At 68.4% G+C, this 55,836-nt stretch carries 53 protein-coding genes and 1 pseudogene (2 of these 54 cut by a window edge); 31 read left to right on the forward strand and 23 right to left on the reverse strand.

Annotated features, from left to right (window positions below; genetic code table 11):
• The 5 genes in view from J8I33_RS04155 to J8I33_RS04175 are tightly spaced (each overlapping or abutting the next) and all read right to left on the reverse strand, a layout consistent with a single transcriptional unit that may run on beyond the window.
• A protein-coding gene (locus J8I33_RS04155; protein WP_209933295.1) for an NAD(P)/FAD-dependent oxidoreductase crosses the window boundary here: on the reverse strand, positions 1–945 show its 5' portion. It extends 498 nt beyond the left edge of the window; the window shows 945 of its 1,443 coding nt (coding positions 1–945); it begins with the start codon at positions 943–945; its stop codon lies off the left edge, out of view.
• On the reverse strand, positions 942–1,289 hold the full coding sequence (locus tag J8I33_RS04160; protein ID WP_124554457.1) for a (2Fe-2S)-binding protein: 348 nt from the start codon (positions 1,287–1,289) through the stop codon (positions 942–944). The genes J8I33_RS04155 and J8I33_RS04160 overlap by 4 nt, the downstream gene beginning before the upstream one ends.
• Positions 1,289–2,083 (reverse strand): ABC transporter permease, encoded by a 795-nt coding sequence (locus tag J8I33_RS04165; protein ID WP_089436034.1) that lies wholly within the window; start codon positions 2,081–2,083, stop codon positions 1,289–1,291. Before J8I33_RS04165 ends, J8I33_RS04160 begins: the two co-directional genes overlap by 1 nt.
• A complete protein-coding gene (locus J8I33_RS04170; RefSeq protein WP_050014438.1) occupies positions 2,080–3,060 on the reverse strand; it encodes an ABC transporter permease in 981 nt (326 codons plus the stop codon). The genes J8I33_RS04165 and J8I33_RS04170 overlap by 4 nt, the downstream gene beginning before the upstream one ends.
• Positions 3,061–4,143, reverse strand: coding sequence for an ABC transporter ATP-binding protein (locus J8I33_RS04175; protein ID WP_089489048.1), 1,083 nt, complete (start codon positions 4,141–4,143; stop codon positions 3,061–3,063). It lies immediately after the preceding gene.
• Positions 4,144–4,437: 294 nt separating this feature from the next.
• On the opposite strand from J8I33_RS04175, the gene J8I33_RS04180 reads away from it, so the two are divergent.
• The 4 genes from J8I33_RS04180 to J8I33_RS04195 all read left to right on the forward strand — a co-directional run bounded on the left by J8I33_RS04180 (position 4,438) and on the right by J8I33_RS04195 (position 7,923).
• Positions 4,438–5,343 carry an IclR family transcriptional regulator gene (locus J8I33_RS04180; RefSeq protein ID WP_209933301.1) on the forward strand — a complete coding sequence of 302 codons (906 nt, stop codon included), beginning with the start codon at positions 4,438–4,440 and terminating at the stop codon, positions 5,341–5,343.
• A 285-nt stretch (positions 5,344–5,628) separates the two neighbouring features.
• The gene (locus J8I33_RS04185; RefSeq protein ID WP_209933304.1) at positions 5,629–6,375 is read left to right on the forward strand and encodes an SDR family oxidoreductase; all 747 of its coding nucleotides are present in this window, start codon (positions 5,629–5,631) and stop codon (positions 6,373–6,375) included.
• Between the two features lie 152 nt (positions 6,376–6,527).
• Positions 6,528–7,382 carry a DJ-1/PfpI family protein gene (locus J8I33_RS04190; RefSeq protein WP_209933305.1) on the forward strand — a complete coding sequence of 285 codons (855 nt, stop codon included), beginning with the start codon at positions 6,528–6,530 and terminating at the stop codon, positions 7,380–7,382.
• A gap of 67 nt (positions 7,383–7,449) precedes the next feature.
• The gene (locus J8I33_RS04195) at positions 7,450–7,923 is read left to right on the forward strand and encodes a DUF4440 domain-containing protein (protein WP_089489051.1); all 474 of its coding nucleotides are present in this window, start codon (positions 7,450–7,452) and stop codon (positions 7,921–7,923) included.
• 104 nt (positions 7,924–8,027) lie between these two features.
• On the opposite strand, the gene J8I33_RS04200 is transcribed toward J8I33_RS04195, so the two are convergent.
• Positions 8,028–8,915, reverse strand: coding sequence for a helix-turn-helix domain-containing protein (locus tag J8I33_RS04200; protein WP_235356238.1), 888 nt, complete (start codon positions 8,913–8,915; stop codon positions 8,028–8,030).
• Between J8I33_RS04200 and J8I33_RS34835 the strand changes: the two genes are divergently transcribed.
• The gene (locus J8I33_RS34835) at positions 8,859–8,996 is read left to right on the forward strand and encodes a hypothetical protein (RefSeq protein WP_235356241.1); all 138 of its coding nucleotides are present in this window, start codon (positions 8,859–8,861) and stop codon (positions 8,994–8,996) included. The two genes, J8I33_RS04200 and J8I33_RS34835, sit on opposite strands and share 57 nt — an antisense overlap.
• Before the next feature lie 140 nt (positions 8,997–9,136).
• Here J8I33_RS34835 and J8I33_RS04205 read toward each other — a convergent pair whose 3' ends face one another.
• Positions 9,137–9,658 (reverse strand): GNAT family N-acetyltransferase, encoded by a 522-nt coding sequence (locus J8I33_RS04205; protein WP_124554462.1) that lies wholly within the window; start codon positions 9,656–9,658, stop codon positions 9,137–9,139.
• Between the two features lie 360 nt (positions 9,659–10,018).
• On the opposite strand from J8I33_RS04205, the gene J8I33_RS04210 reads away from it, so the two are divergent.
• Entirely contained in the window at positions 10,019–10,402 is a 384-nt protein-coding gene (locus J8I33_RS04210) for a hypothetical protein (protein ID WP_050014449.1), read from the forward strand.
• A gap of 166 nt (positions 10,403–10,568) precedes the next feature.
• Here the strand turns inward: J8I33_RS04210 and J8I33_RS04215 are convergent, their stop codons facing one another.
• Positions 10,569–11,426, reverse strand: coding sequence for a helix-turn-helix transcriptional regulator (locus J8I33_RS04215; protein WP_209933307.1), 858 nt, complete (start codon positions 11,424–11,426; stop codon positions 10,569–10,571).
• A 95-nt stretch (positions 11,427–11,521) separates the two neighbouring features.
• Between J8I33_RS04215 and J8I33_RS04220 the strand changes: the two genes are divergently transcribed.
• Positions 11,522–12,415, forward strand: coding sequence for an SDR family oxidoreductase (locus tag J8I33_RS04220; protein WP_209933312.1), 894 nt, complete (start codon positions 11,522–11,524; stop codon positions 12,413–12,415).
• 43 nt (positions 12,416–12,458) lie between these two features.
• Here the strand turns inward: J8I33_RS04220 and J8I33_RS34840 are convergent.
• Positions 12,459–13,064, reverse strand: a pseudogene (locus J8I33_RS34840) (zinc-binding dehydrogenase).
• A 367-nt stretch (positions 13,065–13,431) separates the two neighbouring features.
• On the opposite strand from J8I33_RS34840, the gene J8I33_RS04230 reads away from it, so the two are divergent.
• A complete protein-coding gene (locus tag J8I33_RS04230) occupies positions 13,432–16,419 on the forward strand; it encodes an amino acid adenylation domain-containing protein (RefSeq protein ID WP_245171445.1) in 2,988 nt (995 codons plus the stop codon).
• Positions 16,420–16,538: 119 nt separating this feature from the next.
• Here the strand turns inward: J8I33_RS04230 and J8I33_RS04235 are convergent, their stop codons facing one another.
• The 3 genes from J8I33_RS04235 to J8I33_RS34415 all read right to left on the reverse strand — a co-directional run bounded on the left by J8I33_RS04235 (position 16,539) and on the right by J8I33_RS34415 (position 18,924).
• Positions 16,539–17,918 carry an FAD-containing oxidoreductase gene (locus J8I33_RS04235; RefSeq protein ID WP_209933325.1) on the reverse strand — a complete coding sequence of 460 codons (1,380 nt, stop codon included), beginning with the start codon at positions 17,916–17,918 and terminating at the stop codon, positions 16,539–16,541.
• Between the two features lie 186 nt (positions 17,919–18,104).
• Entirely contained in the window at positions 18,105–18,683 is a 579-nt protein-coding gene (locus J8I33_RS04240; RefSeq protein ID WP_124594093.1) for a hypothetical protein, read from the reverse strand.
• A gap of 46 nt (positions 18,684–18,729) precedes the next feature.
• The gene (locus J8I33_RS34415) at positions 18,730–18,924 is read right to left on the reverse strand and encodes a hypothetical protein (RefSeq protein ID WP_235356239.1); all 195 of its coding nucleotides are present in this window, start codon (positions 18,922–18,924) and stop codon (positions 18,730–18,732) included.
• 114 nt (positions 18,925–19,038) lie between these two features.
• Between J8I33_RS34415 and J8I33_RS04250 the strand changes: the two genes are divergently transcribed.
• Positions 19,039–19,677, forward strand: coding sequence for a LysE family translocator (locus J8I33_RS04250; RefSeq protein WP_050014453.1), 639 nt, complete (start codon positions 19,039–19,041; stop codon positions 19,675–19,677).
• Between the two features lie 133 nt (positions 19,678–19,810).
• On the opposite strand, the gene J8I33_RS04255 is transcribed toward J8I33_RS04250, so the two are convergent.
• Positions 19,811–20,104 carry a hypothetical protein gene (locus J8I33_RS04255; RefSeq protein WP_209924646.1) on the reverse strand — a complete coding sequence of 98 codons (294 nt, stop codon included), beginning with the start codon at positions 20,102–20,104 and terminating at the stop codon, positions 19,811–19,813.
• On the opposite strand from J8I33_RS04255, the gene J8I33_RS04260 reads away from it, so the two are divergent.
• The 4 genes from J8I33_RS04260 to J8I33_RS04275 are packed head-to-tail and all read left to right on the forward strand — an operon-like array spanning position 20,103 to position 24,977.
• A complete protein-coding gene (locus J8I33_RS04260) occupies positions 20,103–20,897 on the forward strand; it encodes a DUF3348 domain-containing protein (RefSeq protein ID WP_209924647.1) in 795 nt (264 codons plus the stop codon). The genes J8I33_RS04255 and J8I33_RS04260 overlap by 2 nt on opposite strands.
• 10 nt (positions 20,898–20,907) lie before the next feature.
• Positions 20,908–23,715: a DUF802 domain-containing protein gene (locus J8I33_RS04265; RefSeq protein ID WP_209933331.1), complete on the forward strand. Its 2,808-nt coding sequence runs from the start codon at positions 20,908–20,910 to the stop codon at positions 23,713–23,715.
• A 3-nt stretch (positions 23,716–23,718) separates the two neighbouring features.
• The gene (locus J8I33_RS04270; RefSeq protein ID WP_050014458.1) at positions 23,719–24,363 is read left to right on the forward strand and encodes an OmpA family protein; all 645 of its coding nucleotides are present in this window, start codon (positions 23,719–23,721) and stop codon (positions 24,361–24,363) included.
• Positions 24,360–24,977: a DUF2894 domain-containing protein gene (locus tag J8I33_RS04275; protein ID WP_124594090.1), complete on the forward strand. Its 618-nt coding sequence runs from the start codon at positions 24,360–24,362 to the stop codon at positions 24,975–24,977. The genes J8I33_RS04270 and J8I33_RS04275 overlap by 4 nt, the downstream gene beginning before the upstream one ends.
• 33 nt (positions 24,978–25,010) lie before the next feature.
• Here J8I33_RS04275 and J8I33_RS04280 read toward each other — a convergent pair whose 3' ends face one another.
• From J8I33_RS04280 to J8I33_RS04295, 4 genes are all read right to left on the reverse strand, one after another.
• A complete protein-coding gene (locus tag J8I33_RS04280) occupies positions 25,011–25,583 on the reverse strand; it encodes an NADPH-dependent FMN reductase (RefSeq protein WP_209933338.1) in 573 nt (190 codons plus the stop codon).
• 51 nt (positions 25,584–25,634) lie between these two features.
• A complete protein-coding gene (locus J8I33_RS04285; RefSeq protein WP_209933344.1) occupies positions 25,635–26,339 on the reverse strand; it encodes a histone acetyltransferase in 705 nt (234 codons plus the stop codon).
• Positions 26,340–26,912: 573 nt separating this feature from the next.
• Complete coding sequence (locus tag J8I33_RS04290) at positions 26,913–28,196, reverse strand: isoprenylcysteine carboxylmethyltransferase family protein (protein WP_209933350.1); 1,284 nt, start codon at positions 28,194–28,196, stop codon at positions 26,913–26,915.
• Between the two features lie 127 nt (positions 28,197–28,323).
• The gene (locus J8I33_RS04295) at positions 28,324–30,354 is read right to left on the reverse strand and encodes a collagen-like triple helix repeat-containing protein (RefSeq protein ID WP_209933357.1); all 2,031 of its coding nucleotides are present in this window, start codon (positions 30,352–30,354) and stop codon (positions 28,324–28,326) included.
• A gap of 362 nt (positions 30,355–30,716) precedes the next feature.
• Between J8I33_RS04295 and J8I33_RS04300 the strand changes: the two genes are divergently transcribed.
• Positions 30,717–31,115: a carboxymuconolactone decarboxylase family protein gene (locus J8I33_RS04300; protein ID WP_050014467.1), complete on the forward strand. Its 399-nt coding sequence runs from the start codon at positions 30,717–30,719 to the stop codon at positions 31,113–31,115.
• Between the two features lie 57 nt (positions 31,116–31,172).
• Here J8I33_RS04300 and J8I33_RS04305 read toward each other — a convergent pair whose 3' ends face one another.
• The 3 genes from J8I33_RS04305 to J8I33_RS04315 are packed head-to-tail and all read right to left on the reverse strand — an operon-like array spanning position 31,173 to position 34,664.
• Complete coding sequence (locus J8I33_RS04305; RefSeq protein ID WP_209933364.1) at positions 31,173–32,156, reverse strand: alpha/beta hydrolase; 984 nt, start codon at positions 32,154–32,156, stop codon at positions 31,173–31,175.
• A gap of 7 nt (positions 32,157–32,163) precedes the next feature.
• Positions 32,164–33,765 carry an NAD(P)/FAD-dependent oxidoreductase gene (locus J8I33_RS04310; RefSeq protein WP_089489055.1) on the reverse strand — a complete coding sequence of 534 codons (1,602 nt, stop codon included), beginning with the start codon at positions 33,763–33,765 and terminating at the stop codon, positions 32,164–32,166.
• A complete protein-coding gene (locus J8I33_RS04315; protein ID WP_209924654.1) occupies positions 33,762–34,664 on the reverse strand; it encodes an SDR family NAD(P)-dependent oxidoreductase in 903 nt (300 codons plus the stop codon). The genes J8I33_RS04310 and J8I33_RS04315 overlap by 4 nt, the downstream gene beginning before the upstream one ends.
• Positions 34,665–34,751: 87 nt before the next feature.
• Here J8I33_RS04315 and J8I33_RS04320 point away from each other — a divergent pair, with 87 nt between their 5' ends.
• The 3 genes from J8I33_RS04320 to J8I33_RS04330 all read left to right on the forward strand — a co-directional run bounded on the left by J8I33_RS04320 (position 34,752) and on the right by J8I33_RS04330 (position 36,094).
• Positions 34,752–35,408: a TetR/AcrR family transcriptional regulator gene (locus J8I33_RS04320; protein WP_209933372.1), complete on the forward strand. Its 657-nt coding sequence runs from the start codon at positions 34,752–34,754 to the stop codon at positions 35,406–35,408.
• A 90-nt stretch (positions 35,409–35,498) separates the two neighbouring features.
• The gene (locus J8I33_RS04325) at positions 35,499–35,771 is read left to right on the forward strand and encodes a type II toxin-antitoxin system Phd/YefM family antitoxin (RefSeq protein WP_050014516.1); all 273 of its coding nucleotides are present in this window, start codon (positions 35,499–35,501) and stop codon (positions 35,769–35,771) included.
• Positions 35,768–36,094: a type II toxin-antitoxin system RelE/ParE family toxin gene (locus J8I33_RS04330; RefSeq protein WP_209933379.1), complete on the forward strand. Its 327-nt coding sequence runs from the start codon at positions 35,768–35,770 to the stop codon at positions 36,092–36,094. Before J8I33_RS04325 ends, J8I33_RS04330 begins: the two co-directional genes overlap by 4 nt.
• Before the next feature lie 24 nt (positions 36,095–36,118).
• Here the strand turns inward: J8I33_RS04330 and J8I33_RS04335 are convergent, their stop codons facing one another.
• Positions 36,119–37,078 carry a LysR family transcriptional regulator gene (locus tag J8I33_RS04335; protein ID WP_209933385.1) on the reverse strand — a complete coding sequence of 320 codons (960 nt, stop codon included), beginning with the start codon at positions 37,076–37,078 and terminating at the stop codon, positions 36,119–36,121.
• 126 nt (positions 37,079–37,204) lie between these two features.
• On the opposite strand from J8I33_RS04335, the gene J8I33_RS04340 reads away from it, so the two are divergent.
• From J8I33_RS04340 to J8I33_RS04390, 11 genes are all read left to right on the forward strand, one after another.
• Positions 37,205–37,849, forward strand: a complete 645-nt coding sequence (locus J8I33_RS04340; protein WP_209924657.1) for a glutathione S-transferase — start codon at positions 37,205–37,207, stop codon at positions 37,847–37,849.
• Between the two features lie 35 nt (positions 37,850–37,884).
• Complete coding sequence (locus tag J8I33_RS04345) at positions 37,885–39,948, forward strand: pyridoxamine 5'-phosphate oxidase family protein (RefSeq protein ID WP_209933391.1); 2,064 nt, start codon at positions 37,885–37,887, stop codon at positions 39,946–39,948.
• Between the two features lie 120 nt (positions 39,949–40,068).
• Positions 40,069–40,272: a DUF2970 domain-containing protein gene (locus J8I33_RS04350; protein ID WP_050014477.1), complete on the forward strand. Its 204-nt coding sequence runs from the start codon at positions 40,069–40,071 to the stop codon at positions 40,270–40,272.
• Positions 40,273–40,905: 633 nt separating this feature from the next.
• Positions 40,906–43,137 carry a TonB-dependent siderophore receptor gene (locus J8I33_RS04355; protein ID WP_209933396.1) on the forward strand — a complete coding sequence of 744 codons (2,232 nt, stop codon included), beginning with the start codon at positions 40,906–40,908 and terminating at the stop codon, positions 43,135–43,137.
• A gap of 59 nt (positions 43,138–43,196) precedes the next feature.
• A complete protein-coding gene (gene pnuC / locus J8I33_RS04360) occupies positions 43,197–43,829 on the forward strand; it encodes a nicotinamide riboside transporter PnuC (protein WP_050014479.1) in 633 nt (210 codons plus the stop codon).
• 32 nt (positions 43,830–43,861) lie between these two features.
• Positions 43,862–45,052, forward strand: coding sequence for a phosphotransferase (locus J8I33_RS04365; RefSeq protein ID WP_209933403.1), 1,191 nt, complete (start codon positions 43,862–43,864; stop codon positions 45,050–45,052).
• Positions 45,053–45,324: 272 nt separating this feature from the next.
• Positions 45,325–46,635 (forward strand): TolC family protein, encoded by a 1,311-nt coding sequence (locus J8I33_RS04370; RefSeq protein ID WP_209933408.1) that lies wholly within the window; start codon positions 45,325–45,327, stop codon positions 46,633–46,635.
• 34 nt (positions 46,636–46,669) lie between these two features.
• Positions 46,670–48,142, forward strand: coding sequence for an efflux RND transporter periplasmic adaptor subunit (locus tag J8I33_RS04375; RefSeq protein ID WP_209933413.1), 1,473 nt, complete (start codon positions 46,670–46,672; stop codon positions 48,140–48,142).
• Between the two features lie 128 nt (positions 48,143–48,270).
• Complete coding sequence (locus tag J8I33_RS04380) at positions 48,271–51,483, forward strand: CusA/CzcA family heavy metal efflux RND transporter (protein ID WP_209933414.1); 3,213 nt, start codon at positions 48,271–48,273, stop codon at positions 51,481–51,483.
• Positions 51,483–52,166, forward strand: coding sequence for a heavy metal response regulator transcription factor IrlR (gene irlR, locus J8I33_RS04385; RefSeq protein WP_006490455.1), 684 nt, complete (start codon positions 51,483–51,485; stop codon positions 52,164–52,166). The genes J8I33_RS04380 and irlR overlap by 1 nt, the downstream gene beginning before the upstream one ends.
• Complete coding sequence (locus J8I33_RS04390) at positions 52,163–53,593, forward strand: heavy metal sensor histidine kinase (protein WP_209933418.1); 1,431 nt, start codon at positions 52,163–52,165, stop codon at positions 53,591–53,593. The genes irlR and J8I33_RS04390 overlap by 4 nt, the downstream gene beginning before the upstream one ends.
• Before the next feature lie 79 nt (positions 53,594–53,672).
• Here the strand turns inward: J8I33_RS04390 and J8I33_RS04395 are convergent, their stop codons facing one another.
• Positions 53,673–53,960 (reverse strand): DUF4148 domain-containing protein, encoded by a 288-nt coding sequence (locus J8I33_RS04395; RefSeq protein WP_209924664.1) that lies wholly within the window; start codon positions 53,958–53,960, stop codon positions 53,673–53,675.
• Positions 53,961–54,052: 92 nt separating this feature from the next.
• Here J8I33_RS04395 and J8I33_RS04400 point away from each other — a divergent pair, with 92 nt between their 5' ends.
• The 3 genes from J8I33_RS04400 to J8I33_RS04410 all read left to right on the forward strand — a co-directional run bounded on the left by J8I33_RS04400 (position 54,053) and on the right by J8I33_RS04410 (position 55,771).
• A complete protein-coding gene (locus J8I33_RS04400; protein WP_209924665.1) occupies positions 54,053–54,286 on the forward strand; it encodes a hypothetical protein in 234 nt (77 codons plus the stop codon).
• A 642-nt stretch (positions 54,287–54,928) separates the two neighbouring features.
• Entirely contained in the window at positions 54,929–55,204 is a 276-nt protein-coding gene (locus tag J8I33_RS04405; RefSeq protein WP_050014493.1) for a DUF4148 domain-containing protein, read from the forward strand.
• Between the two features lie 63 nt (positions 55,205–55,267).
• Positions 55,268–55,771, forward strand: a complete 504-nt coding sequence (locus J8I33_RS04410) for a hypothetical protein (protein ID WP_209924666.1) — start codon at positions 55,268–55,270, stop codon at positions 55,769–55,771.
• Between the two features lie 22 nt (positions 55,772–55,793).
• On the opposite strand, the gene J8I33_RS04415 is transcribed toward J8I33_RS04410, so the two are convergent.
• A protein-coding gene (locus tag J8I33_RS04415; protein WP_050014495.1) for a hypothetical protein crosses the window boundary here: on the reverse strand, positions 55,794–55,836 show its 3' end. 683 nt of this gene lie beyond the right edge of the window; only the last 43 of its 726 coding nucleotides appear in the window; its start codon lies beyond the right edge, outside the window — the gene reads right to left on this strand; its stop codon occupies positions 55,794–55,796.

Consider the following 55,836-nt stretch of genomic DNA (forward strand, 5'->3'; position numbering starts at 1 on the left):
GATGCCCGCGCCGTCGCCGGCGACGTAGACGCCACGTACCGACGTGCGACCGGCCGCGTCGCGTTCGGGCAGCCACGCGCGATCGAGCGGGTCGAATTCGAACCGGCAGCCGGCGAGATCGGCGAGCTGCGTTTCGGCGCGCAGGCCGAAGCCGAGGCCGAGCGCATCGCAGTCGAGCACGCGCGGTGGCGTGGGCTGCGCGTCGTCTCCGGCGGCGCGCCATGCGAGCCCCGTCACGTGCTGGTCGCCGAGCACGCGTTCGAACGTGACACCCGTTTCGATCGCGACACCATGCGCACGCAGCCAGCCGTTGTAGTAGAGCCCTTTCGCGAAGATCGACGGCATGCGCAGCAGCGCGGGCGCGGCGGCGGCCTGGCGGCGCAGCGGGCTCGTGTCGAGTACGGCCGCGACGTGTGCGCCGGCCTTCGCATACTGGTAAGCGACGAGGTAAAGCAGCGGCCCGGTGCCCGCGAACACGATGCGTCGGCCGATCGCGCAGCCCTGCGCCTTCAGCGCGACCTGCGCGCCGCCGAGCGTATAGACGCCCGCGAGCGTCCAGCCGGGCACGGGCAGCATGCGGTCGGTCGCGCCGCTCGCGACGATCAGGTGCGAGTACGGCACCGTCACTTCGCGGCCGTCCTGCAGCGTGTCGACGCGGCCCGCGCCGCACGACCACGCCAGCGTGTTCGGCCGATAGTCGACGTGCGGCAGCAGCGCGGCCATCGTCCGGTGCACCGCGTCGGCCTTCGCGGCCTCGAAGCCGTACAGCGTGCGCTTGCCGCGCACGAACGCGGCGTCGGCCGGCGGTTGACGATAGATCTGTCCGCCCCAGCGCGCGTTCTCGTCGATCACGACCGGGCGCAGCCCGGCGTCGACGAGTGCCTCGGCCGCGCGCACGCCGGCCGGCCCCGCGCCGACGATCACCGGTTGCAGTGCGGCGCTCACGATGCGTCTCCGGTCGCGGCCGGCCGGGCGGCCGTGAGAATCCGCATGCCGTCGGCGATCGGCGTCGAGCACGCGCGCACGCGTGCGCCGGCTTCGGTGCGCACCCAACAGTCCTGGCAGGCGCCGATCAGGCAGAACCCCGCGCGCGGCAGGCCGCTGAATTCGCTGGTACGCACGCGGCGCTGCGCGACGAGGATCGCGGTGAGCACGGTGTCGCCGGCAAGCGCGTGCGCAGGCCGGCCGTCGAGCGTGAACGCGACGGCGGCGCGCTCGCGTTCGGCGACGCGCACGAACTGCGCGCCGTCGTCCGCGATGCCGGGGGAACGGGAAACGGGAGTCGTCATCAATGTTGGCCGATCAGGATGCGGTTCAGGCCGTACACGCGATCGAGCAGCAGCATCGCGCCGGCGGTGATGAAGATGACGAGCGCCGATACCGACGCCATCATCGGATCGATCGATTCGGTCGCGTACATGTACATGCGTACGGGCAGCGTGACCGTCTGCGGCGACGTGACGAAGATCGACATCGTCAGCTCGTCGAAGCTGTTGATGAACGCGAGCAGCCAGCCGCCGGTGATGCCCGGCACGATCATCGGCAGCGTGATGCGGCGGAACGTCGTCCACGGGTCCGCGCCGAGCGAGCACGCGGCCTGCTCGATGCTGCGGTCGAGGCCCGCGACGGACGCGAGCACGAGCCGCATCACGAACGGCGTGATGACGATCATGTGCGCGAGCACCAGCCACGCGAACGAGCCGGTCGCGCCGATCAGCGCGAAGAAGCGCAGCAGCGCGATGCCGAGCACGAGACCGGGAATCACGAGCGGCGACAGCAGCAGCCCGTTCAGGAATGCGCGGCCGGGAAACGTCGCGCGGCCGATCGCGAGGCCGGCCGGCAACGCGATCGCGAGCGACAGTGTTGCCGACGCGAACGCGAGCTTCACGCTGTTGACGAACGCGGTGACGAAGTCGGGATAGTCGAGGATCGCGCGGAACCAGCGCAGCGACACGCCGCGGGTCGGCAGCGTCAGCGTTTCGTCGGGCGTGAACGCGACCAGCACGACGATCGCGAGCGGCGCGAGCACGAACAGGATCACGAGCGTGTGGAAGGCAAGGGCGAAGGGGCCGTTCTTTCTCATCGCGATGCGCCTCCGAGGCTGCGCGCGTAGCGGCGTTCGAGCACGCGGTAGTAGGTGAGCATCACGACGAGGTTCGCGGCGAGCAGCAGCACCGCGATCGTCGCGCCGAGCGGCCAGTTCAGCGAGCCGAGGAATTCGTCGTAGACGGCCGTGGCCGCGACCTTCAGCCGGCGTCCGCCGAGCAGGCCCGGAATCGCGAACGCGCTCGCCGACAGCCCGAACACCATCAGGCTGCCCGACAGCACGCCGGGCATCAGTTGCGGCACGACGATGCGGCGCAGCGTCGTGAACGGCGACGCGCCGAGCGACAGCGCCGCGTGTTCGGTCTGCGGATCGAGCCGCTGCAGCGCGGTCCACACGGGAATCACCATGAACGGCAGCATCACGTGCACCAGCGCGACCACGATCGCGAACGTCGTGTATTCGAGCTTGTACGGCCCGAGCCCGACGAGACCGAGCGCCTGGTTCACGAGGCCGCTCGTGTTCAGCAGCATGCTCCAGCCGAACGCGCGCACGACCACCGACACGAGCAGCGGCGCGAGGATCGCGAGCAGGAACAGCGAACGCCACGGGTCGCGCATCTTCGACAGCACGTACGCTTCCGGCGTGCCGATCGCGACGCAGATCGCGGTCGTCAGCGCGGCGATGCCGAACGTGCGCGCGAAGATCGTGTGGAAGTACGACGAGCCGAGCACTTCCGCGTAGTTGCCGAACTGGAACGCGGCGATCGGGCCGGTGGCCGGGTCGAACCGGTAGAACGTCAGCACGAACGTCATCGCGAGCGGCGCGAGCACGAGCGCGGCGAACAGCGCGAAGGCCGGCGCGCACATCAGCCACAGCGGCGCGTGGGCGCGCCAGCTCGCACGCGGCGCGTTACCGCCGACGGTGCGGAGCGATACCGCATCGGCGGCGGCCGGGGCGGCCGCGAGCCCGGCCGGCGCGCCGTCGGTCGAGAGCGGGCGGGAAGGCTGTCCCATTCAGGCCTCCCGGCGCATCACGCGCACGGCATCGCTGTGCCAGTCGATGCCGACCGGCGCGCCTTCCTCGAGCGGCTCCGCGCCTTCGTTCTGGCAGCACACGAGCACTTCGCCGAGCGCGCTGTCGACGCGGTAGAGCCACTGACTGCCGAGGAAGAATCGGCTCGTGACGGTCGCGGCGAAGCGGCCGGCGTCGGGCGCGCACAGCCGCAGCTTCTCGGGGCGGATGCAGACCGACACCGCGTCGCCCACGCGCACGTCGCGTTCGCGCGGCGGCAGGTGCGCGGTGCGGCCGGTCTCGGCGAGATCGTGTCCGAGGTCGATGCGGATCGCGTCGCCGTCGTGTGCGACGATCGTGCCGGGCAGCAGGTTCGCCTTGCCGATGAACTGCGACACGAAATGATTCTCCGGGCGTTCGTACGCGCGGTACGGCGTATCGGTCTGCGTGATGCGGCCGGCTTCCATCACGACCACGCGGTCGCTGATCGACAGCGCTTCCGACTGATCATGCGTGACCATGATCGTCGTCGTGCCGATCTTGCGCTGGATCGCGCGCAGCTCGAACTGCATGTCCTCGCGCAGCTTCGCGTCGAGGTTCGACATCGGTTCGTCGAGCAGCAGCACCGGCGGCTCGATCACGACCGCACGCGCGATCGCCACGCGCTGCCGTTGGCCGCCCGACAGCTCGCGCGGAAAGCGGTGTGCGAGCGCGTCGAGGCGCACGAGCGCGAGCGCCGCGCGGATGCGCTCCGTGCGCTCGGCCTTGTCGACGCCGCGCATGTCGAGGCCGAAGCCGACGTTCTCCGCGACGCTCATGTGCGGAAACAGCGCATAGCTCTGGAACACGATGCCGAGCCCACGGCGGTTCGGCTTCAGGTGCGTGATGTCCTGCCCGTCGAGCGCGATGCGGCCGCGCGTGACGTCGACGAAGCCGGCGATCATCTGCAGCGTGGTGGTCTTGCCGCAGCCGGACGGCCCGAGCAGCGACACGAATTCGCCTTGTTCGACCGACAGGTTGACGTCCGCGACGGCGGTGAGTTCGCCGAAGGTTTTCGTCAGATCCGTAAGCGTGAGAAACGACATGGGGAGCTCCGGGTTCGCACACCGCATGGCCGGTGCGCCGATGACGCGGACTCTAGCCAGCCATATTTGGGAGCGTCAATTTCGAATTCTGCTGAACGGGATGAATTTCTGAAAAATTCCATTCAATGGAACGACCGGGAAAATCGCCGGCGAATCATTCCGGTGGATGAAGGGGGGGCGACCCGCAAAACGCGCGCGTCAATCCCGTGCACACCCGGATGCCCGTGGATTTTCGACCGGACGACAATGGCGGCTAGCGTATTCCGTTCAATGAAATCGTCGAGGAGAGCCGGCATGCAGGAACCCCATTCGACCGGAACGTCGCCGGCAGCCCGGACGCCGCGCCCGGACGAGGACGCCGTCGACCCGGCCGATGCGGCCGATGCGGCCGGCGCGCCGGGCACCGGCATGCTGCAGCGTGCGTTCGCGATCCTGCGCGCGCTGGCCGGCATGCAGCAGGACGGCGTGCGCGTCACGCATTTGGCGAAAGCCGTCGGCCTCACGCAGGGCACCGCGCATCGGATCTTGCAATCGCTGATTGCCGAAGGGATGGTCGAACAGGACGAGCAGTCGAAGCTGTACCGGCTGAGCGTCGACTTCTTCGCGCTCGCCGCGCTGGCCGGCAACCCGAGCAGCATGCGCACGCTGTGCCGGCCCGCGCTGCTGCGACTGTGCGCGAGCCTCGGCGAAACCATCTTCCTGCTCGTGAAGAGCGGCTTCGACGCCGTGTGTCTCGACCTGTGCGAAGGGCCGTTTCCGATCCGCTCGTTTACCGGCGACATCGGCGGGCGCATCGCGCTCGGTGTCGGGCAGGGCAGCCTCGCGATCCTCGCGTTCCTGCCCGAGGCCGAACGCGAGGAGGTGATCCGCTTCAACGTGCCGCGCCTCCGCGGCTACGGCGTGCTCGACGAGGTGTATCTGCGCACCGAGATCGAACGCGTGCGGCAACTCGGCTACGCGGGCCGCAACAGCGGCGTGCTCGACGGGATGGCCGGCGTCGCGGTGCCGATCCTCGATCGCACCGGCTATCCGGTCGGCGCGCTGAGCGTCGGCACGCTCGCGTCGCGGCTCGGCGACGATCGGATGCCGATGGTCGTCGAACTGCTGCGGCGGCAGGCCGATGCGATCGGGCCGCGCACCAATCCGTTCGACGCCGCGTTGCGGCGGCCGATGCACGGGTTATCGGGGAAAACCATCTAGCGCGCGTCGCGCGTCGCGCGTCGCGCGTTGCCGTTTCATCGGCTTACTTGAGCAAACCATTCACGTCCGATCGACGCGCGCAGGGTCCAGCGGACCTGCGCGCTTTTGTTTTTTAGCGGCGTCGCTGCGCACCCTGAATGACGTTTTTCGAGGGTTATACGACCTTTGAGCCCTCTACCTCCCGCTCCATACTTCACGTGAACGATCGAGCCGGAACAAGCACGCAACCACCCTCGCGTGTCGCGTATCCGGCCTGGTCACTCACCACATGAAAAGGAACGGAAGATGCGACTCAAGGGTAAATCGGCGCTGATCACGGGCGGCACCAGCGGCATCGGTCTGGCCACCGCGAAGCGGTTCATTGCAGAAGGCGCGCGCGTCGCCGTGACGGGGCGCGACGAGGCGGTATTCCAGCGCGTGAGGGCAGCGCTCGGCGAGCGTGCGGTCGTGCTCAAGGGCGACGTACGGTCGCTCGACGACATGCGCGCGATTGCCGCCGAGGTCGACGAGACGTTCGGCGGCCTGGACGTCGTGTTCGCCAACGCGGGCTGGGCTTTCCCGTCCGCCGTCAACGACATCGACGACACGCTCTACAACGACATCATGGACGTCAACGTCAAGGGCGTGGTGGTCACGCTTCAAGCAGCGCTGCCGTACTTGCGCGAAGGTTCGTCGGTGGTCCTCAATACCTCGTTCGTCGATCAGACCGGCAAGCATGGCATCTCGTTGACCGCGGCGGCGAAGGCCGCCGTGCGATCGCTGGCCCGCAGCTGGTCGTACGAATTTCTCGACCGGAAAATCCGGTTCAACGCGATCGCGCCCGGCCCGATCGATACGCCGCTGCTCTCCAGGTGGGGCAAGCCCGACGAATGGGTGCGCGAGCGCAAGGCCGAATTCGCGGCAGCGAATCCGGCGGGCCGCATGGGCACGGCCGACGATATCGCGTACGCGGTGCTTTATCTCGCCAGCGACGAATCGTCGTACGTCGTCGGCACTGAACTGGTCGTCGATGGCGGTGCGTCGCAGCTTTAAGCCGGCGCGTCACGCTTCCCGAGCCCGGCACGCCATCCCGGCTCATCCCCATCCCGATTTCACGTCCGCCACGCCGTTCGCGGTGGCGGTTATTCGATCCGGCCCGGCGGGGTTGCACTCGCCCATGGGCCGAAGTGCAAGGAGCAATCATCTTGACCGACAGTAGCGATAACCATGTGTCCGCCGGACAACTCACGCGGGCAGGCCGTTCGCGCCGCGATGTCCTGAAGTTCGGCAGCGCCGCCACGCTCGGCGCCGTGTTGGGCGGCGGCGCATTGCTCGGGCACGCGACGCCTGCGCCGGCGCAAACGAGCCGCGCAGGGCTGCTCGCGCCGAACGCGCCGCTCGACATCCTGATCGTCAACTACGACGGCGGCACGCTGCTCGACTTCGCGGGCCCCAGCGAGATTTTCCACCGGCTGCCGAATACGAACGTTCGCTACGCGAGCCTCGATGGCGGCAACGTGACGCTCGAATTCGGCGTCGTGTACGGCAAGACCGAACGGCTGGCCGATATCGACCAGACCGATGTGATCCTCGTGCCGGGCGGCTCCGATTTGTCGGCGCCGATGCGGCCGGCGTATCAGGCGCAGATCCGGCGTCTCGCGGAAAGCGCGAAACACGTGACGTCGGTGTGCAACGGCTCGCTCGTGCTCGCCGCGACGGGCGTGCTCAACGGCAAGCGCAGCGCGTGCCATTGGGCGTTCGTCAACAAGCTGGCCGAATACGGCGCGATTCCCGTTCCCGATCGCTTCGTCGAAGACGACGACGGCCGCTTCATGAGCGGCGGCGGCGTGACGGCGGGCATCGACTTCGCGCTGCGGGTGGCGTCGAAGCTGCGCGGCCGGCAGGCGGCCGAGTACACGCAGCTCGTCGTCGAATACGATCCCGACCCGCCGTTCCACTCCGGTCATCCGAGAGATGCACGACCCGAACTCGTCGCGTTGGTCGACAAGAAGCTGCCCGGCGCATCAAAGGGACTCGCACGCGTTCCCGGTGTCCGCTGACACGCTTGCCGGCGACGCGTGCAGCGTCGCCGCCTCTTCAATTCAAACCCGATTCGGAAATCATTCGATGCGACAGATTCATCTTTGTACGGCTGCGCTTGCAGCGTGCGTGTCCTTTTTTGCATTCACGGCGCCGGCTGTCGCCGGTGGTGCGCAACGCCTGCCCGAAGCGGCCATCAAGGCCGAAAACGCGCGATGGGCGGATGCCTTTGCGCGAGGCGACTACGACGCGATCGGCCGCCTCTATACCGACGACGGCACGCTCTTGCCGCCGGGGGGCGACAAAGTCACCGGGCACCGCGCGATCACCGACTACTTCATCAACGGATATGCGGGATCGAAGCCCGGCACCGTATCGTTCAGCAACTATGAGTTCTACGGTAACGACCGGGTCGTGACGGAGGTATCGGATGCGGAGGTTCGCGATCACGACGGAAAGCTCAAGGTCCGCGCGAAGCAGACGCTCGTCTTCCTGAAGCAGGGCGGCACGTGGAAGCTGCATCGCGACATGTGGAACGCTTATCCGCCCGTCAAGGATTGACGACGGTTATCGACGTCCGGAGAAACGGCGCGTTGTGTACCCACGCGCCACTCACCCGTTGGCAAGACGTCAACCACGCGGCGCGCCGATCGGCAGGCGGTCGATCAGCGCGCTGCCTTCGACCTGCTCTCGCGTCGAACCGCTTGCGGCGGGTGTCCGAGCAGCTTGATGAAGGCTCGGCGCATCCGTTCCGGATCGGTGAAGCCGACCGCCAGCGCAATCTGCTCGATCGGTTCGCTGCCGCCCTGCAGGCGCAGCCTCGCGGCTTCGACGCGCAAGCGCTCGACGGCCCTCGCGGGTGTTTCACCGGTTTCCCGGCGAAAGGCGCGCCCGAACTGCCGCACACTCAAGCTCGCCGCATCGGCGAGCCGCTCGACCGGCAACGCCTCGGCAAGATGTTCGCGCGCGAAATTCAGCGCGATGCGGATGCGATCCGATTCCGGCTCCATCTGCGACATCGCGGAGAACTGCGACTGCCCGCCGGGCCGACGATACGGAACAACCAGCAGCCGCGAGACCTCGCGCGCAATCTCCGTGCTCATGTCGCGTTCGATCATGCCGAGCGCGAGATCGATGCCGGACGCGATGCCCGCCGACGTCCAGACGCGGCCGTCGACGACATAGATACTGTCGCCGTCGACCCGCGTGCGAGGGAAGCGCGACTGCAATTGCGCGGCGTAGCGCCAGTGCGTTGCCGCTCTCAACCCGTCGAGCGAGCCGGTTTCCGCAAGCAGAAATGCGCCCGTACACACGCTGGCGACGCGCGACGCCTTGGCGGCCAGTTTGCTGGCTGCGGCGATATTGTCCGATGTCTGCATCGGCGCGATATCGCCGCCGACGAACACGACGGTGTCGAATGCACGCCTTCCGACCGGCTTCGTGTCGATCGAAAGGCCGGTATTGCCGGGAATCGGGCCGCCGGACGGCGAGATGACGTGAAGATCGTAGGGCGTGTGGCCGGCGGCCGTGGCGACTTGATTGAAGGCCGACAATGGGCCGCCAAGATCGAGCGCATCATAGCCGCGGCAAACGAAGAATCCAATTCGATGCATGACGAAGCAATTGATCGATAACCCCGGAATGGCGGATTTTACCGGGGGCCCGTCGAATTGTGTCGTTTGACGCGAAACGAGGGAAAAACGTCGTTTACGCCGTCATCGATCAACTGTATTCGTTTGCGTCGCATCGATGCGATGCCGACAGAAAGCGACGCTCAACGACGGTAGATGAACTCCAGATCGGTCGATTCGCCGACCTTGAAATCGTACGTACCGACACGCTGGAAGCCTGCTTTCTCGTAGAACGCGATGGCCTTCGCATTGCCCGACCACACACCCAGCCATACCGGGCCGGGGCGCGTCGCGGCGAGATACGCGAGCGCGGTGTCGAACAACGCGCGTCCGGCGCCGGTGCCCTGCGTGCCGCGGCGCAGGTAGATCTGATGGATCTCGCCCGAACCGTCCGCGACTTCCGGGTGCGGCAGTTTGCACGGCCCCGCGTGCGCATACCCGACCAGCGTGCCGTCGTCGCCTTCCGCGACCCACGTGCGGCACTGCGGGTCGCCGAGCTGCCCGGTGATCGCGGCCACCGAGTAGGTACGGGCTTCGTACTCGGCCAGATCGTCCGGCGGGTAGTCGATGCCGAATCCGTCCTGCAGAAAGGTTTCGCGAAACGTATCGCGCTTCAATTCGGCAAGCGGGACGGCATCGGCCAGGGTCGCAACGCGGATCAACATTGAGCTTTTCTCGGTTCGGTGTCGGGCCGTCAGTTTATCGCGGGCGATGTCGAACAGACGCGTCGTCACGTGCTAACCGGCGACCTTGCAGTCGGACGCGCGACGATCTCGTTCATGGGGACATTCGCAGGTTGCGCGATCGCTTCCGGTTCGAGCAGCGATGCTGCGCATGGTCGCGCAGTCGGCATCACGATTCGGCGGGAAAGCGCCAATTTTGCAGCGCAGCGAAACGCGGCGACGCTTACCCCTGCCGCGCACGCGTAACCAGCCGAAACCGCCGGTGCGGCAATCATGCGGATGCCGATGGTTGACCGCCGTCGGACATGCTAGGATTTCCTTCAAACAACTCCGGAGACTGCGATGCCGTTCATCTGCGAAAACGTCGAATGTCGTGCCGTGCTGGCTCGCGGACAGGTCAGGCACCATCAGGAGGGGGCGGGCTGGTGCTTCTACTGCCCGGACTGCAACACCCGAAACGAGTTGATGAATGTCGGCACGGTCAGCGGCCCCGTCGAGCTGGTTCAGCCGGAGCGGGCCAGCCCACCGCACAGGGTCGTCGCGACGGCCCGACCGCTGGATGACGGCCGATACGCGGCGCAATTGAGCGTCCAGCGGGCGCTCGCCGTGAAAGGCACCTACGCGGCCGAAGAGCACTGGGATCAGCTCGGCGTATTCGGCGACGCGCAGGAAGCCGTCGCGCATGCGAAGTCTTTCGCGACGGATTTGCTGCAGCGCGTCGCATAGTCGGCAGTTTCCGTGAACGAACAAGGGGCGTCGCGCATTCGTGCGCGACGCCCCTTTGCGATTTCCGCGCGCGTTCGTCAGTGGTCGACATCGAACGAGAAGGATGGCTTCCCGATCCGGTGAGACGTGCCGCTCTGAATCCGGCGTGCGAGAAAGCCGCGTAAGGTCACGCAGCCGGCGCCTGCACCGCGCGTGCCTGTTCGCGGGCCGCGACGAGTTCCCGGATCCGCGCACGGTCGGCCGGCGTGACCGGCGTGAAGATCACGAGGCTCAGGTCCGGGCTGCCGGTGACCGAGAACGCCGAGTATTCAAGCGCGATCCGGCCGGCTTGCGGATGGCGAATCTCCTTCGTGCCTTCGTCGTGCGTACGGATATCGTGGTCGCGCCACATCGCATCGAATTCGTCGCTCGTCGCGCGCATCTCGTCGACGAACGCCTGCACGCTCTGCGTCGCGCCGCTGCGCGCGACGTCCGCACGAAACGCGCCGACCGCGAACCGCGCGACGCGCTCCCAGTTGGGCTGCGCGTAACGGACACCCGCGTCGACGAAGATCAGCCGCAGGATGTTGCGCGCGGCCGGCGGCAGCGTCGCGTAGTCGGTGAGCGTCGCGGCCGCCGCGTCATTCCACGCGGCGACGTCCCACGTCGCCGTGCGGACGATCGCGGGGCTCGCGTCGAGCGAATCGAGCACGTGCTGCAGGCGCGGCGTCACGCTGGCCGGCGCGTGATAGCGCACTTCGGGCGGATGGCCGACGCCGAGCAGGAACAGGTGTTCGCGTTCGGCGTCGTTGAGCATCAGCGCGCGGGCGAGCCGGTCGAGCACGTCGGCCGACGGTGCGCCGCCGCGGCCCTGTTCGAGCCACGTGTACCACGCGGCGCTCACGTGCGCGCGCTGCGCGACTTCCTCGCGCCGCAGGCCCGGCGTGCGGCGGCGCGTGGCCGGCAGCCCGAGCGCGGTCGGGTCGAGCTTCTCGCGGCGGTCCCGCAGGTACGCGCCGAGCAGGTTGTCGGAGGCGTCAGCCATATCCTGTTAGTTCGTTTACCAGTAAACCGTCACGGCTTCACCGCGAGCGGCCATCGACGGATAGTAAGCCTCCATTTCATCCGGAGGTGCTGAACATGCGTGTCTTTGTTACGGGAGCGTCGGGATTCGTCGGCTCGGCCGTCGTCGCCGAACTCGTGGCCGCCGGGCACTCGGTGCTCGGGCTCGCGCGGTCCGATGCGGCCGCGGCAGCGGTTGCCGCAGCCGGCGCGGACGTCCATCGCGGGTCGCTGGAAGATCTCGACAGCCTGACGCGCGGCGCCGAAGCCGCCGACGCGGTGATCCACACGGGATTCAATCACGATTTCTCGCGCTTCGCGCAGAACTGCGAACTCGACCGCCGCGCGATCGACACGATCGGTGCGGTGCTCGCCGGCTCGGCGCGGCCGCTGGTCGTCACGTCGGGCCTCGCGCTCGTCGCGCCCGGTCGCGCGGCGACCGAGGACGATCCGCACGTGCCGGTGTCGGCGAATTATCCCCGGGCGTCCGAAGCGACCGCGGTCGCGCTCGAGGCGCGCGGCGTGCACGCGTCGGTCGTCCGCCTGCCGCCGTCCGTGCATGGCGACGGCGATCACGCGTTCGTGCCGCGCCTGATTGCGTTCGCGCGGGAGAAGGGCGTATCGGCGTTCATCGGCGACGGCGCGAACCGCTGGCCGGCTGTGCACCGGCTCGACGCGGCGCGCGTGTACCGGCTCGCGATCGAACGCGGCGCGGCCGGTGCGCGCTATCACGCGGTCGACGATACGGGCGTGCCGTTCCGCGAGATCGCCGAGGTAATCGGCCGGCGGCTGAACGTGCCGGTCGTCGCGATGTCGGCCGAGCAAGCCGGCGAACACTTCGGCTGGTTCGCGATGTTCGCGGGAATGGACGCGCCGGCCACCAGCGAGCGCACGCGAGCGTCGCTCGACTGGGCGCCGACGCAGCCGCGGCTGCTGGCCGATATCGACCGGCCGCGGTATTTCGAAAGCTGACGGACGGCGCGCGGCGCTCACGATGTGCGGGCCAGACTGCGGCTCAGACCGTGACGACGATCTTCCCGACCCGCGCGCCGGCTTCCATGTAGCGGTGCGCATCCGAGATGTCGTCGAACGCGAACGTGCGATCGATCCGCGGCGTCAGCGTGCCGGCCGCGAGCCCGGCGATCGCCGCCTGCCCGACGCGGCGCCGATCAGCACCGCATCACCGCGCCCGAGCTGGCCGAGTTCGATCAGCGCGCCGTAGGCCGTGACGAACATCATCCGCGTCGCGGCCGCCTCCTCGAACGACAGGCATCTGCGGATGCTTGACCGCCGCTCGCGCGGGCACGTTGACCACCTCGCCGTACATCCCGTAGTCGGCGAACGAGAAAGCCGGCACGACGCTCACCGCATCGCCTTCGGCGAACGCCGTCACGTTTCGGCCGACCACCGCGACGATGCCCGATGCCTCGTAGCCTAGCGATGCCGGGCAGCGCGGCATGAACGTGTATTCGCCGCTTCGGAACATGACTTCCGCGCGGTTGAGGCCGATCGCCTTCACGCGCAGCTGGATGTCGTCGAGGCCCGGCGCGGGCACGTCGACGGTGTCGATCTGCAGGACTTCGGGGCCGCCGATACGGTGGAAACGAACGATGCGGGTCATGAAGCGCCCCTTCGATGATCGGGTGTCGATGAACACGCATCGTAAGCGGGGGCTCGCGCCGGATAAACGCGCGGTCGGATCATTGATTGTTATTTGACCAATAACAATTGGCATCACCGGCCGCCGTGGCCTGTCGATGTTCGATGCACTACGCTGGTTTGGCGACCGGCATCGGGACGCTCGGCACGTCGTCGAATGCTGCTTCGAATGCATCAAACGCCGCCATCGTTTCGCCGCGCGTGACGACAGGGTGCGTGCCACGACGCATGGCGCTGACGACGTTCGTTCAACATTGCTTTTCAAGCGTGCCGCTCTATATTGAGAGCGGTTCGTGTCGATGCGACGAATAAAGAGGATGACTACGCAAATGAACATACTCGAAAAATTTCGGATGCATGCGGCGCGCGGTGCCGATACGCCGGCCGTGATTTCCGAGCACGGCAGCGTGAGTTACCGGGAACTGGACGGTCGGAGCGATGCGGTGGCCGCTGCGTTGCGCGCGCGCGGAATCGGAAGCGGCAGCCTGGTGCCGATCGAGGCGTCGCGCAACGCCGAGTTCATCGCCGGCATCCTCGGCATCCTGAAGGCCGGTGCAACCTACGTGCCGATCGACGAGCGCTATCCGGACGCCCGCAAGCGCTACATCCTGCAGCAATGCAATGCGACGCTGGTGCTGACTGCCCGCGCGACGTCGAGCGATGCGGCAATGGCATTCGTCAGCGTGGCGGATCTGTCCGCGCGATGGCCGGACCGCGACGACGTGCCTGCGGCCCCGCCGGACGATGCACGGGGCGGTGCGATCTACGTGATCTTCACGTCCGGTTCCACCGGCGCGCCGAAAGGCGTGATCGTCGAACATGCGGCCGTCGCGGCGCTCGTCGACTGGCACAACGCGCGTTTCGACGTGAATGCGCAAAGCCGCGCGACGCTGATGGCCGGGCTCGGCTTCGACGTATCGCAGTGGGAAATCTGGTCGGCGCTCTGCGCGGGCGCGACGCTGTTCCTGCCGAATGAAGAAACGCGGCTCGATGCCGACGCACTCGTGGCGTTCTTCGTCCGTCACGGGATCACGCACGCGTACGTGCCGACCGTGATGGTGGCCGACGTGGTGGGTGTCGGCCAGCCGGCGGGCCTGAAGCTGCGGTATCTGTTCACGGCCGGTGAAAAGCTGGGCCCGATCGATACCGACGCGATCGGTTATACGGTGGTCGATTACTACGGGCCGACCGAAGCGACGATCTTCGCGACGTGCCACATCGTGCCGAGCGCGACGCTCGGCCGCCCTGCGTCGATCGGGCGGCCGATCGGCGATGCGGAGATCCTGATCCTGAACGATACCGGAGAACCGGTGACGTGCGACGACGTGGGCGAGATCTGCATCGGCGGGCCCGGCCTCGCGCGCGGCTATCTGGGCAATCCCGCGTTGACCCGCGACAAGTTCCGCCCGCATCCGCGGCAACCGGATCGGATCGTCTATCACACGGGCGATCTGGGGCGCTGGCTGAACGACGGCTCGATCCAGTTCCTCGGGCGTCTGGACGATCAGGTCAAGATTCGCGGCAACCTGGTCGAACTGAGCGAAATCCAGGCCGCGCTCGCGGGCTCCGGCGAGGTCCGCCATGCAGTGGTGCTGGCATTGCCCAACCGGGCAGGAACCGGAATGGAGCTGGTCGCGTTCGTGGTGCCGCGCGATGGCGCGATGCCGCGCGAGCGTGTCGTCGACGCGCTGAAGGCCCGTGTCCGGCACACGCTGCCCGATTACATGTGGCCGGTCGGCCATGTGCTGCTCGACGCGATGCCGGTGACGGCGAACGGCAAGACCGACCGCGCCGCGCTTGAACGACGTTACCGCGACGAACCACGCGGCCCGAGCGAGCACGAGCCGTACACGGCCGCCGAACGGATCGTCGCGGATGCCTTCGTCGCGTTGATCGGCCATGCATCGTTTCGCAAGACCGACCGTTTCTTCGACATCGGCGGCAATTCGCTGCTGACCGCGAAACTCGCGCGGGCGCTGTCGGACGCGGCCGGGACGAAGATGCTGATCCGGGACGTCTACGAGCACCAGACGGTGCAGGCGCTCGCCGGCGAGATCGAGCGGCGGGCCGCCACGGCGCTCGCGGTCGAACGCGAGCCAGTGTATACGCTGGAGAACGACATCCGCGTGCCGGAAGAGGCGGATTTCAGCGGCCCGTTCGACGATGCGCTGCTGGCGAAGCCGCGCACGATGCTGCTGACGGGCGCCACGGGGTTCGTCGGCGTGCATCTGCTGGCCGAACTGCTCGCGACGACATCGGCGGTCGTGCATTGCCTGGTGCGCGCGACGGACGCCGCGGCCGGGTGGGCGCGGATCGACGAGAAACTGCGCGCGTACGACGTGAGCCTGGGGCCGGACGAGCGCGCTCGCATTCGCATATGGGCGGGCGACTTCACGCAGGTGCGCTTCGGCATGGACGAGCACGACTACGCGGTGCTCGCGGACGAAATCGACATCGTTTACCACTCCGCCAGCGCGGTCAACTTCATCCAGCCGTATTGCTACATGAAGAAGATCAATGTGGACGGCCTCCAGCAGATCCTCGCCTTTGCCGGATGCCGGCGGACGAAGGCGCTGATCCTGCTGTCGACGATCTCGGTGTACAGCTGGGGGCACCGCTTCACCGGCAAGACCGTGATGACCGAGGCGGACGACATCGATCAGAACCTGCCGGCCGTGCTCGAAGACATCGGCTATACGCGTAGCAAATGGGTGATGGAAAAAACGGCCGACCAGGCCGCGCAGCGCGGGCTGCCGCTGATGACTTTCCGGCTCGGCTACGCGACGTTTCATGGCGAGACCGGCGTGAGCGCGGATTACCAATGGTGGGGGCGGCTGGTGAAGACGTGCATTGCGCTCGGCACCGTGCCCGACCTGCACGACCTGCGCGAAGGGCTGACGAGCGTGGACTACATGACGAAGGCGATCGCGCGGATTTCGCGTAATCCGGCCGCGCTGGGGCACAAGTTCAACCTGATCAACTCGCCCGAGACCGACGTCACGCTGAAGGAGTTCTTCTCGCGGCTCGAACGATACTTCGGGCTGCGGTTTCGGGTGGTGCCGTTCCGCGAATGGGTCGATTCGTGGAAGACGGATATCGACGCACCGCTCTATCCGCTGCTGAGCCTGTTCGACGACAACATTCGCGACGGCATGAGCACGGCCGAGCTGTATCAGAGCAATTACGCGTGGGACTGCCGCAACGCGATCCAGTTTCTCGAAGGCAGCGGCATCGAGCAGCCGGCGTTTTCGCGCGAGCAACTGGCGCGGTACATGGAGCGCTCGATCGGCTATCGGGTCGCCGGCCATGCCGGATAACGTCGTGCGAACAGCTCGGTCAGCCAGTCGATGGACGCGCGCACGCATGGCGCTCCCGAGTCACGGGGCGGCGGCCATCTTCGCACACGGCAGGCGCGCGGCCGCCCGCCTGCCGTGCGTCACTCGACCGGATGCAGGTCCTGCAGCAGCGTCGGCAGCAGCTCCGACACGGTCGGATGGATATGCATCGCACGGCTGATCGTCGTGTACGGCGCGCCGGCGGCCATCACGTCGAGAATCCCGTGCACGACCTCGTCGCCGGTCACGCCCAGGATCGACGCGCCGAGAATCGCGTGGTTGTCCGCGTCGACGATTACCTTCATGAAGCCCTGGCTCTCGCCTTTCTCGACCGCCCGGCCGACGCGCGTCATCGGGCGCGTGCCGACCAGCAGCCGGCGGCCCGTCTGCTTCGCTTCCGCGAGCGTCATGCCGACGCGGCCGAGCGGCGGATCGATGTACATCGCATAGGCCATGATGCGGTCGGACACCTTGCGCGGATCGTCGTCGAGCAGGTTCGCCGCGACGATCTCGTAGTCGTTGTACGCGGTGTGCGTGAACGCGCCGCGCCCGTTGCAGTCGCCGAGCGCCCAGACGCCGGGCACGTTCGTGCGCAACTGCTCGTCGACGGTGATGTAGCCGCGCGCGTCGGTGTCGATGCCCGCGCGGTCGAGCCCCAGATCGTCGGTGTTCGGCACGCGCCCGACCGCGAGCAGCAGGTGCGAGCCCGCGACCTCGCGGCCGCCGCCCGCGCAGTCGAGGCCGACGACGATGCCGTCGCCGTGGCGGCGCGCGCTCAGGCAGTTCGCGTCGAGCTGCACGTCGATCCCTTCCTTTTCGAGGATCTCGCGCACGGCCTGCGACACGTCTTCGTCCTCGCGGCGAATCAGGCGCGAACCCTTCTCGACGATCGTGACCTTCGAGCCGAAGCGGCGGTACATCTGGCCGAATTCGAGCCCGACGTAGCTGCCGCCGACGATCACGAGATGGTCGGGCAGGAAGTCGACGTCCATCATCGTCGAGTTGGTCAGGTACGGCACCGAGTCGAGGCCCGGCATCGCGGGCACCTGCGCGCGTCCGCCGACGTTGATGAAGATCCGTTCGGCTTCGAGCACGTCATCGCCCACGCGCACCGCGTTCGCGCGTTCGAAGCGGGCATGACCCTGAAAGACGGTCGCGTGGTCGAGGCCGCGCACCCATTGCTCGACGCCGTGGTTCGAGCGGCCCGAGATCTGGTCCTTGCGCGCCTTCACCGCTTTCATGTCGACGGTGACGGGGCCGCCGACCGACACGCCGTATTCGCTGGCGCGCCGTGCGAGCTGCGCGGCGTACGCGCTCGCGATCAGCGTCTTGGTCGGGATGCAGCCGGTGTTCACGCAGGTGCCGCCGAAGCGGCCGCGCTCGACGATCGCGACTTTCATGCCGGCGCCGGCGAGCCGTGCGGCGAGCGGCGGCCCGGCCTGGCCGGTGCCGATGACGATCGCATCGAAGTGTTGCGTCATGACGTCCTCCTGTGCGGGGGCAACGAGGAAAGGGGCAGGCGCAAGCCGCATGCCGTGCCGGCGGTCGCGCGGGCGACGAGCGCCTATGGTAGACCTGTTGGCCGGGGGCCGCGAGCAGCAGGCGGGCGATGCGGCGCGTCGCATTGAAAAACGGCGCCGCCGCGGGCGTGGATGCGTACCGGGAGGCTAGTCCTTGCGTTTCCACTGCCCGAACGACACCGGCCGGTGCGCGTCGGCGCGCGTGACGGTGACGTGGTCGGGCTTGTCGTCGAGCGGAAACGATTCGGTGACGATCTGGCTCGAAAACAGCCAGCCGTGCGTGCGCGGGTCGTAGCGGAACGTGATGTAGTCGGTCCAGTGCTGGCCGCACGCGACGGAGTTCTGCACGGTGAAATAGCGGCCCTTCACCGACAAGCCATTGTCGGCCGCGTCTTCAGGATCGAAAGGGTCGCACTGGCCGCCTTCGTTCGCGCGCAGTACGACCTGGTCGTTGCGGGCGGCGAGCCGGTAGGTGTGGTCGGCCTGTTCCTCGTAGATCAGCAGCGGGCGCGGCGACGGCTGCTCGCGCGTATCGATCGCGCGATGCACGACGACGAGAAAGCTGTGCCGCCCGTTGTCGAGATCGGGGCCGGCGTGCGCGATCAGCGGTTGGTAGCCGGCCGGCAGTTGCGCGGCGATCGACTTCGGCAGGGTGTCGGCGTGGACGCCGAACGAGAGGGCGGCGAGTAGCGGTAGCAGCAGGGCGGAAAGGCGAAGAGCGCGCATGGCGGGCGGTTTGATCGAAAGGATGAAGGGGATGAGCCGCGCGGCGTTACAGATTGCGCCCGGGAAACTCGGCGCCAGACGCCGGATTTCGGCGCGCATCGTCCTGGAATTCGACGCTGGCGGTCGGGCCCACGACGTACTCGCGAAAGATCGCTTCGACGGCGGCGGCACCGTCGGGATAGCGGGCGACGCGGATCTCGATCATGGGGCGGCGCGGGATGACGGGAAAGAGGGCCAGCATAGCAGCGCACCGCCGCTTTCGGCCAGGCGCGAAGCGTGCCAGAATCGACGGCTAGACCGTCGGAAACGACACGCAGGCGCCGGCGCAGCGGCGTCGCTGACCAAGGAGACTTCGATGACCGCATCGGCTGCCGTACTCGCCATCCTGGCTGCGCTGTTCCTCGGCGCGATGATTCCGGGCCCGAGCTTCGTGCTGGTGGCGCGCAATTCGATCGGGCTGTCGCGTCGCGACGGGCTGGCCACCGCGCTCGGCATGGGGATCGGCGGCATCGTGTTCGGCGGCGTCGCGCTGGCCGGGCTCTACACGCTCCTGCAGGCCGTCGAATGGCTGTATGTGGGCCTCAAGGTCGCGGGCGGCATGTACCTGATCTACATGGCGTCGAAGATCTGGCGCGGCGCCGACCGGCCGATCGCGATGGACGATCCGCAGGCAATGGCGGGCGGCAGCGCGCGCAAGTCGTTCTGGACCGGCCTCACGACCCAGCTCAGCAACCCGAAGACGGCGATCTGGTACGGCAGCATCTTCGCGGCGCTGCTCCCGCAGCATCCGCCGCTGTGGTGCTACCTCGTGCTGCCGCCGCTCGTGTTCGCGGTCGAATTCGGCTGGTACACGCTCGTCGCGCTGTGCTTCTCGACGCGCCGGCCGCGCGAACTCTACCTGCGCGCGAAGAAATGGGTCGATCGCATCGCGGCCGGCGCGATCACGCTGCTCGGGCTGCGGCTGATCCTGAATGCGCCGAAAGCGGGGATCTGAACGCTTCTTTATCGGCACGTGGCGGCGACCGGCCATGGCCGGCGCCGGTTAGCGGCGGGAATCGGCCGGCCCGCCCGGGCCGCTCGCCCCGGCGCGCGTCGGCATCCCGAATTCCAAGATTACCGATTCATCGTTAGGCCATGGTCACGCGTGGCTTGCGGAACGCCCGCACCCGTCGCGGCGGCTCGGCCCGTTCATCATTCATGCCGGGCTGGCACGCCACACACAACGCATGACTTCCCGATGGCGCGGCCGCTCGCCGGCCGCCGCCGACCGTGTTTCTCGCCCTCACCACCGCCCGCCGAGCCTTGCCCCACGGGCGTTCCCGTGTGTCGCCCAGCACGCCGAACCGCGCCGCTTCCCCGATTCTGGCGGTCGAGCGTCCGACGACGTGTAAACTGCTGCCTTTTTTGACGGTTTGCAGCATGGTGCAAGCATCTCCGCGCCCGGCGTTGAGCGGTCCGACGCTCGTCCGGCTGCTCGCGCGCCTGGCCGATGCCGACGTCGCGGAATCCCGGCAGACGCTGTCCGACCGGCTGAGCCAGTGGCTCGGCTGGACCGACGCGATCACGCTGTCGTCCGCGCTGAATGCGAGCCCGCCGGGCGTCGCGGCCGGCGTGCGCGGCTACGACGCCGAGCGCGACTGCGCGCGCGTGCGCCACGACCTCGCGCAGGCGATCACGGCCACCAACCGGCCGCGGGCGCGGCGCCGGCCCGGCGACTTGCCGCCGCCGGCCGCCGACACGGCCGATTTCGCGGACTTTCGCCAACGGTATCTGACCCTGCAGCAGGACATGGAAACGGCGATCGGCCAATTGCGCGGCCGCCTGCGGGTCGCGCTCGCCGCGCGCTCGTCCGGAATGGCGCGGCTCGCGACGCTCGACACGATCATGGAGCGCGTGCTCGGCGCGCGCGAGCGCAGCCTGCTGTCGGCCGTGCCCGCGCTGCTCGGCACGCGCTTCGCGCGGCTGCGCGACGCGGAGCGGCAGGCGCTGGCCGAGGCTGATGCCGTGGCCGCGGCCCCCGCTGCGCCCGACGCCGCCGACGCGTCCGCTCCGGCCGATGAAGGCGCGGTGGCCGACACCCCGACCGTCGCGGCGATCGTGCCCGGCGCATGGCTCGATACGTTTCGCGACGAGATGCAAAGCATCCTGCTTGCCGAACTCGAAGTCCGGTTTCAAACGGTAGACGGGCTGCTCGCGGCCCTTCGCACCTGCTAATCAACACGCTATGTCCAGAATTCGCCTTGATCTCGTTGTCTTCGTCGCCGGTCTGCTCGCAGTGGGCTGGATCGGTGCCGGCTATGTCGCGTCGAACCCGCTGGCGGCGGCCGTCACGCTGCTGATCGGCGCGTGCTACGTCGCCGGCGCATGGGAGCTGCTGCGCTTCCGGCAGGCGACCGCCACGCTGTCGCGCGCGGTCGCCGGCCTGACCGAGCCGCCGGCGAAGCTCGACACGTGGCTCGACACGCTGCATCCGGGCCTGCGCGGCGCGGTGCGCGCACGGGTCGAAGGCGCGCGCGTCGCGCTGCCGGGGCCGGCGCTCACGCCTTACCTCGTCGGCCTGCTGGTGCTGCTCGGCATGCTCGGCACGCTGCTCGGGATGGTCGTCACGCTGAAGGGCACGGGCGCCGCGCTCGAAAGCGCGACCGATCTCGATGCGATCCGCGCGTCGCTGATCGCGCCGGTGAAGGGGCTCGGGTTTGCATTCGGCACGTCGATCGCCGGCGTCGCGACGTCCGCGATGCTCGGGCTGTTGTCCGCGCTCGTGCGCCGCGAGCGGATCGACGCGGCCCAGCAGCTCGACGCGAAGATCGCGACGACGCTGCGCGTGCATTCGTCCGCACATCAGCGCGACGAATCGTTCCGGCTGCTGCAGCGCCAGGCCGACGTGATGCCGGCGCTGGTCGACCGGTTGCAGACGATGATGACGACGCTCGAGGCGCGCAGCGTCGCGTTGCACGATCGTCAGCTCGAAAGCCAGCAGGCGTTTTTCGACCGGACCGAGCGTGCCTATGCGGGCTTGGCGTCGAACGTCGGCGACGCGCTGAAGGAAAGCGCCGCCGAAAGCGCGCGGGTGGCCGGCGCCGCGTTGCAGCCGGTCGTCGCCGCGACGATGACGGGGCTCGCGCAGGAGATGGCCGCGCTGCGCGATACCGTGACGGGCGCGGTGCAGCGTCAGCTCGACGGGCTGACCGAAGGCTTCGAGAAGACCACCGGCCACGTGACGGCTGTCTGGAACCGTGCGATCGACGAACAACGTCAGGCGGGCAACGCCGTCGCGCAGCAGTTGCAGACGACGCTCGGCCAGTTCACCGACACGTTCGCGCAGCGTTCGTCGGATCTGCTCGACGGCGTCGCGATGCGTCTCGAATCGACCGAAGGCCGCCTGTCGGACGCATGGCGCGACGCGCTGGCGCGCCAGGAGCAGGTCGGCGAGACGCTGGCCGGCCAGCATGCGCGCGCGCTGGGTGAGGCCGCCGCGACGTTCGAACGCCATTCGGCCGCGACGCTCGCCGCGATGCAGGAGTCGCATGCCGGCTTGCAATCGCAACTGGCGGCACGCGACGAAGAACGTCTGTCCGCGTGGAACGATTCGCTGGCTGCGATGGCCGCGAAGCTCGGCGAAGAATGGCAGCGTGCGGGCGCGCATAGCGCGGGCCGTCAGCAGGAAATCTGCGACGCGCTTGCGCAAACGACGCGTGACCTTACTTCACAGGCTTCGGCGTTCGAACAACGCTCGACCGATTTGCTGTCGACGATTCGCGATTCGCATACGGGCCTGCAATCGCAACTGGCTGCACGCGACGAAGAACGTCTGTCGGCATGGAACGACTCGCTGGCCGCGATGGCCGCGAAGCTCGGCGAAGAATGGCAGCGCGCAGGTGTGCACAGTGCCGGCCGTCAGCAGGAAATCTGCGACGCCCTCGCGCAAACGACGCGCGATCTCGCCGCACAAGCGTCGACGTTCGAACAACGCTCGAACGATCTGTTGTCGACGATTCGCGATTCGCATACGGGCCTGCAATCGCAACTGGCGGCACGCGACGAAGAACGCCTGTCCGCCTGGAACGATTCGCTCGCCGCGATGGCCGCGAAGCTCGGCGAAGAATGGCAGCGCGCAGGCGTGCACAGCGCCGGCCGTCAGCAGGAAATCTGCGACGCGCTCGCGCAAACGACGCGCGATCTCGCCGCACAAGCGTCGACGTTCGAACAACGCTCGAACGATTTGCTGTCGACGATTCGCGATTCGCATACGGGCCTGCAATCGCAACTGGCTGCACGCGACGAAGAACGTCTGTCGGCATGGAACGATTCGCTCGCCGCGATGGCCGCCGCGCTGCGCGACGAATGGGCGCAGACGAGCGCGCAAGCCGCCGCGCGCCAGCAGGACATCTGCGACACGCTGACCCGCACCGCGAACGCCATCACCGCGCAGGCGCAGGTGCATGCGAGCGACACGATCAACGAAATCTCGCGCCTCGTGCAGGCCGCGTCGGAAGCGCCGAAGGCCGCGGCCGACGTCGTCGCCGAGCTGCGCCAGCGCCTGTCCGACAGCATGGTGCGCGACACCGCGATGCTCGACGAACGCAGCCGCCTGCTCGCGACGCTCGAAACGCTGCTCGGCGCGGTCAACCACGCGTCGACCGAACAACGCACCGCGATCGACGCGCTCGTCAGCACGTCGGCCGATCTGCTCGACCGCGTCGGCGCGCGCTTCAACGACACCGTCGACGCCGAAACCCGCAAGCTCGATTCGGTGGCCGCGCAGGTCACGGCGGGCGCCGTCGAAGTGGCGAGCCTCGGCGATGCGTTCGGGATGGCGGTGCAGGTGTTCGGCGAATCGAACGACAAGCTGCTGACGCATCTGCAGCGCATCGAGGCCGCGCTGGAGAAATCGCTCGCGCGCAGCGACGAACAGCTCGAGTACTACGTCGCGCAGGCGCGTGAGGTGATCGACCTGAGCGTGATGTCGCAGAAGCAGATCGTCGACGACCTGCAGCAGCTCGCCGGCCGGCGAGCGCCCGTCGGAGCGTAACGCATGCACGACGAAATCGACGGCGGCGCGCAATCGGCGCCGGTGTGGCCCGCGTTCGCCGACCTGATGTCGGTGTTGCTCGGCGCGTTCGTGCTGATCCTCGTCGGCGTGATCGGCATGCAGCTCCAGCTCACGTCGAAGCTCGAGGAAGCGGTGCGCGCGCGCCAGCTCGAGGCGCAGCAGCGCAAGTCGCTCGAACAGGCGCTCGCCGGGCCGCTCGCGGCCGGCCGCGTGACGCTCGTGAACGGGCGCATCGGCATCAGCGGCAACGTGCTGTTCGCCCTGAACTCCGACCAGTTGCAGCCCGCGGGCCGCGACCTGCTGAAGACGCTGGCGGTACCGCTCGCCACCTACCTGAAGACGCGCGACGAGATCCTGATGATCAGCGGCTTCGCGGACGACCAGCAGGTGCACGCCGGCAACCGCCTGTTCGCGGACAATTGGGAACTGTCGGCCAAGCGCGCGTTGACGGTCACGCGCGCGATGATCGATGCCGGCGTGCCGGCCTCGTCGGTGTTTGCGGCCGCGTTCGGTTCCGAACAGCCGGTCAGCTCGAATGCGGACGATGAAGGCCGCGCGAAGAACCGCCGCGTGGAGATCGCGCCGGTGCCGCGCAAGTCGGCGTCGAACGGAGGAAAGGCCAAGTGACGGGCGAAGCGACGCACGCGCGCGCGACGCTCGACGCATGGCGCGAGCAGGGCGCAGACCGGCTCGATCCGGTGCGCTTTCACCGGATCGACGCGCTCGAGAAGCGCGCGGCCGTGCTCGATGGCGACGCGCGTGCGTTGCTCGATGCGCGACTTGCAACGCTGATCGAAGGGTTTGCGGAGATCGTCGCGCGCGCCGGCGAAGCCGAAGCCACGTGCGAGACGTCGGCAGGTGCGCCCGCGCGCGGCGCGCTTGCCGCGCTCGTCGCAGGGCTCGGCCGCGATGCGCAGGCCGACCGGCGCGGGCTCGATCCCGAACTGGTCGACTACTTCCGCGCGATGTGGTCGAAGGTCCGCACTGAGCAGCAGTATCGCCAGTCGCTCGACCAGGTGCCGCGCAACGCGGGGCCGCTCAATTCGAACAGCCTCGTGCACCGGTCGCTCGCGACGATGCGCGAGCTGTCGCCGGAATACCTGCAGCAGTTCCTGTCGTACGTCGATGCGCTCGCCTGGCTCGAGGATCTCGCGGGCGGCGGCGCGCAGCCCGAGAAGGAAGCGCCGCGCGCGAAGGCGGCCAAACCGGCGAGAAAGACGACGCGCGCGAAGGCGCGATAACGCCACGGCGCACGCGTTCAGCGTGTGGATCGCTTATTGGTCGGCAGTCGGGGCGTCGATCGCCGTGCGCAGCGCGTGCAATGCTTCGACGAGTGCCGACGCGAACGGCGGATGTGCGGCGATGCCCGCCGCGTCGAGCTGGCTGCCGAGGATCGGCAGCGCGATCGATGCGGGCTCGACGATGCGCGCCGACATCACCGACAGCGTTTCGCGCAGCGCCGCGTCCGCATGCGTCGCGCGCGGCGACGCGTTCAATACCGCGACCGGCTTGTCCACGACGGCCTCGCATCCCACGACCCAGCCCAGCGCGTTTTTCATCACGCTCGTCACACCGTGCGCGTATTCGGGGCTCGCGATCAGGATGCCGTCGGCCGCGTTCAGGCGGTCGATCAGATCGCGCACCGCGGCGGGCGTCGGGTATTCGGCATCGGGATTGAACAGCGGGAATTCACCGAGACGATCGAAGCGCGTGATATGCATGTCGCGCGGGGCGACGAGTGCGGCTGCATCGAGCAGCGCTGCGTTGTACGACTGCGCACGCAGACTGCCGCATAGCGCGACGATGTCGAGGGGGCGCTCGGAAGCGGTTCGGGTTTCGTTGACCATCGCGGAACGTGTGGGTAGGTGGCTCGCGCGGCGGCGCGCGGATCCGGCGAATTATCGCATCGGTGCGTGAGCCACATGAGTCACGTGAGCCGCGTGAGCGACGAGCCGCGCGTGGCCGACGCTCCGCACGGGATGTCGTTCGTGTTCGCTGCGCCGCACATTCGCGTTCGCATATTCGGCGGCATCGACGCCGGTCATCCCGGTTGCTTGCGCCAGTTCACCGAGGTTCCATCCGTTGCCGAGCAACAGCCGCCGCGTATGCAACGCACCGTGCACGTCATCGGCAACGGTTTCGCCGAGATAACGCAGCGCGCGGCCTTCGACGTCGACGAAGCCATGCCGGTAGTCGTGTGCGAGCGCGGTCCACAGCTGCGCCGCGCCCGTCGATTGGCGTGCACCGCTGATCAGGCACAGGCCCGCGTCGAGTGCCCATCGATACAGCGTCGTCGCGAGGCCTTTGCGTTGCGCCGAGCCGCGCAGCCGCGTATGCGGCGCGCGCAGGTAGCGGTCGGCGCGGCGCGGGATTTCGGGCAGCCGGTTGAACACCGTATAGCCGGCGAGCTGGCGCGCGGCCGGATCCTCGACATACAGGAAGTATTCGCCATCCGCTTCGCGATGGCGGACGATCAGGCCCGAGCGGCCGAGCGCGACGGCCGGCAGCCCGTGCAAACGATGGCCCGGCTGGTGCAGGCGTTCATAAAGGGTGTCGAGTTCGTCGTCGATGTCGTGTTGGGAATGCTGTACGTCGATACGCATGGCAAAAGGCGCCCGTCCCGGGCGCATCGAGAAAGGGTTTCATGGCAGCGGGGAACGGAAATGGAAGCGGCCCCCGGGCTCGGCGAAGCGAGCCGGGGCCGCGAATCAGCTGGGAATGTGCTGGAAACCGGCGGCGATCGCGGCGAGGCCCGCGATGCAGAGTGTGAACAGGATCAGGACTTTGTGGATCACGCCTCTTTCCTCTTGAATGCGCGGCGCCGGCGGGCGGCGTCGCGGAGACGGTGAGCGGCGGGCACGGCCCGCACGGCCGTCGTGCGGGACGACGGTCGGCGTCCGGGCGGCAGGCGCACGCGGACGGTCAGCACCATACGCGACGGGCAACGAGCGGGCAATCGGACTGACGGAGAAAAGCGATGAAACGCGACGAATCGCGGTGTTTCGCGACAATTGGCCGCATGGGGCGCGTTGAAACGTCCGGAGATCCACGCGAAAGCGCATCGTCAACCGGCAGCGCGCGTACGTGCAAACGTGTCGTTGCGGGGGCGAACGCCGCGACAGGTCGACATCCGCGCGGGGACAGGAGCGGCGTGGACGACCGCCCCGGTTGACGCGTCAGACCGCCAGCCGCCCGCCAAACGCGCGCCGGATTCGCGCGAACAACCCGTGCTGCGCGATCCACTCCGCATAAGCGCGATAGTCGGGATCGCGCATCAGGTGGCGCTCTTCCGTCTTCGCGCGCGTGTAGTAGATCAGGTTGACCGCGACGAGCCCCGCGCAGTGCATCAGCCCGATCTGCCAGCCGAGCGGTTCGACGAATGGCACCGACACCATCCAGTACGACAGGTTCTTCGTGATGTACGCCGGATGCTTCGTGAAGCGGTACGGGCCCGACGTGATGATCCCGCGGTTCGTGAGGTTCGAGAACCGCAGCCCGAACGAGATCGTGCACAGCGCGTAGGTCAGCAGCAGCAGGATGATCGTCGTGCCCCAGATCACGCGCAGCGTCGGCGCCGACAGCAGCCAGTTGTCCCAGAACAGCGAGCCTTCGTAGCGGATGTAGTTGTTCGAGATCAGCGACCAGAACGGCTGGTAGCAGATCAGCGCGGCGACCCAGCCGAGCGTCGTCGGCTCGACGGTGCGCACGTGGCTGTCGAGGATGCGGAACGTGCACAGGTAGCCGACGGTGCCGAACATCAGGTCCATCGTGAACGACAGGTCGTACATGAACACGAAGGTCGCGATCGTCATCGGCGCATGCATCGCGTTCGCGAGCGACGCGCTCAGGTGATCGGCGTCCTTCGACAGGTAGACGGTCATCAGCGGCAGGAAGAACGCCTTCACGCCCCAGCCGGCCAGCATCTCGCGCACCGGCTTCCAGCTCGCGGGCCGCGCGCGGCGGAACAGGAAGCGGCCCCACAGCAGATATGCGTCGTCGGTCTCGCGCTGGTGGCGGTCCATCCACGCGAAGTAGAACGGCGCGGCGACGATCACGTACGGCGCGAGCGAGCGCAGCAGCGACCAGAACGGCAGGTAGAACGCGCCGTGGTATTCGGGCAGCAGCCAGTAGATCGCGCCGATACCTGCGTAGATCGACGTCAGCGCGCCGAGCCGCGTCGCCACGCGCGCGATGCCGAGCGGCCGGACGGCCTGCCGCGACAGCCCCGCGCTCGGGCGCAGGTAGACGTGCGAGATGAAGAGTTCGTGCAGCGCGATCGTGCCGATGATCGCGAGGCTCGCGATGACCGCGCGCGTGGCCGCGTCGAGGGCCGGGTGGTCGCGCGTGACCCACAGCGCGAAGAGTCCGGCCGCGATGCCGAGCAGGCCGGCGCGCAACGGCGTGGCGGAACGGGGTGGGCGGTCCGGGGCAGCGACGATGCCGTCGAGCGTGGAGTTCATGATCGGATCCTCGTAGGGATGAGGGCCGGCGCCCCCGCTTGGCGGGTGACGCCGGCCGTCGGCCGGGCTGTTTATGGATGCGCGCCCGGCCATTGGCCTGTCGTTCTGATACGTGATGCGTTGACGCTTACTTCTTGGTGACGCCGCCCAGCAGACCGCCGAGCAGGTTCGTCACCGGCGACAGCAGGTTGCCGGTGCCGCTTGCGGTGCCGCCGCTCGTGCCGCCGGTCAGGCCGGTCACCACGGAGCCGCTGCCGCCCGGCGTCGTCACGGTGCCCGTTGCGCCGCCAGGGCTGACCGTGCCGATGGCGCCGGCCGAGCCGGCCGGCGTGCCGAGCGCACCCGTGAGCGTGCCGACCGGGCCGCTCGTCAGCACGCCGCCGACCGTGCCGGACAGGTTGCCGCCCGGCGTCGTGACGGTGCCGGTGAGGCTCGCGCCGAGCGGCGTCAGCGAGTTGACGAGGTTGGTGACCGGCGCGAGCAGGCCGCCGACGCCTGCGCCGCTTGTCCCACTCGTCCCGCTGGTGCCGCCGGTGCCGCTCGAGCCGATGCTGCCGAGCGCACCCGTCACCGTGCCGAGCAGGCCGGTGATCGGCGCGAGGGGGCCGCCGCTGGTACCGCTCGTGCCGCCTGAGCCGCTCGAGCTGCTGCCGCCGCCGAGTGCGCCCGTCAGCGAACCGAGCACGCCCGTGATCGGCGCGAGCGGATTGGTGCCGCTGCTGGAGCTGCCGCTGGATAGCAGGCCGCCGGCCGATGTCACCGTGTTGCCGAGCTGGGACACGCTGCTGCCGGCGCTCGTGCCGACCGGATTGCCGGTTGCGCCGCCGACCTGCGAACCGGCGAGGCCGAGGCCGCTGCCGAGCGTGCTCAGCAAGCCGCTGAGCGGGGCGCCGAGCAGGGTCGCGTTGCCGAGCGTCTGCGTGACGCCCGGCGTCGTGACGCCGCCGGTCAGCGTGTTCGTGATCGGGTTGATCACGCTGCCGAGCTGCGTCTCGAGTTGCTGTACCGGCGCGCTGTTCAGCGCCGTGTTCAGCGCCGATGCGGTCGAGTTGACCGCGGTGCCGACCGTGTTGACGAGACTGCCGACGAGGGTCGTCGCCGGCGCGAGCGGCGACAGCGGACCGGTGCCGAGGCTCGTCACGGCATTGCCGAGGCTGTTGACCGCGCCGCCGGCGCCGGTCAGCAGGCCGGTGGTCGACGTGAGCGTCGGCCCGAGCGGGTTCGGCGACACGCCGATCGAACCGAGGCCGGCCGCGACGCCGTTGCCGAGCGATTGCACGCCGTTGCCGAGGCTGCTGACCGCGTTGCCGACGCTGTTGACCGTCGTCGCGTTCGTGCCGGGAATCTGCACGCCGCCGATCTGACTGCCGCCGTTCACGACCGTCGTGCCGAGCGCCGTCACGAGGTTGCCGGATTGCTGAAGGACATTACCGAGGGGGGTGACGCTGGTGCCGGAGGTGCCCGAGGTGCCCGAAGTGCCCGAAGTGCCCGAAGTGCCCGAAGTGCCCGAAGTGCCCGAAGTGCCCGAAGTGCCCGAAGTGCCCGAGGTGCCCGAGGTGCCCGAGGTGCCCGAGGTGCCGGAGGTGCCCGAGGTGCCCGAAGTGCCCGAAGTGCCCGAGGTGCCCGAAGTGCCCGAAGTGCCGGAAGTGCCGGAAGTGCCGGAAGTGCCGGAAGTGCCCGAGGTACCGGAAGTGCCCGAGGTACCGGAAGTGCCCGAGGTGCCGGAGGTGCCCGACGTGCCGGAGGTGCCCGACGTGCCGGACGTACCGGAGGTACCCGACGTGCCAGAAGTACCCGAGGTGCCAGAAGTACCCGAGGTGCCAGAAGTACCCGAGGTGCCAGAAGTACCCGAGGTGCCGGAAGTACCCGACGTACCGGAGGTGCCCGAGGTGCCGGAAGTACCCGACGTACCGGAGGTGCCCGAGGTGCCGGAAGTACCCGACGTACCGGAAGTACCCGACGACCCCGAACTACCGCCGCCCGACGTCCCCGACGAACCGCCGCCCGACGTCCCGGAAGTCCCCGACGTGCCGCTTGTCCCGGACGTGCTCGGCTTGATGGTCGGCGTCGTCGGCCCATCGACCGAGCCGCAGCCGTACAGCGCGAGCAGTGACGAGACGGCCATCGTTACCGTCGTCTTCTTGATGAGAATGTGCATGTTGGCCTCGACATTGGAAGTGTGTCCCAGCCTTCACTGCAAATTCCGCGCCACGGCGTGTTTCGCGAAACGGTGTCGCGATTTGTTGCGGGAATCGGGGCTATCGATGCGATTTAAACGAAGGAATGGCGGTTTCGCGCGACAGGCGCGCGTGATCCCCGAACGTCGCCGCTGCGATGTTCCCGTAAGGCGCCGTAACGCGCGACGGGATGTTACGTAGCGTTCGACCGCACGTGACGCGCACGGCCGCGAACCGAGGCCCGCATCTTTGACGAAACGCGTCGTCCCGCCGAACATGACGCAACCCCCCGGCCGCCGGCGGCGGCGCAGCGGCCACGACTCCAGACCACGAGGACATCGACATGAGCGAACAGGACAGGGAATACGGCAAGGCGCGGCGCATCGACGTGATGGGCGAGGCGTTCGTCGAGCGCGCGATGAGCGATCTCGACGGATTCTCGCGCCCGCTGCAGGACTGGCTGAACGAGCATGCGTGGGGCAGCACGTGGCAGCGGGGCGGGATCGACCTGAAGACGCGCAGCCTGTGCACGTGCGCGATGCTGGCGGCGCTCGGCCGCAGCACGGAACTGAAGGGGCACATTCGCGGCGCGCTCAACAACGGCGCGAGCCTCGTCGAGATCCGCGAGGTATTGCTGCACAGCGCGCTGTATGCCGGCGCGCCGGCCGCGGTCGAGGCGTTTCGCAGCGCGCGCGAGGTGCTGTCGGAGCGCGGGTTGTCGCTACCCGACGACGAAGCCTGATTCCAGCGCGGCGTCGGCTGCCCGCCACGGAATCGGGCCGCGCTTCGCCGCCGCGATCTACGCGATGCGCACGGGCTGCGCCGCCACGTCGACCGGCGCGGCGGCGACTTCGAGGAGCCAGTCGGCCGTCGCCTCGGGCATCGTGACCGGCAGCATGTGCCCGCCCTCGACCACCTTCAGCCGCACGCGCGCCGATTTCTTCGCGAGCGCATCGCCGTGCTCGCGCCAGTTCAGGATCGGATCGGCGTGGCCGTACAGCACGTCGACCGGCAGCGCGAGCTCCGCGTAGCGGCGCGTCATCGCGGGCAGGTCGACGGGCGCCGACAGCAGGTCCGTCGCCGTCGCGTAGAACACGTGCGGGCGCATCCCGAGCAGGCCGCCGCCCTTGACCGGGAAGTCGCGCGGCACGTCCTCCGGCGCGAACACCTGGCGCACGGCCTGGCGGCCCGTCAGGATCGTCAGCGGGATCGCGAAGGTCCACGACACGAAACGGCGCACGAGCGGCGACGGCAGCATCAGCGGCTTGAACGGCGCGGGCGGCTCGGTCTGCTCGTGCGACAGCGGCGCGATCAGCGCGAGCCGGCTCACGCGGTCCGCATGGTTGAGGCCGACCGCGAGCGCGATCGCGCCGCCGAGCGAGTGGCCGACCAGCACGGGCTTGTCGAGCTGGAGCGCGTCGATGAACGCGGCGACCGTGCGGGCCTGCGCGAACACGTTCGCCTGCGAGGCCGCGCCGCGCAGCGAGCGGCCGGCGCCCGGGCGGTCGATCAGGATCACGCGATGCTGCTGCGCGAGCCGCGTGAGCGGCAGGTACGCGAAATTGCGCCATTGCCCCGCGAGCCCGTGGACGAACACGATCGGCGGGCCGTTGCCGTATTCGACGTAGTGGATACGATCGCCGTCGATGTCGACGAAGCGGCCTTCGGGCGGAAACGCGCGCGTTACGCGACGGGCCACGTAGCCGGAAAACAGCGCGAGCGCGGCGAGTACCGCGACGACGCCGAGCAGCACGTTCTGGATCAGGTGGAGCGTAGGAGTCATGTCGGCCTCAGCGGGTGTCGAGTGCGGGTTCGGCTGCCGGCGCGGCGGCGGCCGGGCCGGTTTTTGCGCGGCGTTCGAAATGCATCGCGGAATCGGCGAGCGCGCTGAACTTCAGCGACGCGAGATCGAGCACGTAGTTCTGATGAAATTTCCACGGCTTGCGGTGCCCCTGTTTCGGCAGGATGCCGGCCGCGCGCTGGATGTAGCCCGAGCTCAGGTTGACGGCCGGCACGTCGCCGAGATCGCCCGCGCCGAGCCGCGGCACGCACGTGTCGTAGCCGTTCGCGCGCATGTGGTTGAGCAGCCGGCACACGTAGCGCGCGATCAGCTCGGCCTTCAGCGTCCACGACGCATTCGTGTAGCCGAACGACGACGCGAGGTTCGGCACGTCGCTGTACATCATCCCCTTGTACGACACCGTTTCCGGCAAATCGACCGCGCGGCCGTCGACCGTCACGCGCGCGCCGCCGAGCATCTTCACCTTCAGCCCGGTCGCGGTGACGATCACGTCCGCGTCGAGCTGCTGGCCGCTCTTCAGCTGGAGGCCGGTCGGCGTGAAGCGTTCGATCTCGTCGGTGACGATCGATGCGCGGCCCGCGCGGATCGCCTTGAACAGGTCGCCGTTCGGCACGAGGCACACGCGCTGGTCCCACGGCATGTAGCGCGGCGTCAGGTGCTTCGCGACGTCGAAGTCGGGGCCGAGCTGCCGGCTGGCCGCGCGGATGATGAATTGCTTCGTCCGGTCGGGCTTGCGGCGCGACACGTTGTACAGGTACATCGTCAGCAGCACGTTCTTCACGCGCACGAGCCGGTGCGCGAGCCGCGACGGCAGCACGCGGCGCAGCGCGTTCGCGATCTTGTCGCGCGCGGGCAGCGACACGATGTAGGTCGGCGAGCGCTGCAGCATCGTCACGTGCCGCGCGTCGGCCGCCATCGACGGCACCAGCGTGACGGCCGTCGCGCCGCTGCCGATCACGACCACGCGCCGGTTCGCGTACGACAGGTCCTTCGGCCAGTGCTGCGGATGCACGAGCTTGCCCTCGAACGTGTCCATGCCTCGCCAGTCGGGCAGGTAGCCGGCATCGTAATCGTAGTAGCCGCTGCACATGAACAGGAAGCGGCAGGTGTAGACCAGCGTGTCGGTCGCGCCGTCCCGCGTGCGCTCGACGCGAACCGTCCAGCGCGCGCGGTTCGAATCCCAGTCGGCCGCGACGACCTTCCGGCCGTAGCGGATCGTCTTGTCGATGCCGTAGGTGCGCGCGGTGTCGCGGATGTAGTCGAGGATCGTCTGGCCGTCGGAGATCGCCTTGTCGCTGTGCCACGGCCGGAAGCTGTAGCCGAGCGTGAACATGTCGGAATCCGAACGAACGCCCGGATAGCGGAACAGGTCCCAGGTGCCGCCGATCGCGTCGCGCGCCTCGACGATCGCCACGCTCGCATGCGGGCAGCGCTGCTTCAGGTGATACGCGGCGCCGATGCCGGACAGGCCGGCGCCGACGATCAGCACGTCGAGGTCGCGAAGGTCGCGATCGTCGCGGTTATCGCCACTGTCGCGGCGGGCGTCGGAGGCGGGCGGCGCGTCGCGCCGGTCGGTCGTCGTCGAGATCATGCGGGGTCCTGGGTCGGCGTGGTCGGGCGCGCGGCCGGCGCGTGCGCGCGTTCGAGGTTGCGTGCGCGGGCGCGGCGCACGTGGCGCAGCATCAGCCACTGGTAACCGGCGCCGAGCAGCCGCGCGATCCGGTCGAGCCGGCGCGCGTCGGCGCCGACCAGCACGCGGCGCGCATTGCGCTCGACGCCCGCGAGGATCTGCCGCGCGGCCTCGTCGGCCGTCGTCGCGTTGATCAGGCGGTTCGCCTGACGGCGATGGGTCGCTTCGTCCTGGCCCGTCAGCGCGTGGATGCTGGTATCGACGCGGCCCGCATCGACGATGTTCGTCGCGACGCCGCCCGGATGCACGCAGGTCGCGCTCACCGGCGCGCCGTCGAGTTCGAGTTCCATCCGCAGCGCCTCGGTGAAGCCGCGCACCGCGAACTTGGTCGCGTTGTACGCGCTTTGCGTCGGCATCGCGACGAGCCCGAACAGGCTCGACGTGTTCACCACGTGGCCGTCGCCCGATGCGCGCAGATGCGGCAGGAACGCCTGCGTGCCATGCACGACGCCCCAGAAATTGATGCCGACGATCCATTCGAGATCGGCGAGGCGCGCGGTTTCGGCGCTGGCGGCCAGCGACACGCCCGCATTGTTGAAGATCAGGTTGGCCTTGCCGTGCTCGGCGCGAACGAAATCGGCCCACGCGAACACCGCGTCGCGGTCGGCGACGTCGAGCCGCCGCGTGCTCACACGCACGCCGTGCTGCGCGCAGGCGGCCGCCGTGCCGGCTAACCCGGTTTCGCTGACGTCGGCGAGCGCGACCTCGCAGCCGCGCCGCGCAAGCTCGACCGCGAGGCTGCGGCCCATGCCCGAACCGGCGCCCGTGATCGCGGCGACCTTGCCGGAAAACCCCTTCATTCGTCGTCCTCCCGTTCCGCTTGCGCCGCACCGGCGGCGCAGCTATTGTGGTGTTTATCGTCACCACTTTAGTTTTCGGGTGTCCTGATGTCAAATAGCGGAATGGAGAAAGCACTCGAAACGGAAAAAAAGGGCCGGTCGTATGGCGGCGTGGCACCCGAGGTGCGGGCCGCCGAGCGGCGCGACGCGTTGATCCGCGCGGCGACGCGCGTGTTCGGCACGGTGGGTTTTCGCAAGGCGACCGTGCGGTCGATCTGCCAGGAAGCGAAGCTCAACGATCGCTATTTCTATGCGGCCTTCGACAGCACCGAGGATTTGTTGCGCTGCACCTACCTGCATCACGCGCAGCAGTTGCATGACGCGGTCGCGCAGGCGGTCGCCGCGCGCGGCGGCGATCTGCGCGAGCGCGTCGACGCGGGGCTCGCGGCGTTCTTCGCGTTTTTGCGCGACCCGTGCGCGGCGCGCGTGCTGCTGCTCGAGGTGATGGGCGTGAGCGCGGATACCGACATGACGTATCAGCGCATGCTGATCGACTTCGGCAAGCTGATCATGGCGATCGGCGCGTCGGGCGAGGCCGTCACGCCGGCAGAGCGCACCGAGCAGCGGCTGATCGGGCTCGCGCTGGTGGGCGCGATGACGAACGTCGGCGCGGCGTGGCTGCTGACCGACTATCGCGATCCGGAGGCGCTGATGATTTCCAGTTGCAGGAAGGTGCTGTTGGGGACGTTGCAGGCGCGCGACTAGGGACGCGCGGGAAAACGGGGCTCATTGGCCGAACGAGACCAAATTCGGACTATAATCAGTCTTGTTATGGGCTGGCACAGGACGTGTTCCATGAAATTCTCTACCCAGGTCAAGCCCATCAGCTATCTCAAGAGCCACGCCGCCGATATCGTCAGGGACATCTCGGAAAGCCGCGAGCCGATGCTGATTACCCAGAACGGAGAGGCGAAGCTCGTTGTCATGGACGTCAAGTCGTATGAGGAGCATGAAGAGACGCTTGCGCTTCTTCGGCTGCTTGCACTCGGCAATCGGGAGATCGAGCAAGGCCACTTCCGTCCAGTCGAGGATGTCTTTGCGGACCTCGACAAGGACGACGATCAATGACACTGCGGGTTGTCGTTCTTCGTTCGGCGGAAGACGATCTGAAGAGGTTGAAGCGCTATCTCGTATCGAACGGTTCGGCTACCTGGCAAACGAGCTACCGGCAGATCAAGGACGCCATTGCATCGATTCGCGCTTTTCCGAATCACGGCAGGATTCCTGATGAACTCGCGAATATCAGCCTCGGTCAGTATCGCGAAGTCATTGCCGGAATAAACCGCATCATTTATGACGTGCGAGGCGACACCATTCACGTGCATATCGTTTGCGATACGCGCAGGGATCTGAAGTCCTTGCTGATGAGGCGGCTTGTGGTCGCTCATTGAGCGCGATCGCCATTCTTCCTCGTTTCACGATCCCGCCCTCCGTGGTTTCGAACTTGCGCGCCGGATAATCGGTGCCGCCGCCGCCACCCCGATCCTCGCCTTCATCGCCTCGATGAACGCCCGCACCTTCGGCGAAGGCAGCCGCGTCGACGGATACACCGCATGGATCCCGGCCGGCGCCGTATGCCAGCCCGGCAGCAGCCGCACGAGCCGGCCGGCCGCGACGTCGTCCGCGGTCGAGAAATCCGTCAGCAATCCGAAGCCGCCGCCCGCGAGTACGATCGCGCGGCACGCGGTCGCGGTGTTCGACACGACCGGCGCGACGCAGCGCACCGACGCGCGGCCGCCGCGCACGTTATCGAGTTCGAGCGTATGCGGGCGCGGCAGCGACGACAGCATCACGAACGGCAGCGCGGCGAGCGCATCGGGATCGCGCGGCAGCCCGTGTCGCGCGACGAACGCCGGGCTCGCGACCAGCCATTTCTCATACGTGCCGAGCTGCACCGCGCGATAGTTGGAATCGGCGAGACGGCCGATGCGGATCGCGACGTCGAGGTTGTCCGCGACGAGATCGACGACGCGGTCGTTCGCGACGAGTTCGACAGCGAGCGCCGGATGCCGGTCGCGCAGCGCGACGACGGCCGGCGCGACGATCAGTGCGCCATAGTCGATCGGCACGCTCACGCGCAGCGTGCCGCGCAGCGGCCCCGCGTCGGACGACACAGCGTCGAGCGCGGCTTCGGTCGCGCGCACGATGTCGCGGCACGCGTCGTAGAACACGCGTCCGGCGTCGGTCACGCTCAGCCGCCGCGTCGTGCGCACCAGCAGGTTCGCGCCGACCTCGGATTCGAGGCGCTGCATGTGCGTGCTGACGACCGTCTTCGCCAGGCCGAGCCGCTCGGCCGCGGCCGTCAGCGAGCCGGCGTCGACCACCGCGACGAAGATCGCCAGCCGGTTCAGGTTCACGTCGCGCAGATCGGCCATCGTCGATTGTCCTATGGAAGAGGATGATGTTTCCGTGATTATCCGTCTTCTGGCGACGAACGGCGAGCGCTACGCTGGAGCCGTTCGTCGCCGATCCCCGGCGGCGCGAGATTCCGGAGTGTTTTCATGTCTGCCGCCAGCAAACCCGCCTCGCCGATCCGCGTCTATTCGTTCGTGCTGTCCGGGCACGCGCACCGTGTCCGGTTGTTCCTGTCGCTGCTCGGGTTGCCGTCGAAGACCATCGACGTCGATCTCGCGGCCGGCGCGCAGCGCGAACCGGCGTTTCTCGCGTTGAATCCGCTCGGGCAGGTGCCGGTGATCGACGACGGCGGCACCGTGATCGCCGATTCGAACGCGATCCTCGTGTACCTCGCGAAGCGCTACGGCGATGCGCACTGGCTGCCGGACGACCCGGTCGGCGCGGCCGTCGTGCAGCGCTGGCTGTCGTACGCGGCCGGCCCGATCGCATCGGGCCCCGCGGCCGCGCGGCTCGTGACCGTGTTCGGCGCGCAGCTCGACCCGGAAGCGGCCAAGCGCACGGCCGCGAAGGTGCTCGACGTGATCGATCGCGAACTGGCCGGCAAGCCGTTCGCGGCCGGCGCGCAGCCGACCATCGCGGACATCGCCGCGTACACGTACATCGCGCACGCGCCGGAAGGCGGCGTGTCGCTCGAACCGTATCCGCACGTGCGTGCTTGGCTGGCCCGTATCGAGGCGTTGCCGGGCTTCGTCGCGATGCCGACGACGCGCGCGGGCCTGCTCGCCGCTTGACGCTCACTGCCGCCGCGCTTGTTCAGGAGAACGTGATGAATGCGCCGACCGCCGTCGTACCGGGCTGGGAACTCGATACCGCGCCGTTTCACGCGGGCGAGCTTGCCGTGCAGCAGCGCGCAGGCGTGACGGACGCGGCGGGCGCGGCCGGCCGGCGCGGGATCCGGCGCTTCATGCCGGACCAGCACCGGACGTTTTTCGCGCAACTGCCGTTCTTCGTGCTCGGCGGCGTCGATGCAAGCGGCCAGCCGTGGGCGACGCTGCGGGCCGGTGCGCCGGGTTTCGTCACGTCGCCGGACGCTCGCACGCTGCGCATCGCGGCGCGCGCGCTGCCGGGCGATCCGCTGGCCGGCGCGTGGCAGGCGGGCGCACCGCTCGGCGGGCTCGGGATCGAATTCGATACGCGGCGGCGCAATCGCGTGAACGGCGTCGTGCGTGCGGTCGACGGCGATGCGCTGACGATCGCGGTCGAGCAGAGCTTCGGCAATTGCGCGAAGTACATCCAGGGCCGCAAGCCGACCTTCGTCGCTCGGGACGTCGCGGCCGCCGTCGCGCCGGACGTATCGGATGCGCTGAGCGACGCGGACCGCGCGCTGCTCGCGCAGGCCGATACGTTCTTCGTCGCGAGTGCGAACACGTCGGCGGAGGCGGGCGCGGCGCGCGGCGCGGACGTGTCGCATCGCGGCGGGATGCCTGGCTTCGTGCGCGTCGACGATGCGCGCACGCTGACGACGCCCGATTTCAGCGGCAACCGGTTCTTCAATACGCTGGGCAATTTGCGGCACGATCCGCGAGCGGGGCTGCTGTTCGTCGATTTCGACACCGGCGATGTGCTGTATGTCGCCGCGCACGCGGAGATCGTGTGGGACGGGCCGGTCGTCGCATCGTTCGACGGCGCGCAGCGCGTCGTGCGTTTCCACGTGCGGGAAGTGCGGCGCATGCGGGCGGTGCTGCCGTTCCGGTGGTCGGCCGTCGAGCGGGCGCCGCAGTTCGCGGCGATGGCGGCGGCGGTGAGTGGCGGGGCGGCAGCGGCCGGATCTGCGCCGTCCGCGCCCGCATCCGCATCGGCGCCCGCATGGCGGTCGCTGCGCATCGCGAAGATCGTCGACGAAGCGCGCGCGATCCGGTCGTTCCATTTCGAACCGGCGGATGGCAGCACATTGCCTGCGTACGAAGCCGGTCAGCACCTGACGTTGCGCATCGCGCTGCCGGGCAGCGACGCGCCGACGATGCGCAGCTACACGCTGTCCAACGCGCCGGGCGGCGCACACTACCGGATCACCGTGAAGCGCGAAGGACGCGTATCGGCGTGGCTGCACGATCATGCGCAGGCCGGCATGACGCTCGACGCGCAGATGTCGCGCGGACGCTTCACGTTCGATCTCGCAAGCCCGCGCCCGGCCGTGCTCGTGTCGGCCGGCATCGGCATCACGCCGATGGTCGCGATGCTGCGCCGGGCACTGGCCGACGACACGCCGTCGCGTCGTGTCGTGTTCGTGCACGGCGCACGCGAAGCGGCCGACCGGCCGTTCGCCGCGGAACTGGTGCGCATCGCGGCCACCGATGCACGCGTGTCGCTTCACTGGTTCGACAGTCATCCTCAAGAAGGCTCGGGTGCGCGGGCCGGTCGCATCGACATCGGGCAATTGAAGCGGGCCCTTTCATTCGACGATTATGATTTCTATCTGTGCGGGCCGTCGGCATTCATGCGCGACCTGTACGACGGGCTGCGCGCGCTGAACGTGCCGGACGAACGCATCCGGTTCGAGGCGTTCGGGCCGTCGAGCGTTTCGCGCAGTGCAACCCGGGCAACTGCCAAGCCTGCGACGGAAAGCGTGCCGGTCGTGTTCCGGCGCACGGCGCGCGAAGCCGCGTGGACGCCCGCCGACGGCACGCTGCTCGAATTCGCGGAAGGGCAGCGCGTGGCCGTGCCGTCCGAATGCCGCTCCGGGTCGTGCGGCGCGTGCGCGACGCGCGTGCTGTCCGGCGCGGTCGACTACGCGCAAACGCCCGATGCGGCGATCGAACCCGGCTGCGCGCTGCTGTGCGTCGCACGGCCCGCAGAAGGGGCGACGGAGCCGCTCGTACTCGACCGCTGACGTGCGTGCGACATGCCGCCGCAGATGGCCTGCTGCGCGAAAAGCGCACGCAACTGCTGCTTTTTTCGAATGCCGTCCGGATCGACGATAGCGCCAACCGATTCGATAAAGGAGCCCATCATGAAACTGCTCGGCATGGTTCGCCTGGTCCTGTGGAGTTTTTTCGGCGTACGCAACAGCAAGGCGCATGCGAACGATCTCGCGAACGCCAACTTCACGCTGCTGCCGTTCGTGGCGCTCCTGCTTGCGCTGCTGGTCGGCGCGGTGATTTACGGCGTCGTGCATCTGGTCGTCGATCCGACCGTGACGATGCAGGGGTTTTGAGCGAGCGACTGATGAACCGGTAGCGGGGCCGCCATTCCCGCTCCGGTTCCAGGCCGCGTGACCGGCGCATGATGACGCCGGCCTCAGTGGCCGGCACGCACGAGGCGAATCGCGACCGCATCGTTGGCATCGCCGCCGTTATCGTGCCGCCCGCACCGTTCGTCCCCGTTCCCGCCTTCCCGTTTCCCGTTTCCCGTTTCCCGTTCCGCCCGATTCCGCGGCTCTATGCCCCGCCCGGGGTAAAATGCGCGCCACGCCGCGATGTCGCGCGACGGACAGGCCGCCGTTCCGATGAACGGCCGGCCCGACTGCCCGCCGCCCGAACCGGGGCGTTCGAAGCGTCCCCCGCATGACACGACCGCGCGACGCAGCCGGCCGCCCGACAGGCACCCGACGAACCCGTCGGCCGCTGCATCGGTTTGCGGCGCGTCATCCGAATCCGATGTCCCATCCTGCGTTGTCCCGACCGGCCGGCCCGCTTGCACGCCGCAGGGTCGGGTTCGTCCGATGAATATCGTGTCGACGGAACGCGTCCGGCGACGGGCGCGGCGGCGTTCGCTGACGCGCGCTTCGCAGCTTCCTAACGGGTTTCGGGTTTCGACAGGTCGAATGGCGAGTTTTCCATCCAGAACAATGACGGTGAATAGAACAACAGCGGCACGCGCACGTCGGCGGCGCGCGAAGGTCGGGCTCGGTGTCGGTCTCGGCGTCACGCTTTTCGCGGCGCAGGCCGCAGCGGCTCAGGGCGACACACCTGCGTCAGGCGCCGATGCAACCGGCAGCGCGACGCTGCCCGCGATCACCGTGAGCGGCGAGCGCGGCCACGCGTTGCGCGCGCGCGAAGCGTCGGTCGCGGGGCTCGACGACGCGCCGCTGCGCGACACGCCGGCGTCGGTGAACGTCATCACGCGCGCGCTGATCGACGATCAGCAGGGGAAGCGGCTGAGCGACGTGGTGCGCAACGATGCGTCGGTCGTCAACGACTATGCGCCGGTCGGCTATTTCGAGGGCTTCGCGATCCGCGGCTTTCCGGTCGATCTCGCGAGCGCGATCCGGATCGACGGGCTGACGGTGTCCGGCGAGCAGAACGTGCCGCTCGAGAACAAGGAGCGCGTCGAGATCCTGAAGGGGCTCGCGGGCATCGACAGCGGCGTCGTCGCGCCGGGCGGCGTGATCAACTTCGTGACCAAGCGCTCCGCGAACGTCGCGAGCGTGACGGGCGGCGTCGACAGCCGCGGCTCGACGTCGGCGGCCGTCGATCTCGGCCGCCGCTTCGGCCCGGACAATCAGTTCGGGTTCCGGATCAATGCGGCGAAGGAGAACATGCACTCGTATATCGACGGCACGAACGGACGACGCACGTTCGGCTCGATCGCCGCCGACTGGGACATCAGCCCCCGCGCGAGCCTGCAGCTGAACGCCGAATTCCAGCAGTGGATCCAGCGTTCCGCACCCGGCTACCAGTTGCTCGGCGGCACCGTCGTGCCGTCGGTGAAGACGACGTCGAAGGCGCTCGGCACGCAGCCGTGGGCGAAACCGGTGACGACAGATGCGCTGAACCTGAACGCGCGTTTCGACTACCAATTCAACGACGACTGGAAGGCATACATCGCCGCGGGTCGCAGCCGCACGATGATCGACGACAACAGCGCGTTCGCGTACGGCTGCTCGTACGCGGCGAGCTGCGCGGCCGGCGCGACGTCGCCGTTCTTCTTCGGCGCGAACGGCGACTACGACGTGTACGACTTCCGCAGCCCCGGCGAATACCGGCGCAACGACGATCTGCGCGCGGTCACGACCGGCAAGTTCGCGACGGGGCCGCTGCGGCACGAACTGACGCTCGGCGTGAGCGTGCAGCGCCGCGTCGTGCACATGGCCGACGCCGTGTACGACTATGTGGGCAGCGAGAATATCTACGGGCCGGACCTGACTTTCCCGCCGTCGCCGAATGCGCCGGGGCCATCGTATCCGCGCCTCGACGCATGGCAGTACGGCGTGTTCGGCCTCGACCGCATCAGTATCGGCGAACACTGGCAGGTGCTCGCGGGCGGCAAGGAAGTGCTGCTGCGCCAGCGCAGCTGGAGCAGCCTCGACGGCGAGACGACGCATACCGACCGTTCGGTGTTCCTGCCGCAAGTCGCGCTCGTCTACAAGCCGGTGAACGTGCTGTCGCTGTACGCGTCGTACAGCAAGGCGCTGTCGCTCGGCGACCAGGCGCCGGTGCGCGCGACCAACGCGTATGCGTTCCTGCCGCCCGTCGAATCGCGCCAGATCGAGGTCGGCGCGAAATACGACTGGCTCGACCGGTTGAGCCTCACGGCCGCCGTGTTCTCGATCAGCAAGCCGTTCCAGTTCGCGGACCCTGACGCATCGGGCAGGTCCTACACGTTCGTGCAGCGCGGCACGCAGCGGCACCAGGGGATCGAACTCGGCGCGGCCGGGCGCGTGACCGAGCGGCTGGGGCTGACGGCCAGCGTCGCGGCGATTCGCGCCCGGGCCTACGATTCGGGGTCGCCCGCCTACGAAGGGCACCAGATCATCAACGTGCCCGCGCTGCGCGCGTCGCTGTATGCGGACTACGCGGTGCCGGGCGTCGCGGGCCTGAACGTGCTCGGCGGCGTGGAATACAGCGCGGCGCGCAACGCGAACGAGGAAGGCACAGCGCGCGTGCCGTCGTGGTTCGTGTTCAATCTCGGCGCGCGTTATACGACGAAGATCGGCGGCCATCGTACGGTGTTGCGCGTGTCGGTGGACAATCTGTTCAACAAGTTCTACTGGCGCGACGCAGGCGAGCAGCAGGGCGATGCATACCTGTTCCCGGGTGCGCCGCGCACCGCGCGCGTATCGTTGACCTATGATTTCTGACCGACCGGAACCGGCCGCGTGACGCGCGGCCCCGGCAGCCCACCAGGAGAGCACAGACGATGTCCCCCCTCGAAATCGCCGGCGTGATCGTCAGCGCGCTCGCGATCTGGCTGACCGCGAAGCGGCGCATGCTGTGCTGGCCGGTCGGCCTCGCGTCGGTCGCGCTGTACGGCTGGATCTTCTTCGATGCGAAGCTGTACTCGGACATGCTGCTGCAGGGCGCGTTCGCGGTGCTGCAGGTGTACGGCTGGCAGCGCTGGCTCGCGCAGCGCGCGAGCGAGGCCGGCGGCGAGGCGGCGCCTGCCGGCGACGTCGCGCCTGTCACCGGCGTGCGGCCACTCACGATGCTGCCCGACCTGATCGCGGCGGTCATCGGCAGCGCGCTGCTCGGCGGGATGATGGCGCGCTGGACCGATGCGGCGCTGCCGTTCGTCGATGCGTCGCTGACCGCGTTCAGCCTCGTCGCGCAATACTGGACCGCACGGCGTTACATCGCGTCGTGGGGGCTGTGGATCGTCGTGAACGTGGTGTACGTCGGGATGTTCGTGTTCAAGGAACTGTATCTGACGGCCGGCCTGTATGCGCTGTTCATCGGGCTGGCCGTCGTCGGCTGGCGCGACTGGAGCCGGACGGCCGCCGCGTTGCGGGCAGCATCGGGCGGCCCGCTCGCGTCGGGCGGCGGCACACGCTGATTCACGGATTCAACCACGGAGCAACGCCGTTCATGTCATTCCCCCTCGAGCCGGACGGCCCCCTGTCGCGCGACGTCGCGCCGCCGCAATTCGGCGTGGACGGCGAGCAAGCCGAACGCGACTGGCCGCTGATCACGCACGACGAAGTGGCGGCCGTGCTCGCGCGGATCGACGGCGTGGGGGAGCCGGTGCGGCTGACGTGGCACAGCCCGCGGCAGTTCGCGGCAGCGGTGCTCGTGCGGATGGCGGACGGCCGCGGGTTGTTCGTCAAGCGACATCACGCAAGCCTGCGCGATGTCGAGGGGCTCGAGGAAGAGCATCGTTTCATCGCGCATCTGCGCGAACGCGGGATGCCGGTGGTGGACGTGCTGGCCGATCGTCACGGTGCGACCGCGTTTGCATCCGGCGAGTGGACGTACGAGGTGCATGTGCTCGCGCCCGGTGTCGATCCGTATCGCGGCGTGATGTCGTGGCAGCCGTTCACGCATCCGTCGCATGCGTACGCGGCCGGCCGCGCGCTGGCCGAACTGCATCGCGCGGCGGCCGGCTACGATGCGCCCGCGCGGCCGGTGCGGACGCTGCTGTCGAGTTTTCGCGTGCTGTCGTCCGCCGATCTGGCGGGTGCGCTCGAACGCTGGGTCGATGCGCAGCCGTTGCTCGTGCGCGCGCTCGGCTCGCGTGACTGGCGCGGCGATGTGGCCGACGCGATCGGGCCGTATCACGCGCGCCTCGTGCCGTTGCTGCCCACGTTGACGCCGCTGTGGACGCACGGCGACTGGCATGCGTCGAACCTGCTGTGGACCGATGCGGGGCCTGGTGCGCAGGTGCGGACGGTGCTCGATTTCGGCTTGTCGGACCGCACTTGCGCGGTGATGGACGTCGCGCTCGCGATCGAGCGCAATACGGTCGACTGGATGGCGCCGGCCGATGCGCGGCGCGTGGAATACGACCAGATCGACGCGCTGCTCGACGGCTACGAATCGCTCGAACCGCTGAGCGACGATGCGTATGCGGCGCTGGTCGCGCTGCTGCCGATCGTGCATACGGAGTTCGCGCTGTCGGAGGTTGCGTATTTCGGCTGCATCATCGATGCGCCGGGGATTGTGGACATTGCGTACGACGGTTACCTGATCGGGCATGCGCGCTGGTTCGGCGAACGCGACGGGCGGCAACTGCTCGACTGGCTCGTGCAGCGGCGGCGGGGGAAGCAAGGGCGCGTTTGATTTTCGAGAATACGCGGATAGTCTCCTTGGCTCGGCGATTGACGTATCGCTCGAATCGAACGGAACATCGAAATCTCGTCCGGATAGATTCGGTGTGCCGTCGCACGCGAGCGGTGGAGGTACACGGGTCAACGCGCTCGAATCCGGTCAGATATGCACGCTGGGTCGGCGAGTACATCGCGCCCAACATGACGGAAATATCATCTTCGCCTCATGTTCGCACTGCGGCCGGTCCGTAGCATCGGTCGCGAACCGTTACCGCAGAACCGAACATGCTCAAGCTCAACCTCGCCGCGGCCATCGTCTTTGCGATGGCCGCGACGGCTCATGCGCAGCCCTCGCTGTCGCCGGCTCCGGCTGCCGCCGCCGCGCCGATCGGCGCACCGCCATTCGACGCACTTCCAGCATCGTCACTGACGCTATCCGATGCGCTCGCGGTCGCGGCGCGAAACAATCCGGCGCTGCGCGGCGCGCGCGCGGACGTCGCTGCATCGGCCGGCGCACTGATGCAGGCCGGCGCGCGCCCCAATCCCGAAATCTCGTTCCTGCAGGAAGGTTTCAGCCGCGCGGAACGCACGTCGACCGCATTGATCAACCAGACCATCGAACTGGGCGGCAAGCGCCGCGCGCGGCTCGACGTCGCATCGTATGGCCGCGAGGCGGCCAACGCGTCGCTCGACGAGCAGGGCGCGGCCGTGCGCGCCGACGTGATCGCCGCGTTCTACGGGCTGCTCGCCGCGCAGCGCCAACTTCAGGTGACCGAGGAGTCGGCCGCGATCGCCGCGCGTTCTGCGGATCTCGCGCGGCGACGCGCGCAGGCCGGCAAGGTGTCGCCGGTCGAGGCGACCAAGGCGCAGGTCGCGGCGGCCGGCGTGCAGATCGAGGTCGTGACCGCGCGCGGCCGTGTCGACGTCGCGCGCGAAAAGCTGAACGCGGTGATGGGCGAAGCGCGCAACGACCGGCTCGCGGCGCGCGGCGACCTGGAAACCGTGCCGCCGGTCGAGCCGCTGTCCGCGCTGACCGTGCAGCTCGACGATGCTCCGCTCGCGCGGGTCGCGCGCGCCGAAATGCTGCGCTCGAACGCGGCTGTGTCGCTGGAGCGCGCGCGGCGCATGCCGGACGTGACGGTCAGCGCGGGCGTGAAGCGCGTGACCACGGGCGGCGTGCCTGACAACCAGGCGGTGGTCGGCGTGTCGATCCCGATCCCGCTGTTCGACACGAACAAGGGTGCGTTGCTCGAGGCGACGCACAAGGCCACGCGCGCGAACGCCGATCTCGATCGCGAACGCACGCGCTTGCGGCTGGAGCTGACGCAGGCATACGCGAATTTCGAGGCCGCCGAACAGGAAGCGCAGCGGCTGAAGTCCGACATCCTGCCGGCCGCGCGTCTCGCGCTCGACGCGATGTCGCGCGGCTACGAGCTCGGGAAGTTCAGCTTCCTCGACGTGCTCGACGCGCAGCGCACGCTGTTTCAGGGCCAGTCGCAATACGTGCGTGCGCTCGCCGATGCCCACACGGCCCGCGCCGACATCGGCCGGCTCGTCGGTACGCCGCTCGCATCGCTTGCACCGGTCGCGCAATAGCGCAACGGACGCCTCTTTTACCTGAAGGATCACCATGTCACGCAACAGAATCCTGATCATCGCGGCGGTCGTGCTCGGCAGTGCCGGGATCGTCATCGGCGCACTCGGCGTCACGCGCAACGGCGGCGGCAACGGCGCGTCCGCATCGGCGGCTGCCGCCGCTTCGTCCGCCGAAGCCGCCGGCGAGCGCGGCGGCGTCGTGCTCAAGCGCGGCAGGCTGTCCGTCGAAATCGTGATGACGGAGAAGCCCGGCGATGCGCGCCTCATCGTCTATCCGTCCATCGACGGCAAGCCGGTGGACAAGGGCGTCACCGTGTCCGGCACGCTGGTTCGCTACGACCGCACGCACGAACCATTGCGTTTCGACGCGGCCGGCCAGAAGTTCGTGTCCGCGCAGTCGATCGCGAAGCCGCACGTGTTCGATGCGACGATCGACGTGAAGGCGGGCAATGAAGCCGCGTCGTTCCCGTTCGCCCGCGCCGACGGCGCGATCGCGCTGACCGACGCGCAGCTGGCGACCTCGAAGATCGCGCTGGCGAAGGCCGGCCCCGCGCAGATCGCGACGCCGTTCCAGCTCCCTGGCGAGATCAAGTTCAACGAGGATCGCACCGCGCACGTGGTGCCGCGCGTGGCCGGCATCGTCGAGCAGGTGTCGGTGTCGCTCGGGCAGAACGTTGCGAAGGGGCAGGTGCTCGCCGTGATCGCGAGCACCGATCTGGCCGACCGCCGCAGCGAACTGCTGACGGCCGAGCGCCGGCTGTCGGGCGCGCGTGCGACCTACGAGCGCGAACGCACGCTGTGGAAGGAGCGTATTTCGGCCGAGCAGGATTATCAGCAGGCGCAGGTGCAGTTACGCGAGGCCGAGATCGCCGTGCAGAACGCGCGGCAGAAGCTTGCCGCGCTGAATGCGCCGGTTGGCGCAGGCGCGCTGAACCGTTACGAACTGCGCGCGCCGTTCGCCGGCACGATCGTCGAGAAACATGCGACGCCGGGCGAAGCGATCGCCGCCGACGCCAGCATGTTCGTGATCTCCGACCTGTCGACGGTATGGGCCGAGATGGCCGTGCCGGCGCAGCGGTTGAACGATGTGCGGGTCGGTCGCGATGCAACGGTCATCGCGACCGCGTTCGAATCGCGTTCGAGCGGCCCGATCGCGTACGTGGGGTCGCTGCTCGGCGAGCAGACGCGCACCGCGCCGGCGCGCGTCGTGCTGCCGAACCCGGACGGGGTATGGCGGCCCGGGATGTTCGTGAACGTGTCGGTCGACGCGGGCAAGCAGGGCGTGCCGCTCGCGGTCGCGAGCGACGCGCTGCAGGACGTCGACGGCGCACCGTCCGTCTTCGTACGCTCGTCGAAGGGTTTCGTCGCCCAGGCCGTCGAAACGGGCCGGCGCGACGAACGGGCGACCGAAGTGCTGAAGGGGCTCAAGCCGGGCCAGGAATACGCGGCGTCGAACAGCTTCGTGCTGAAGGCGGAACTCGGCAAGGGGAGCGCGGAACATGAATGAACAGCAATACGCGTGCGCCGTGGCGCGACTGGCGGCCCGCCATGCGGCCCGCTTTCCAATCGGCCGGGTGACCGGCCGCGCGGCTCGCCCGGTGCGGACGACCGTTCCCCGCTTCAAGGAATCCCGACATGTTTGAGCGCCTGATCCGCTTTGCGATTGCGCACCGCTGGCTCGTGATGCTGGCGATCGCGTCGGTGGCCGCGCTGGGCGTGTTCAGCTACCAGCGGCTGCCGATCGACGCGGTGCCCGACATCACCAACGTGCAGGTGCAGATCAACACGTCCGCGCCCGGCTACTCGCCGCTCGAGGCCGAGCAGCGCATCACCTATCCGGTCGAGACCGTGATGGCCGGGCTGCCGGGGCTCGAACAGACGCGCTCGATCTCGCGCTACGGGCTGTCGCAGGTCACCGTGATCTTCAAGGACGGCACCGACATCTACTTCGCGCGGCAACTCGTCAACGAGCGCATCCAGGAGGCGAAGGACAAGCTGCCGGCCGGCATTGCGCCCGCGATGGGGCCGACGTCGACCGGCCTCGGCGAGATCTACCTGTGGACCGTCGAAGCCGACGCCAACGCGCGCAAGCCCGACGGCACGCGCTATACGGCGGCCGACCTGCGCGAGCTGCAGGACTGGGTCGTGCGGCCGCAGTTGCGCAACGTGCGCGGCGTGACCGAGGTCAACTCGATCGGCGGCTACGTGAAGGAATACCGCGTCGCGCCGAATCCGGCGAAGCTGATGTCGTACGGGCTGACGCTCGCCGACGTCGTGCGGGCGCTCGAGCGCAACAACGACAACGTCGGCGCCGGCTACATCGAAAAGCGCGGCGAGCAGTATCTCGTGCGCGTGCCGGGCCAGGCGCGCACCGTCGACGACATCGCGAACATCGTGCTGACCAACGTCGGCGGCGTGCCGGTGCGCATGAAGGACGTCGGCGTGGTCGACATCGGCCGCGAGCTGCGCACCGGCGCCGCGACGTCGAACGGCGAGGAAGTCGTGCTCGGCACGGTGTTCATGCTGATGGGCGAGAACAGCCGGACGGTGTCGAAGGCCGTCGCCGCGAAGATGGACGACGTGAACCGCACGCTGCCGGCCGGCGTGAAGGCGATTCCGGTGTACGACCGCACGGTGCTCGTCGAGAAGGCGGTCGCGACGGTGAAGAAGAACCTGCTCGAAGGCGCGGTGCTCGTGATCGCCGTGCTGTTCCTGTTCCTCGGCAACATCCGCGCGGCGCTGATCACCGCGCTCGTGATTCCGCTGTCGATGCTGATGACCTTCACCGGGATGGTCAACGCGAAGGTGAGCGCGAACCTGATGAGCCTCGGCGCGCTCGACTTCGGGATCATCGTCGACGGCGCGGTGGTGATCGTCGAGAACTGCGTGCGGCGGCTCGCGCATGCACAGTCGGCGGCGGGGCGCCCGCTCACGCGCGACGAGCGTTTCGCCGAAGTGTTCGGCGCATCGCAGGAGGCGCGCCGCGCGCTGATTTTCGGGCAACTGATCATCATGGTCGTGTACCTGCCGATCTTTGCGCTGACCGGCGTCGAAGGCAAGATGTTCCACCCGATGGCGATCACGGTCGTGATGGCGCTCGCGGCCGCGATGGTGCTGACCGTCACGTTCATTCCGGCGGCCGTCGCGCTGTTCATCGGCGAGCGGGTCGAGGAGAAGGAGAACCGGCTGATGGGCTGGGCGCGGCGCGCGTACGAACCGGTGCTCGCCGCGTTCATGACGCGCCCGATGCGCGTGATGATCGGGGCGGCCGCGATCGTGCTGGTCACGCTGGGGCTCGCGACGCGGCTCGGCAGCGAGTTCATCCCGAGCCTGAACGAGGGCGACCTGGCGGTGGCCGCGCTGCGGATTCCCGGCACGAGCCTGTCGCAGTCGGTCGAGATGCAGAAGTCGATCGAGAAGACGCTGAAGGCGCGCTTCCCCGAAATCGAGCGCGTGTTCGCACGCACCGGCACGGCCGAGATCGCGGCCGACCCGATGCCGCCGAATCTGTCGGATGGCTACATCATGCTGAAGCCGGCCGACACGTGGCCCGACCCGAACAAGCCGCGCGAGCAGCTCGTGCGCGAGATCGAGGACGCGCTCGCCGAACTGCCGGGCAATGCGTACGAGTTCTCGCAGCCGATCCAGTTGCGCTTCAACGAACTGATCTCGGGCGTGCGCAGCGACGTCGCCGTGAAAATCTTCGGCGACGACATGGCCGTGCTGAACCAGACCGGCGAGCAGATCGCGGCCGCGTTGCAGAAAGTGCCGGGCGCGTCGGAGGTGAAGGTCGAGCAGACCACGGGCCTGCCGGTGCTGACCGTCAATCTCGACCGCGACAAGCTCGCGCGCTACGGCGTGAGCGTCGCCGACCTGCAGGACTCGGTGGCTGCGGCCGTCGGCGGGCAGAAGGCCGGCACGCTGTTCCAGGGCGACCGCCGCTTCGACATCGTCGTGCGGCTGCCCGACGAACTGCGTACCGACATCGAGGCGATCAAGCGGCTGCCGATCGCGCTGCCGGCGCCCGCGGCCGGCGCCAGTGCGCCGCTCGCGGCGGCGCCATACGTGCCGCTGGCCGAGCTCGCGACGATCGACGTGGCGCCGGGTCCGAACCAGATCAGCCGCGAGGACGGCAAGCGGCGGGTGGTCGTCAGCGCGAACGTGCGCGGCCGCGACGTTGGCTCGTTCGTGGCGGACGCGCGCGAGCAGTTGCAGCAGGACGTGCGCGTGCCGGCCGGCTACTGGGTGTCGTGGGGCGGCCAGTTCGAGCAGCTGCAAAGCGCGAGCGAGCGTCTGAAGCTCGTCGTACCGCTCGCGCTGTTCATGGTGTTCGTGCTGCTGTTCGTGATGTTCAACAACGTGAAGGATGGGCTGCTCGTGTTCACCGGCATTCCGTTCGCACTGAGCGGCGGCGTCGTGTCGCTGTGGCTGCGCGGGATTCCGCTGTCGATCACGGCGGCGGTCGGCTTCATCGCGCTGTCCGGCGTGGCCGTGCTCAACGGCCTCGTGATGATCTCGTTCATCCGCAACCTGCGCGACGAAGGCATGCCGCTCGACGCGGCCGTGCGCGACGGCGCGCTCACGCGGCTGCGGCCCGTGCTGATGACCGCGCTGGTCGCGTCGCTCGGCTTCCTGCCGATGGCGTTCGCGACCGGCACCGGCGCCGAGGTCCAGCGTCCGCTTGCGACGGTCGTGATCGGCGGTATCCTGTCGTCCACCGCGCTGACGCTGCTGGTGCTGCCGGTGCTGTACCGCGTGAGCCATGCGGTGTCGTGGCGCGCGGCGTTGCGCGGCGGTTTCGCCGCGGGCATGATGCACCGGCTGGGTTTCTTCAAGGGTAATGCGTGATGCGAATTCTGATTGTCGAGGATGAACCGAAGACGGGCGCGTATCTGCGCAAGGGGCTGACCGAGGCCGGCTACGTCGTCGACTGGGTCGAGGACGGCATCACGGGCCAGCACCAGGCCGAAACCGAGGAGTACGACCTGCTCGTGCTCGACGTGATGCTGCCCGGGCAGGACGGCTGGACGCTGCTGCAGAACCTGCGGCGCAGCAAGTCGACGCCGGTGCTGTTCCTCACCGCGCGCGACGACGTCGGCGATCGCGTGAAGGGGCTCGAACTGGGCGCGGACGACTATCTCGCGAAGCCGTTCGACTTCGTCGAGCTGACCGCGCGCATCAAGTCGATCCTGCGGCGCGGCCAGCCGCGCGATTCGAACACGCTTCGTGTGGCCGATCTCGAACTCGACCTGACGCGCCGCAAGGCCACGCGGCAGGGCGACACGATCCTGCTGACCGCGAAGGAGTTCGCGCTGCTGTGGCTGCTGATGCGCCGCGAAGGCGAGATCCTGCCGCGCGCGACGATCGCGTCGCAGGTGTGGGACATGAACTTCAACAGCGACACGAACGTCGTCGATTCGGCGATCCGGCGTCTGCGCTCGAAGATCGACGATGCGTACGAACCGAAGCTGATCCACACGGTGCGCGGGATGGGCTACGTGCTCGAAGCGCGCGGCGGCGCGGCCGCATGATCGCGCGCCTGCTGCCGCGGACGCTGCGCGGCCGGCTGACCGCGCTGATCATCCTGTCGACGTCGGTGATCCTCGCGTCGAGCGGCGTCGCGCTGTACGAAGCGCTGAGCAACCGCGTCGACACGACGGCAGCCGAGCAGATGGCCGGCATTTCCGCCGCATTGGGCACGCACCTGGCCGAGGCGCGCACGACGGCCGACGTCGCGCGCAACATCGACATCTGGATCGACCAGTTGCACGGGCATCCGAACATGGATCTCGCGATCTTCGATGCCACGGGAACGCGCCTGGTCGGCACGCCCGGCTTCCGCCCGTACGGGCCGCTGATGTCGCTGGATGCGGGGCGCGTGCCGGTCGGCGTCGCGCCGCCCGGCACACGGCACCAGTATCTGGTGACGAATGTGCCGCTGGCCGGCGTGGGCGCAAGTGCGCCCGTGGTGCGCGTCGTGGTGCAGTACGACCGCAGCGCCGACGTGCTGCTGCTGCGCACGCACGCTTATACGATCGTCGTGATCGAGGTGTTCGGCGTGGTGCTCGCGGCCGCGATCGCATACGGCATCGCGGCGCTCGGGCTGAGCCCGCTGCGGCGGTTCGCGGCGCGTGCCGAACAGATGTCGACGAGCCGGCTCGCCCATCCGCTGCCGGCGCTCGATACGGCCGGCGAGCTGAAGGAGCTCGAGCACGCGTTCAACGGCATGCTCGAGCGATTGAACGAATCGTTCACGCGGCTCAGCCAGTTCTCGTCGAATCTCGCGCACGACATGCGCACGCCGCTCACGAACCTGCAGGCGGCCGCGCAGGTCGTGCTGTCGCAGCCGCGCAGCGCGGATGAATACCGGAACGTGATCGAGTCGAGCATCGACGAATACCAGCGGTTGTCGCGGATGATCGAGGACATGCTGTTCCTGGCGCGTTCGGAACAGGCCGGCACGTCGATCAGCGTGCGGCGCCTGGATGCGTCGGAAGAGGCGGGGCGCGTCGCGGGCTACTACGAGCCGCTTGCGGAGGATGCCGGCGTGACGGTGAAGGTCGACGGCCATGCGTGGGTCGATGCGGATCTGACGCTGTACCAGCGTGCGCTGAGCAACCTGCTGTCGAATGCGCTGGCCTACGCGCCGCGCGGCAGCATCGTGACGATCGATTGCGTGGAGCAGGGCGGTGCGACGACGATCGCCGTGTCGGACACGGGGCCCGGCATCGAGGCCCAGCATGTCGGAAGGATTTTCGAGCGCTTCTATCGCGTCGATCCGTCTCGGCACAATTCCGCGCAAGGGACGGGGCTGGGGCTCGCGATCGTCCGGTCGATCATGGACAATCACGGCGGCGAATGCGGCGTCGACAGCGACCCGGGCAGGCGCACGACGTTCTGGCTGCGCTTTCCGCGGCGGCCGGCCGAGCTGAACCGGCCGGCGGCCATCCCTACCTGACACCGCCGGTGGGCACGCCCGCGCGTTCGCCATGAGGCGGCCGCGCGCGGCACGCTGCCCGCGGTCGGTTGACCGAGCGTCATTTCTGTGCGGTCAGGTTGTCGTGGTTGTCGGTCTGCGGCTTCTTCTCGCCGCCATGCACCGAAACCCCGTGCAGCTCCTTGTTGCGCGCGACCAGCTCGCCGGTCGGCGGGTACTGCGTCTTGCTGATCGGCACGACGCCGTCGTGCTGCGCCTGCTTCAGTTCGTTGACGACCTGCGTGCGGGTCTTGCCCTGCGTTTGCGTCTGCGCGAATGCGGCCTGCGTGGCCATGCCGAGCGACAGCGTGGCGGTGACGAACAGTGCTGCGAGTTTTGCCGTTTTCATCGAGTGCTCTCCTTGATCAGGGCCGCCGGGTGGCGAACCGTGGACCCAGTATGCGAAAGCAGCCGTGCGTGATCGTGATCGCGAGATGAAAAATGCGTCAGATTGCCGGCGTGGAGGTGCGCCGTGCGGACTCGATCGACATGACGCAACCGTCATGTTCGCGTCATGGGTGGGATGAGCGGGAAGCGGAACATGCAGTCTGCCGTTGGCTGAGCGTGCCGACGGAATACGTGCCGACCGCGGCAGCAGCATCGATAGCGGGCGGCGCCGTTCAGACCTTCTTCCGGATCGAAAATTGCATCGTCCCGCTATTTGCCTTGCCTTGATCGCAGTCCTGATCGTCCCGTTGTTCGCGGGCTGCGCATCGACACGTTCCGGCGCCACGGCCACCGCTTCTGCCGCCGCGCGCAAGCCCGCGCCGACCGACCTGACGCCTGGCGAGCCGGTCGACTATGCCGGGCACCGGTGCGGCAATCCGAACCTGTATGTGAAAACGCATCCGTGCGTGTACCCGCAGCGCAATTCCCCGCGGTGATGGTCGGACACGCGTAAAAAAATGGCCCGGCGCTCGACGAGTCCGGGCCTAATGCGTGATCGTGCCGTGCGGCAGCGACCCGCTGCGTGGGTGGGAACGGGCAGGGCCCGCTACCGTTCCGATCGTAGCGATGCGACGCATCGTGAACCTGATCGGAACATGAAATTTTCGTCACGCAGTGCGCATGGGCAGCCGCCGAGGGATTGACGATGCCCGTCGTCCGCGTGCCGCCGGCCAGCGTGCGCGGTTCCCCGTTCGCGCGCCGCCACGCGCCGACCGCATGAAGATGGGTGTGCGTCGATAGCGCATGGTCGGCGGACATCAAACATCGTCGGAACGGTGACGAAACCGTCATCAGGCGATCACGAATCCGCACCGCCTCGGGATCAAAGTGAAGGCTTCTGTCACGGAATTCCAGTAAGGAGCCAACCACATGAACATTCCGCACTCGCTGATCGCCATGGCCGCTGGCGCGCTGTCGATAGCAGCCTTCTCGCAAGCCGTGGTCGCGCAGCCGAAAAGCCGTCAGGAAGTGATTCAGGAGCTGGTGCGCGCGCGCCACGACGGCGTGATCCCGAGCCCCAATCACGACTATCCGGCGAGTCCGGCCGCCGTCGCGCGCAATCGGGAAATTCATCGCTCGACCGTTCATCGCGGCGAGAAGACGCCGATGGTCGACGCGCACGACAACCGCTTCGCGGTGCTTTGATCGTTGATTCGCGGCCGACCGGGACGACGCCCGTCGGCCGCATTTACGGAAAAGGAGCGTGCGATGCGCAATATCGCGAAAGGAATCGTGCTGGCGGCGTGCCTGACGTCGACGGCCGCGATGGCGGCTGGCTGGCCGGAACGTGCGCTGTCGCACGTGCCGGCGCACGACCTCGGCATCCGCGCGAACGAGAAAATGCGCTGCGAGTTCGCGGCCGTGCCGGCCGGCGCGTGGACCGCGACGTTCGCGCGCGGGCAATGCGAGATCGACAACGGCCGGCTGACGTTCGTGCCGGCCGATCCCGGTGACGAGCCGACCATCACGGAGAAACGGATCATGCTCGGTGACGTCCGCACTGCGTCGCATCAGTCGCGCAAGCTGAAGGAACAACTGCAGCTGACGACGCGCGATCAAGTGATCGCGCTGAACGTATTGACCGACGATGGCAGCCGAAAATCGCGCGAACATGCGATCGACCTGTGGACCACACTGCGCAACGCGGGTGTCACGCCGGTCAACGGCACGCGTATCGTCGACACTTATCCAACCGGCGCGACGACATGGTAGCCACCACGCCGTTGCGCGCGGCCTACCCGGCCTTCACCGATCCTTCGATCAGGAAGAACACGATG

The organism is Burkholderia sp. AcTa6-5 (assembly GCF_017815075.1).
GTDB classification, from domain to species: Bacteria; Pseudomonadota; Gammaproteobacteria; order Burkholderiales; family Burkholderiaceae; genus Burkholderia; species Burkholderia sola.

Bases quoted from the DNA above. Each gene is read 5' to 3' on its own strand.
- J8I33_RS04270 (WP_050014458.1), top strand. From the start codon at position 23,719: ATGCACGACGAAATCGACGGCGGCGCGCAATCGGCGCCGGTGTGGCCC.
- J8I33_RS04375 (WP_209933413.1), top strand. From the start codon at position 46,670: ATGTCACGCAACAGAATCCTGATCATCGCGGCGGTCGTGCTCGGCAGT.
- J8I33_RS04340 (WP_209924657.1), top strand. From the start codon at position 37,205: ATGTCTGCCGCCAGCAAACCCGCCTCGCCGATCCGCGTCTATTCGTTC.
- J8I33_RS04405 (WP_050014493.1), top strand. From the start codon at position 54,929: ATGAACATTCCGCACTCGCTGATCGCCATGGCCGCTGGCGCGCTGTCG.
- J8I33_RS04250 (WP_050014453.1), top strand. From the start codon at position 19,039: ATGACCGCATCGGCTGCCGTACTCGCCATCCTGGCTGCGCTGTTCCTC.
- J8I33_RS04220 (WP_209933312.1), top strand. From the start codon at position 11,522: ATGCGTGTCTTTGTTACGGGAGCGTCGGGATTCGTCGGCTCGGCCGTC.
- J8I33_RS04330 (WP_209933379.1), top strand. From the start codon at position 35,768: ATGACACTGCGGGTTGTCGTTCTTCGTTCGGCGGAAGACGATCTGAAG.
- J8I33_RS04355 (WP_209933396.1), top strand. From the start codon at position 40,906: ATGACGGTGAATAGAACAACAGCGGCACGCGCACGTCGGCGGCGCGCG.
- J8I33_RS04390 (WP_209933418.1), top strand. From the start codon at position 52,163: ATGATCGCGCGCCTGCTGCCGCGGACGCTGCGCGGCCGGCTGACCGCG.
- J8I33_RS04290 (WP_209933350.1), bottom strand. From the start codon at position 28,196: ATGAACTCCACGCTCGACGGCATCGTCGCTGCCCCGGACCGCCCACCC.
- J8I33_RS04230 (WP_245171445.1), top strand. From the start codon at position 13,432: ATGAACATACTCGAAAAATTTCGGATGCATGCGGCGCGCGGTGCCGAT.
- J8I33_RS04315 (WP_209924654.1), bottom strand. From the start codon at position 34,664: ATGAAGGGGTTTTCCGGCAAGGTCGCCGCGATCACGGGCGCCGGTTCG.
- J8I33_RS04180 (WP_209933301.1), top strand. From the start codon at position 4,438: ATGCAGGAACCCCATTCGACCGGAACGTCGCCGGCAGCCCGGACGCCG.
- J8I33_RS04345 (WP_209933391.1), top strand. From the start codon at position 37,885: ATGAATGCGCCGACCGCCGTCGTACCGGGCTGGGAACTCGATACCGCG.
- J8I33_RS34415 (WP_235356239.1), bottom strand. From the start codon at position 18,924: ATGCTGGCCCTCTTTCCCGTCATCCCGCGCCGCCCCATGATCGAGATC.
- J8I33_RS04165 (WP_089436034.1), bottom strand. From the start codon at position 2,083: ATGAGAAAGAACGGCCCCTTCGCCCTTGCCTTCCACACGCTCGTGATC.
- J8I33_RS04260 (WP_209924647.1), top strand. From the start codon at position 20,103: ATGGTGCAAGCATCTCCGCGCCCGGCGTTGAGCGGTCCGACGCTCGTC.
- J8I33_RS04185 (WP_209933304.1), top strand. From the start codon at position 5,629: ATGCGACTCAAGGGTAAATCGGCGCTGATCACGGGCGGCACCAGCGGC.
- J8I33_RS04310 (WP_089489055.1), bottom strand. From the start codon at position 33,765: ATGATCTCGACGACGACCGACCGGCGCGACGCGCCGCCCGCCTCCGAC.
- J8I33_RS04335 (WP_209933385.1), bottom strand. From the start codon at position 37,078: ATGGCCGATCTGCGCGACGTGAACCTGAACCGGCTGGCGATCTTCGTC.
- J8I33_RS04325 (WP_050014516.1), top strand. From the start codon at position 35,499: ATGAAATTCTCTACCCAGGTCAAGCCCATCAGCTATCTCAAGAGCCAC.
- J8I33_RS04160 (WP_124554457.1), bottom strand. From the start codon at position 1,289: ATGACGACTCCCGTTTCCCGTTCCCCCGGCATCGCGGACGACGGCGCG.
- J8I33_RS04395 (WP_209924664.1), bottom strand. From the start codon at position 53,960: ATGAAAACGGCAAAACTCGCAGCACTGTTCGTCACCGCCACGCTGTCG.
- J8I33_RS04350 (WP_050014477.1), top strand. From the start codon at position 40,069: ATGAAACTGCTCGGCATGGTTCGCCTGGTCCTGTGGAGTTTTTTCGGC.
- J8I33_RS04400 (WP_209924665.1), top strand. From the start codon at position 54,053: ATGCGTCAGATTGCCGGCGTGGAGGTGCGCCGTGCGGACTCGATCGAC.
- J8I33_RS04255 (WP_209924646.1), bottom strand. From the start codon at position 20,104: ATGCTGCAAACCGTCAAAAAAGGCAGCAGTTTACACGTCGTCGGACGC.
- J8I33_RS04215 (WP_209933307.1), bottom strand. From the start codon at position 11,426: ATGGCTGACGCCTCCGACAACCTGCTCGGCGCGTACCTGCGGGACCGC.
- J8I33_RS04210 (WP_050014449.1), top strand. From the start codon at position 10,019: ATGCCGTTCATCTGCGAAAACGTCGAATGTCGTGCCGTGCTGGCTCGC.
- J8I33_RS04320 (WP_209933372.1), top strand. From the start codon at position 34,752: ATGTCAAATAGCGGAATGGAGAAAGCACTCGAAACGGAAAAAAAGGGC.
- J8I33_RS04280 (WP_209933338.1), bottom strand. From the start codon at position 25,583: ATGGTCAACGAAACCCGAACCGCTTCCGAGCGCCCCCTCGACATCGTC.
- J8I33_RS04365 (WP_209933403.1), top strand. From the start codon at position 43,862: ATGTCATTCCCCCTCGAGCCGGACGGCCCCCTGTCGCGCGACGTCGCG.
- J8I33_RS04170 (WP_050014438.1), bottom strand. From the start codon at position 3,060: ATGGGACAGCCTTCCCGCCCGCTCTCGACCGACGGCGCGCCGGCCGGG.
- J8I33_RS04205 (WP_124554462.1), bottom strand. From the start codon at position 9,658: ATGTTGATCCGCGTTGCGACCCTGGCCGATGCCGTCCCGCTTGCCGAA.
- J8I33_RS04175 (WP_089489048.1), bottom strand. From the start codon at position 4,143: ATGTCGTTTCTCACGCTTACGGATCTGACGAAAACCTTCGGCGAACTC.
- J8I33_RS04295 (WP_209933357.1), bottom strand. From the start codon at position 30,354: ATGCACATTCTCATCAAGAAGACGACGGTAACGATGGCCGTCTCGTCA.
- J8I33_RS04370 (WP_209933408.1), top strand. From the start codon at position 45,325: ATGCTCAAGCTCAACCTCGCCGCGGCCATCGTCTTTGCGATGGCCGCG.
- J8I33_RS04285 (WP_209933344.1), bottom strand. From the start codon at position 26,339: ATGCGTATCGACGTACAGCATTCCCAACACGACATCGACGACGAACTC.
- J8I33_RS04410 (WP_209924666.1), top strand. From the start codon at position 55,268: ATGCGCAATATCGCGAAAGGAATCGTGCTGGCGGCGTGCCTGACGTCG.
- J8I33_RS04305 (WP_209933364.1), bottom strand. From the start codon at position 32,156: ATGACTCCTACGCTCCACCTGATCCAGAACGTGCTGCTCGGCGTCGTC.
- J8I33_RS04300 (WP_050014467.1), top strand. From the start codon at position 30,717: ATGAGCGAACAGGACAGGGAATACGGCAAGGCGCGGCGCATCGACGTG.
- J8I33_RS04380 (WP_209933414.1), top strand. From the start codon at position 48,271: ATGTTTGAGCGCCTGATCCGCTTTGCGATTGCGCACCGCTGGCTCGTG.
- J8I33_RS04240 (WP_124594093.1), bottom strand. From the start codon at position 18,683: ATGCGCGCTCTTCGCCTTTCCGCCCTGCTGCTACCGCTACTCGCCGCC.
- J8I33_RS04195 (WP_089489051.1), top strand. From the start codon at position 7,450: ATGCGACAGATTCATCTTTGTACGGCTGCGCTTGCAGCGTGCGTGTCC.
- J8I33_RS04235 (WP_209933325.1), bottom strand. From the start codon at position 17,918: ATGACGCAACACTTCGATGCGATCGTCATCGGCACCGGCCAGGCCGGG.
- irlR (WP_006490455.1), top strand. From the start codon at position 51,483: ATGCGAATTCTGATTGTCGAGGATGAACCGAAGACGGGCGCGTATCTG.
- J8I33_RS04265 (WP_209933331.1), top strand. From the start codon at position 20,908: ATGTCCAGAATTCGCCTTGATCTCGTTGTCTTCGTCGCCGGTCTGCTC.
- pnuC (WP_050014479.1), top strand. From the start codon at position 43,197: ATGTCCCCCCTCGAAATCGCCGGCGTGATCGTCAGCGCGCTCGCGATC.